The organism is Variovorax raffinosi (assembly GCF_051216615.1).
Classification (GTDB): domain Bacteria; phylum Pseudomonadota; class Gammaproteobacteria; order Burkholderiales; family Burkholderiaceae_C; genus Variovorax.
Genome location: NZ_JBPJZR010000002.1, coordinates 903,816 through 960,067 on the forward strand (window position 1 = coordinate 903,816; position 56,252 = coordinate 960,067).

Genomic DNA, 56,252 nt, shown 5'->3' on the forward strand with positions numbered 1-56,252 from the left:
GCCGCGCAGTACACGACCTCGCTGGGCGACAGCGCCATCTACGACCGGGTGGAAATCGTCAAAGGTGCCACCGGCCTGCTCACCGGTGCGGGCAACCCGTCGGCCACCATCAACCTGGTGCGCAAGCGGCCGACGCCGGAGTTCGAAGCCTCGGTCTCGGGCAGCATCGGCTCGTGGGACAAGCTGCGCGGCGTGGCCGACATCTCGGGCCCGCTGAACGCCAGCGGCAGCGGGCGCGGGCGCGTGGTTGCGGCGGCGCAGAACGCGAACTCGTACGTCAACCACTACGGGCGCGACACGCGCAATCTCTACGGCATCGTCGAAGTCGACCTGGCGCCGCGCACCCTGCTCAGCCTGGGCGTGGACCACATGGAGACACGCGCCAACGGCGCCAGCTACGGCCACATTCCGCTGTTCTTCAGCGACGGCCGGCAGACGCATTTTTCGCGCTCCCTCAATCCGGCGACCAACTGGAGCTACTGGAACAACGAGAGCACCAACCTGTTCTCGACGCTCAAGCACGAGTTCGACAACGGCTGGAAGCTCGATCTCTCGGCCAGCCGCCTGCGGCAATCACGCGCCGTTGAAGTCGGGGCCGCGAGCTACGGCTCGCTCGACGCCGTGACCGGTGCGGGCCTGAACGTGCTGTCGGCCAAGATCCCAAGCGACGCCACCACCAGCGCGGTGAACCTTGCGCTGTCGGGGCCCTTCGAGCTGTTCGGCCGCGAGCACGAACTGTCGATAGGCCTGGGATGGTCGCGCCAGGCGCGCCGTGCGCCGGGCTACTCGAACGACTTCAGCCCGGTGCCGAATTACTTTGCGTGGGACGGCTATTTCGCCCGGCCCGACTTCGTGCACCAGGACGACCGCACGACGCGCATTGCCGAAAAGGGCGCTTTCGCTGCGGTGCGCCTGCGCCCGGCCGACGGATGGTCGGTGATCCTGGGCACGCGCGTGAGCTGGTACAAGCTGCACGACAGCACGCTGGGCCTGGACGGCACCTACAAGGTGGCCGACGACATTGCGGTGACCCACAAGACGATTCCGTATGCGGGCGTGGTGTATGACGTCAACCGACAGTGGTCGCTGTATGCGAGCTACACCGACATCTTCAACCCGCAGACTTTCTACAAGGATTCGTCGGACCGTGCGCTGGCGCCGCTGACAGGCAATGCAGCCGAAGTCGGCATCAAGGGCGAGTTGCTGGACCGCCGGCTGAACACGAGCCTGGCGTTGTTCTACGTGAAGCAGAAGAACGCGGCGCAGTATTCCGGCAGAAGCGACGCCACGGGCAACGAGATCTACAAGGCGGTGGACGGCATCACGAGCAAGGGGCTGGAGCTGGAGGTGTCGGGGCAGCTCACGCCGTCATGGAACATCGCGGGGGGCTACACCTTCCGCATGTCGCGCATTCCGCCGCAGCCCAATGAGATCCTGAGTTCGGTCAACACCAATCAGCCGAAGCATCTGGTGAAGCTGAGCACGAGCTATCGTTTGCCGGGCGACTGGAGCCGGTTGACGGTGGGTGGTTCGCTGTCGTGGCAGAGCAGCACGTACTACCAGACCTCCGACGGCACCGGCTGGCGTGCCAATCAGCCTTCGTATGCGGTGGTCGGTCTGATGGCGCGCTACGAGTTCAATCGCCATCTGAACGTTGCGCTCAACATCAACAACCTGTTCGACAAGGTCTACATGCCGGGCCTGGGCTCTTACAGCACCGGCGTGTATGGCGATCCGCGCAATGCGCTGCTGACGGTCAACTACAAGTTCTGACGTTCGGGGCTTTGATGCGTGGCGTTTTTTTGAGGCGCTGCTGTTCAAGGCGGGTTCATTCGGGGGCGGGTGCGAATGACACCAGGTGCTCCCCTCCGCGAATGTCCCCCGCTTCGCTCCTCCTTTATTTCGCTGCGGGGAGCACCTGGTGCCATTCGCACATGGACACGCTGCTGGTGTGCAGCCGATCAACGACTGCTCTGTCCAACGCTCGCACCGTGTCGGCGTGAGTGCCGCCCTGAACAGCGGCGCCTCAGAAAGCCCCAAAACTCAGGCAGTCGGCAAAGTAGCCTGCATCGACGCGCGCTGATTGAAGACCTCGAACCACTTCGCACTGTTCGGCGCCTCGGCACGCCAATCGACAGTGGGAAAGCGGAAGTCCATGTAGCCCAGCGCACAAGCGAAAGCGATCGTTCCGATGTCGACACGGTCACCAAAAGAAGGCGCCGCGGTTTCGAGCCATTCGAGGCCGGTGCGTACCTTCGCGAGCTGGCCATCGGTCCATTCGCTCCAACGCAGCGGCTCGGGGCGCAGCACGTTCTCATAGCGCGCGAGCAGTGCGGCGCCCGTCATGCCGTCGGCCAGCGACAACTCGGTCAGGCGTGCCCAACGGTCCGCGCCTTCGGCCGGGAACAGCTTGCCCGACTGCGTGGCGTTCAGGTACTCGCAGATCACGCGGCTGTCGAACAACACCTGGCCGTCACCGGTGAGGAAGGTCGGCACCTGGCCGAGCGGGTTCTTCGGAATGATGGTGGCATCGCGCTTCACCGGGCCGGCCGCGCTCGGCAGCTTCTCGATGCGGTCGGCAATGCCGAGTTCATGCGCCACGACCATGCACTTGCGCACGAAGGGGGAAGCGGGAGAGAAAAAGATTTGCATGATGGTGTGAAGTGATGTTTGTCGTCAGGCGTGTTCTGCAGAACCATGGGCCAGGTGCATGCCGGCCACCCAGCCGAAGGTTAGCGCAGGGCCGAGCGTGATGCCGGGCGCCGGGTACTCGCCGCCCATGACCGAGTGCATGTCGTTGCCGGCCACGTACAGGCCTGCGATGGGCTCGCCCTGCGCATCGAGCGCGCGGGCGTTCGCGTCGGCGCGAATGCCGAGCGCGGTGCCGATGTCGCCGGGGTACACCTTCACGGCATAGAACGGCGCCTGCTTCACCGGCGCGAGGCAGGCGTTGGGTTGATGCTCCGGATCGCCGAGGTAGCGGTTGTAGGCATCGCTGCCCTTGCCGAACACCGGGTCCTGGCCTTGCGCTGCGAGCGGGTTGAATTTGGCGACGGTGCGTGCCAAGCCAGTTGGGTCCACGCCCGCCTGCTGCGCGAGTGCTTCGAGCGTGTCGGCGCGGTACAGATAACCGGCGCGCACCAGATGCTCGCGCGAGCGGCCGCCGGGCAATGCGAGGCCAAGGCCCCACTTCTCCATGAAGGCGCTGTCGCACACCAGCACGGCAGGGATGCTCGTGGCCTTCGCATTCGCTCGGTACATGCCGCGCACGAACTCGTGGTACGAGGTCGATTCGTTGACGAAGCGCTCGCCGCGCGCATCGACCGCGATCAGCCCCGGCTTCGCGCGGTCCCACACCAGATGCGGATAACGCAGCACGCTGCCGTCGGGCCGTGTGAGCAGCGAGACAGGCGCCCACAGCGCCGGGCCCGTGTGGCCGGTGCCGAGCACGCCACCGGCCTGCTGCGCCATCGCGATGCCTTCACCGGCATTGTCTTGGGGCGACATCGAATATGGGCCGGTGGGCGCGGGGTAGTGCTGGCCGCGCATGGCCGCGTTCCACGGAAAGCCGCCGGTAGCGATGACCACGCCGCGCCGCGCGCGCACGGTCAGCTCCTTGCCGTCGCGGCGCAGGCGCACGCCGGTGACGGCGCCCGTGGCGTCCTTCTCCAGCCCCAGTGCCGGCGTGTTCAGCCAGAACGGAATGCCCTTCTTCAGCACGCTGTGAAAGAGCCGCGCCGCCAGCGCATTGCCCAGCAGCAGCCGCGTGCCGCGGTGATGGCCGCTCAGGCGGTCGCCGAAGTAACGCAGCACCATCTTCACGCCATGCTTCCACGATGCGAACGAGCGCCAGACCCCGAGCAGGTGCTTCACGTCGGTCATGTTGACCATCATCCCGCCGAGCACGCAGAACTCGGGCAGCGGATCGCGCAGTGTCTTGAAGTGCGCACCGAGCAGCCGGCCGTCGAACTCGATGGGGTCGAGCGAACGGCCGCCCATGGCGGCGCCTTCGCGGTCGGGGTAGTAGTCGGGCGAATAGGTGCGCGCGGCCAGTTGCACGTCGGTGCGTTCGCGCAGGTAGCGCAATGCAAGCGGGCCTGCGTCGAGGAATGCGTGGCGCAGCTCTTCGTCGCCGGCCGCGCCCACGGTGTTCTGCAGGTAGGTCCAGGCCTTGCCGCGCGTGTCGGGGTGGCCGGCCGCCTCGGCCTGGTCGTTGAGCGGCACCCACACGGCGCCGCCCGAGATGGCGGTCGATCCACCGATGCGATCGGTCTTCTCGACCACGAGCACGTCGAGGCCTTCGAGCTTTGCGGTGAGCGCGGCGGAAAGACCACCCGCGCCGCTGCCGATGACGACGACGTCGTACGCGGTCTTTTCTTGTTGCTGTTGTTGCTGTTGTGCCATCAGGACCCGGAGCCTCCGAGCGACTTGCCGCCATCGACAAACAACACCTGCCCCGTGACGAAGCAGGTCGAGGGCGATGCGAAGAAGGCCACCGCATGCGCGATGTCTTCGGGCCGGCCGGCCGCGCCGGTGGGCTGCAGCGCAAGCTGCGCGGCCAGGCGTTCGGGCGACAGCGCGCGCAGCAACGGCGTGTCGATCAGGCCCGGTGCGATGGCGTTGACCATGATGCCGCGCGGTGCAAGCTCCATCGCGCTGGCGCGCGTGTAGCCGACCAGCGCGGCCTTCGAGGCCACGTAGTGCGCGTGGTTCTTCGCGCCCAGATAAGCACGCGACGCGATGTTGACGATGCGCGCGCCGTCCGCCATCTTGCGTGCGGCCTCCTGCGTGAGCGTGGCCACGGCCAGCAGGTTCACTTCATACATGCGGCGGAAGTCCGCCGAGGTCACGTCGAGAAAAGCCCGCTCGTCGAAGATGCCGGCGTTGTTGACCAGCGCCGCGAGCGGCGGCAGCTGCTGCACCATCGCGCGCACTGCCGCTTCGTCGGTGAGGTCGATGGCGCGGCACTCCACGTCGAGGCCGACAGCGCGCAGCACCTGCGTTTCGCGCTCGGCCAGTTCGCCGTTGAAGTCGGCCATCACCACGTGCCAGCCATCGCGCGCCATGCGCTCGACGATGGCGCGGCCCATGCCGCTGGCGCCGCCTGTCACAAGGACGAGCGGCTTTTCTGTACTGCTGTTGTTCATGGTTGTTCCGATGTGCGGCGGTGCTCAGACCGCCAGGTAGCCGCCATCGACCGGCAGCACCACGCCATTGACGTAGCTGGCCATCGACGACGCAAGAAAGACGACCGGCCCGGCAATCTCGTCGGCCTCGCCGTGGCGCTTGATGGGCACGCGGCTCATGTACCAGTCGGTGCCGTGTTCGGTCTCGCGCTGGCCGGCCGTCATGTCGGTGACCATCAGGCCCGGCGCCACCGCGTTCACGCGCACGCCGTACGGTGCGAGGTCGCGCGCCAGCACTTGCGTGAGCGAGCGCACTCCTCCCTTGGCGACCACGTAGCCGGCCGACGAGATGCCCGCGCCGAAGGCGACGATGGACGACAGGTTCACGATGTTCCCCTGCGTGCGCTTGAGCGCCGGCACGAAGGACTGCGTGACGTTGAACACGCCCTGCAGGTTGACCGACATCACGCGGTCCCAGGCTTCGCGCGCGCCGGGTTCGTCGAACTTCGAGCGTGCCGAGATGCCAGCGTTGTTGACCAGCACGTCGATGTCGCCATGCGACGCCGCGACGCGCACCGCGAGTGCATCGACCGCCGCCGCGTCGCTCACGTCGACGCTCTCGGCATCGGCACGGCCGCCGGCTTCGCGGATCGATGCGGCCACTTGTTGGGCCACGTCGAGGTCGCGGTCCACCACGAGCACGTGCGCACCTTCGGCCGCCATGCGGCGCGCGATGGCTTCGCCCAGGCCGCGTGCGGCACCGGTGACGAGCGAGAGTTTGTCTTTGAGGAGCATGGGAGTTTCCTTCAGGGAGGCGCCGTCAGACGCCGAGGTAGGCGCGGCGCACGGCCTCGTCGTTTGCCAGTTGCGCGGCGAGGCCGTGCAAAGAGATCTCGCCGTTTTCGAGGATGTAGCCGTAGCTGGACACGGCCAGCGCAAGCTGCACGTTCTGCTCGACCAGCAGGATGGTGATCTTCTGTTCGCGGTGCAGGCGCTCGATGATCTCGAACATCTGCTCCACCAGCAGTGGCGACAGGCCCATCGACGGTTCGTCGAACAGCATCACGCGCGGGCGCGCCATCACCGCGCGGCCGATGGCCAGCATCTGCTGTTCGCCGCCCGACAGGGTGGCGGCCATCTGGTGCTGGCGCTCCTTCAGGCGCGGGAACATCGTGTAGACCGATTCGAGGTCGTTGCGAATGCCCGCGCGGTCGCGCCGCAGATACGCACCCAGGTCGAGGTTCTCGCGCACGCTCATGTCGCGGAACACCTGGCGGCCTTCGGGCACCTGCACGATGCCGCGCTTGACGAGTGCGTCGGAGCCCAATCGGTCGATGCGTTCGCCATCGAGCCGCACCTCGCCCTCGGTGCAGTCCACAAGGTTCGAGATGCAGTTGAGCGTGGTGGTCTTGCCCGCGCCGTTGCTGCCGAGCAGCGCGACGATCTCGCCCTCGGGCACGTCGACCGACACATCGCAGAGCGCCTGGATGCGGCCATAGGCGGCCGAGATGGCGCGCAGGGACAACAATGCTTCAGCCATGCGCGGCTCCCTTTCCATTTCCCTTGCCCAGGTAGGCTTCGATCACGCGCGCATTGCTACCGATTTCCGCGGGCGTGCCTTCCGCGATCTTTTCGCCGAAGGCCATGACGGTGATGCGGTCCGAGATCGACATCACCAGTTGCATCACATGCTCGACCAGCAGCACGGTGATGCCGTCGCGCGCCACCAGTTCCTTGAGCAACCGGTCGAGGCTTTCGATCTCGCGGTTGCGCAAACCGGCCGCTGGCTCGTCGAGCAGCAGCAGCTTGGGCTTGATGGCCAGTGCGCGCGCCAACTCCAGCAGCTTCTGGCGGCCGAAGTCGAGGTCGCGTGCCGGCTGGTGGCGTTCGTCGGCCAAGCCCACGCGCTCCAGCAGGTGCATCGCGAAGTCTTCGGTTTCGCGATCGGGGCGGCGCAGCAGCCGGCCCAGCGTGTTGGCGCCGCGCGAGTGCGTGCCGAGCAACACGTTCTCGAGCACCGACAGTTCGGCGAACAGCTCCAGGTTCTGGAAGGTGCGCGCGATGCCCAGCGAGGCCATGCGATGCGGCGACACGCTGGTCAGCTCGCGGCCCTCGAAGGTCACGCTGCCGCTGCTCGGCGTGTAGAAGCGCGAGATGCAGTTGAAGGTGGTCGACTTGCCCGCGCCGTTCGGCCCGATCAGCGCGTGGATGCGGCCCTGCTCCACCTGGAACGAAAGCCCGTTCACCGCCTTGAGGCCGCCGAACACCACGCTGATGTCGCGCACGTCGAGAAATGCAGTCGCGCTCATGCGTGCTTCTCCGTTGCATTCACGGAGGTCGCGCGCTGCGACTTGCGCCGCGCAGTGAACAGCGACGCCATGCCCTTGGGCAGGAACATCATGAAGAGCATGAGGATGCCGCCGTAGATGATTTCCTGGTACGACGGTGCCTGCCGCAGCAGCTCCGACGCCAGGCCGAACACGATGGCGCCGGCCACCGCGCCGCGCACCGAACCGAGGCCGCCCACCACCACCATCGTGAGGATCAGGATGGTGGTCTGAAAGCCCAGGCTCTCGGGATGAATGAACGAGGTGAACAGCGTGTACATGCCGCCCGCCACGCCCGCGAAGGCCGCCGACAGCACGAAGGCCGTGACCTTCACCATGCGCGTGTTCACGCCCATCGCCACGGCCGCCACGTCGCTCTCGCGCACCGCGCGGAACGACGAGCCCAGCCGCGAGCGCGACAGCGCCACGGTCAGCCACAGCATCAGCGCCGCGATGGCGATGACGAAGGGGTAGGCCTGCAGGTCGTTCATGAGCTGGTAGCCGCCGAGCGAGGCCGGCTTCATCTGCAAGCCGTTCGAGCCGTTGGTCACCGACTCCCAGTTCAAGAACACCCACTGCATCGCCTCGCCGAAAGCGAAGGTGGCCAACGCAAGATAGATGTCGCGCATGCGCAGCGCCAGCAGGCCGATGACCCAGCCCAACGCGGCCGACAGCACCGCGCCCGCAAGGATCGACACGAAGAACGGCGGCTGCCACTGGTTGTTGATGAGTCCGGCCGTGTAGATGCCGATGCCGAAGAAGGCCGCGTGCGACAGCGCGAACTGGCCCGTCTCGCCGATGACCAGGTGCATGCCCAGCGCGAGCACCGAGAACACCATCAGCAGGTTGACCACGTACAGCACGTAGCCGCTGGTGGTGAAGGGCAGGACCGCGAGCACCACGGCCATGCCGAGCAGCACCGCGCGGTCCCACCACGGGGACGAAACTGTCGAAGCGCTCATACCTTCTTCACCTGAGGCTTGCCGCCGAGCAGCCCTTGCGGACGCACCAGCAGCACCACCATGATCGCCACGAAGGGCGCGACCACGATGGCGTTGGACGAAATGAACAGCCCCACCAGGTTCTCGACGATGCCGATGATGAAGCCGCCGACCACCGCGCCCGGCAGGCTGGTGAAGCCGCCGACGATGGCGGCCGCATAGGCCAGGATCGCGATGTGGCCGATGTCGGGCGTGATGAGAATCTTGGGCGTGATGAGCAGCGCCGAGATGGCCGAGATGACACCCGTGAGCGCCCAGATCTTCATGCGGATGGTGCCGAGCTTCACGCCCACGATCTGCGCGCCGCGCGGGTTCATGCCCACCGCGCGCATGGCCTGGCCGGTGCGGGTGCGCGTGAACATCAAATACAGCAACACCATCACCACCACGGCCGAGCCGAAGATGGCCAGGTCGAGCAGCGTGAGCGAGGCCTGCCCGATCATGATCGGGTCTTGCGGCACCAGCGAAGGCAGCGAGCGCGGCGTGTCGCCCAGCCCGGTCTTGCGCACCAAGCCCTTGAGCAGGTACGCAAAGCCGAGCGTGGCAATCACGAGTTGCACGCCGACGCCGCGCGAGGCGGTCACGCGCTGCATCACCACGCGCTGGAACGCGGCGGCGAGCATGGCGGTGACCACGATGCTCGCGAGCACCGCGGCCCAGTAGGGCCATCCCCACACCACCAGCGGAAAGAGCGCGGCGTAGCCGCCGGCCATGAAGATTTCGCCCTGCGAGAAGTTCGGCACGTCGGTGGTCTTGAAGACCATGACGATCGCCACCGCGAGCAGCGCGTAGACGCTGCCGGTGACGATGCCGGACAGCACGCCCTGCTGGACGAACAGCCAGATGTCAGAAAGGCTCATGTCGCGCCGGCCCTCAGGGCTTGTACTTCCACACGCTCTTGTAGCTGCCGGGCACCAGGGCCATGTTGCTGCCGTCGAACTTGATGTAGATGGCCGACTCCTGCGCCGCGCGGTCGTCGGGGCCGAACTCGATCGGGCCGGCCATGACGCCGGAGTCGAACTTCATGGTCGAGAGTGCGGTCAGCACCTTCTCGCGCGTGGGGTTCGGGCCGGCGGCCTTCAGTGCGTTGACCACGGCCATCGCGGGCGGAATGCCGTAGGGCATGTAGGCCTGCGGATGGCCGGGCTTGGAAGCCAGTTCGGGGTAGGCGGCCTTGTACATGTCGTACACCCATTTCAGCTTGGGGCCGCCGGGCACGTCGGCCAGCACTTCCTGGATGTAGACGTTCTTGAAGGCATCCTTGTTGCCCACGTTCTCGACCAGTTGCTTCAGGTCGGCGGTGGAGTTCACGGCCAGCACGATGGGCTTGTTGAAGCCCAGCTCGAAGGCGCGCTTGACGATCAGGCTCACCGGCCGTGCATAGGTGGTGAGCAGCAGCACGTCGGGGTTGGCCGCCTTGATCTTCAGCATGGGCGCCGTCACGTCGGTGATGTTCGGGTTGACCGACTGCACCTGCAGGTCGATACCGCCGAGCGCCTTGGCCTGTGCCTGGGCCGATTCGAGGTTCCAGCCGCCGTAGGCGTCGTCGTGGTTGATGTAGCCGATCTTCTTGGCCTTGAGGTGCTCGCTCGCGAACTGCACCATCGAGCCGCCCACCGCATGCTGCGAGATGGAGAACGCGCCGTAGATGTACTTCGAGGGCGGATACAGCGCGCCGTCGCCCGAGGCGTTGAGCATCACCAGCGGAATCTTCGCGCGCTCGACGTATTCGCGCGCGCCCACCACGGCCGCCGAGCACGAGCCGCCGTTGAGCAGAAACACCTGGTCCTGTTCGGTGAGCTTCTTCACCGCGGCCAGCAGGTCATTGGCGTTGCAGCGGTCGTCTTCGACCACGAGTTCGATCTTGCGGCCGTTCACGCCGCCTTCCTTGTTGATCTTGTCGTAGTACATCTTCGCGGCGTTGATCACGTCGAAGCCGTAGTTCATCGACGCGCCCGACATCGGCGAGAACATGCCGATCTTGATGGTTTTGTCGGTCAGGCCTGGCTCGGCCTGCGCGAAGGCGGCGCCGGTCAGGGTGGACAGTGCGGCGACCAGTGCCACGCGTGCCAGGGCGGGAATCAGAGGGTTCTTTTTCATGAGCTGTCTCCGTTGGTATGTGTGAGTGAAAGGCGCTGCCCGCCTACTGCATGCGGTAGCCGCCGTTGACGTCGATCACGTTGCCCGTGATGTACGCCGCCTGCTCCGAGACCAGGTAGTCGACCGCGCCGGCCACGTCGTCCACCGTGCCGATGCGCCCGAGCGGGATGTTGGCGGCGGCGGCGGTCAGCGCGCCGCTGCTCTGCACGGTGCCGCGCAGCATGTCGGTGTCGATCAGGCCGGGGGCCACCGAGTTGACGGTGATGCCCATGTGCGCCGATTCGCGCGCCATCGCCTTGGTCAGGCCCAGCACCGCCGACTTGGCGCCGATGTAGGTCGCGCTGGAGCGGTAGCCGCCGAGCTGCGCCGCCACCGAGCCGAAGGTGACGATGCGGCCATGCGCCACGGGCAGCGCCTCGCGCCGCCGCAGGTAGGCGCGGCCGCACAGGAACACGCTGCGCGCGTTGACCGCGAAGGTGCGTTCCCAGTCGTCGAGCGAGGTGTCCTTGATGAGCGAGCGCTCGCCGCCGGGCATCAGCAGGATGCCGGCCACGCAGACCAGCGCGGCGACGGGGCCGAGCTGGCTTTCGATGCCGTCGAACGCGGCCTCGACCGCGGCCTCGTCGCTCACGTCGAACTGGCGGAAGTGATGGCCATCGCCCAGCGACTGCGCCACGTTGCGCGCGTTGTCGCCGTCGATGTCGGCCACGACGACGCGAAAGCCGCTGGCCGCGAGGCGGCGGCACACGGCCTCGCCGATGCCACGGCCGCCGCCGGTCACGAGGGCCAGCCGGCCGGGTGCTTGTGCATGATGTTCCGCCATGGGCTGCGAGTTCTCCGTGTCGCGTCGGTGCGACGTGAAAGTTGATCGAGGGCCGCATTGTGTATACATGGATACTTTTTACAGTCCTCGTTAACCCTGATATCACGCCTTAATTCTTATATTCACTGGCATCATGTATACCTGACATGGACACACTCTCCCAACAAGTCACAGAGACGCTGCGCACCTGGATCCTTCACGGGCGGCTTGCGCCCGGCATGCGGGTCGAGGAAGTGCCGATCGCCGAAAGCCTGAAGGTGTCGCGCACGCCGGTGCGCGCCGCGCTGGCCGCGCTGGCCATGGAAGGGCTGATCGACCACCAGCCGAAGAAGGGCTATCTGGTGCGCTCGTTCGCGCTCGAAGACATCCTGGCGGCCTACGAGGTGCGCTCGGTGCTGGAGGGGCTGGCCTGCCGGCGCTTCGCGGCGCTGGGCGTGGACAAGCCGACCGCCGCGCTATTGCAGGAGTGCCTGCGCGAAGGCGACGAAATACTTGCGAAGGGGCAACTGCTGGTCGAAGACCTGGCGCCCTACCAGCAGATGAACGTGAAGCTGCACAACGCGCTGATGCACGGCGCGGGCAACCAGTGGATCGTGCGCTTCGGCGCGCAGGCGCAGGCGGTGCCTTTCGCGTCGGACCGGATCATGCTGTGGAACGACCACGGCGTGATCCTGCGTTCGCACGACGACCACCACCGCATCGTGCAGGCGGTGATCGCGGGCGACGCGGCGCGCGCCGAGCAACTGATGCGCGAGCATGTGTACTACGCCGGCATCCTGCTGCGCGACAACTACCAGCGGCTGCTGGACGAGCGCAGCCGCGACGGTGCGGCCCAGTCGCCGCTCGCGATGGGAGACCTCGGCGACTTCAGCGCGGCTTGACGATGCGCAGCATGCCCTCTTGCGCGGTGGAGGCCACCAGCCGGCCGTCGCGCGTGAACAGGCTGCCACGGCACAGGCCGCGCGCACCGCTTGCGCTGGGCGAATCGAGCACGTAGAGCAGCCAGTCGTCCATGCGGAAATCGCGGTGGAACCACATCGCGTGGTCCAGGCTCGCGGGGCGCACCTGCCCGCTCATGAAGCTCAGGCCGTGCGGCAGCATCGCGGCGCGCAGCAGGCCGTGGTCGGAGGCATAGGCCAGCAGCGCGCGGTGCACCATCGGATCGTCGGGCAGCGGCGCGATGGCGCGCATCCAGATCGCGCTTTCGGACGGGCGCACGGCCGGCGCCAGCAGGTCTTCAGGCTCGACGCGGCGGTACTCGATGCCGTGCGGCTCCAGCCCCTTGACGCGCCAGCGTTCGGGCAGGCGGTCGCCCAGTGCGATGCGCTGGTCGAGTTCGCTCGGCAAGCCGTCGGGGCCATCCACCTGGGGAATGGCGGACTGGTGCTCGATGCCGTCGTCCACCGTCTGGAACGAGGCCGACATCTCGAAAATGATGCGCTCCTGCTGGCGCGCCACCACATGGCGGGTGGTGAAGCTGCGGCCGTCGCGCACGCGGTCGACGCTGTATTCGATGGGCGCATGCTCGCCCGGCAGCAGGAAGTAGGCGTGCATCGAATGCACCGGCCGTTCGGCGCCGACCGTGAGGCTGGCGGCCATCAGCGACTGGCCGAGCACCTGGCCGCCGAACACGGCGGGCGTGCCGATGTCTTCGCTCTGCGCCAGGAAGCGGTCGCCCCCGAGCGGCTCTAGCTGCATGAGGGCGACGAGTTCGTCGACGAGGCGGGAGGCGGTGGCGGGATCGGTGGTCATCTGGCGGGGAGCGGTCAACGCAAAAAAGGGCAACCCGCAACCATAGCAAAGGCCGGGCCCGCGGGCTGTCGCGGGTCGGTCAGGCCGTTCGGAGAGCGCTTCTTACTTGTAGAAGCAGAAGCCCATGAGGCCGGCGCGGCAGCTGTAGTCGGTGCCGCCCTGGACAACGCGCACGGGCACGCCGCCCAGCAGCATCGAGCCGTCGTCGGCATACACCAGCGGCGTGGCCGTGGCCTTGGTGAAGGCGCCGCTGAGCGTTTCCTGCTCGACGAAGTTGACGTAGTAGCGCTTCGCAAAATCGACCGTGTCGGCCGACTTCAACGGCGCCGCCGCATAGCGCTTGCCGTAGATGGTGCCGAAGTAGCGCAGCGCCGATCCGGTGCGGTCGCCGTACTTCATCTCCGCCCTCGCAAAGCCGGTCTGGATCAGGAAGACCCGGTCCTCAGGCGTGAGGTCGGCGTCGAAGGCGATCAGCATGTACTGGCCCTCGAAGCTCTGGTTGCGCGCCACCTTCATATCGCCGATCAGGGCGGGCGTGATCTTGGTGCGGCCTTCCCAGCGCAGCAGCGCCGCCACGGACGGGTCGCCGTCGAACACGTAGTGGTAGGTGTCGCCGGCAATGGCGATCTTGCGGCCGTCCTTGGCCGCGACAAGGCTCAGGATCCGGTCCTTGCCGTGCACGGGCTGGCCTTCGGGGGTACTGGCGCAAGCCGACAGCATCAGGCCGAGGGCGGCGCAGGAAAGGGCGAGGAGGATGCGACGCGCGGTGGTCGACAACGAAAGAAAGTGCACTTTTCGTCCGGGGTTCGAGTTCATCAAGCCCCGGACTCTAGCGCCATCCGCGTGCATGGCGCGTTCAGCGGTCCAGGTCCACGCCGTCGGCGGCCAGCTTCTTTTGCAGTGCCGGCACGTCCACGCTTGCAAAGGCCGTGCGGCCCAGCGATGCCGCCGCCGTGCCCGCGGCCTGCCCCATGACGAAGCAGCCGCCGCTGGCGCGCGCGGCCGACTGGCCTTCGTGCGTCATCGAGGCGCAGCGCCCGGCCACCAGCAGGTTGTCGACCGCCTGCGGCACCAACATGCGCCAGGGCAGGTGGTTGTAGACATTGGCTTCGTCGCGCGGGAAGGCCCATTCGATGCGGCCGTCGGCATGCATTTCCATCGGCCACGCATTCAGGCCGATGTTGTCGTCGAACTTCGCGGACGAAAGGATGTCCTCGCGCCCGAGCGCATACAGCCCTTCGATGCGCCGCGTCTCGCGGATGCCGACCTGCGGCGCGATCTCCACGATGGCCGACCCCGCGAAGCCCGGCACCTCGGCCTTCAGGAACTTGAAGTACTCGCTGATCTGTCGGCGGCCTTCGAGTTCGCCTTCGGTGAGTTCGCGTGCGTCCACGCCGTTCATCGCATGGCCCTGGGCATTGCGGATCTGCGTGACGTTGGCGCGCCATTCGCGCGGGTCCTTGTTGGGCCGCAGGATCGCGCCTTCGCGCGGAAACTTGTAGGTGCCCGGCTTTTGCGCCTGCACGCGCGCCATGACGTCGTTGATGGCCTTGAACTCGCCCACGGCTTCGAGCGCGGCCGGTGCGTCGACCTGGCCGATGCGGAACATCGTGGTCGGGAACAGCCCGCTGCCGTGGCCGTCGCCCACCTCGAAGGGCACGCCCGCGAAGGCGGCCACGTCGGCGTCGCCGCTGGCGTCGATGAAGGCATTGGCGCGGATCGCCTGGCGGCCTGACTTGGTCTCGACCACCAGCGCCGCCATGCGCTTGCCGTCATGAATGACCGCCGCCGCAAGCGCATGGAACAGCAGCTTCACGCCCGCGGCTTCGAGCAACTGGTCGGCCGCCAGCTTGTAGGCCGAGGTGTCGTACGAACGCACGCGGATGCGCCCGCCCATGCCGTCCTGCGGCGCGTTCATACCGTTGAGCGCGGCGATGCGGTCGATCAGGTCGTCGACCACGCCGTGCACGAGCTGCGTCATCTCGCCCTTGCGCTTGCCGTACAGGCCCGCGAAGTTGGTCACGCCGCCGGCCGTGCCCATGCCGCCGAGAAAGCCATAGCGCTCCACCAGCAGCGTGTTGGCGCCGTGGCGCGCGGCGCTCACGGCGGCGGCGATGCCGGCGGGGCCGCCGCCGACCACCACCACGTCGTATTCACCAAAGACCGGCAGCTCGCGTGCCGGCTCGTGCAGGGTCTGGGCGGTCATCACTGCAACTTGATGCCGCGTGCGGAAATGATCTTGGTCATGATCGCCGCCTCTTCGTTCACGCGCGTGCGCATGCCGTCCGGCGAAGTGCCCACGGCCTGCCAGCCCTGCTCGAAGAGCTTGCGGCGCACGTCCGGGTCTTTCATGACGCCTTCGAGTGCATGGCTGATGCGCGCCTGCGCGGTCTTCGACAGGTTGGCCGGGCCGAGCAGCGCCACCCACACTTCGAGGTTGAAGTCCTTCACGCCGGCATCCGACAGCGGCGGAATCTCGGGCACCAGCGCGCTGCGGCCACCCGTGAGGCCGATGGCCTTGAGCTTGCCGGCCTTGATCTGCGGCATGGCCACGCCCGGGGGAATCAGGCCCATCTGCACCTGGTCGCCCAGCATGGCGGTGATGACCTGCGGGTTGCCCTGGTAGGGCACGTGCTCGGGCTTGAAGCCGGGCACGCGGGTCTTGAGCAGCTCCATGCCCAGGTGGCCGACCGAGCCGATGCCCACCGAGCCGTAGTTCCACTTGTCGCCGGCCTTGCGGCCTTCGTCGAAGAAGGCGGTGCCCGAGGGCAGGTTGTTCTGCGCCACCAGCACCAGCGGCGCGGTCGCGATCAGCGACAGGTAGGTGAAGTCCTTCACCGGGTCGTACGGCAGCTTGGCGTACAGCATCTTCGACGACGTGAGGTTGCCGTTGATGACGATGCCCAGCGTGTGGTCGTCGGTGGCCTTGGCCACCTGGTCGGCCGCGATGTTGCCCGAGGCGCCGGCCTTGTTGTCCACCACGATCGGCTGGCCCAGCGCCTTCGACAGCGGCTCGGCGATGGTGCGCGCCGCGATGTCGGGCGTGGAGCCACCCGGAAAGCCCACCAGCAGTCGGATCGGCTTGGTCGGCCAGGTGTTGTTGTCGGCGCTGGCGGTCAGCGGCAGCGCGGCGGCGGCAGCCAGACCGCAGGCAATCAGGAGGGCTCTCTTGGTGGCTTGCATGGAGAAAGGTGTGAAAAAGTTGTCAAAAAACAAAGGGGGCCAGCTTAACTGTCGGGCAAGACACCGGGCAAGGCCGCACCCTGCTTAATCAAGGCTGATGTTGCCCCTGCGCACCAGCTCGCCATACACCTTGGACTTGGCCTCGGCGTTGCGCCCGATTTCCTCGGGCGACCACGCCAGCGGCTCGAAGGCGAAGGTGTCGAAGCGGGCGCGGATCTCGGGGTCGGCGATGACCTGGGCCACGTCGGCATTGATCTTCGCCTTGATGGCCGCCGGCACGCCCTTGGGCGCGAGCAGCGACACGAAGGAATTGACCTCCAGCGAAGCCGGGCCGCCGGCCTCGGCCATGGTCGGCACATCGGGCATCTGCGGAATGCGCTTGGGCGCGGCAATGGCCAGGTAGCGCAGCTTGCCGGCCTTGTAGATGCCCTGGCTCGACGGGATGCTGGCAAAGCTCCACGGCACGTCGCCCGCGCCCACGTTCGAGAAGAGTTGCGACACCTCGCGGTACGGCGCGTGCCGCATGCGGATGCCGGTCAGCGCTTCGAGCTGCTGCGCGCCCAGGTGGCCGGGGCTGCCGACGCCCCAGGAGCCGTAGACCATCGCATCCGGCTCGGCCTTGGCGGCGGCAATCAGGTCGCTCATGTTCTTCCACTTCGAATCGGTGGCCACGGCCACGAAGAAGGGCGTGCGGAACAGCGAGGCCACCGGGTCGAAGTGCTGCAGCGTCACGAAGTTCTTCGACTTGTACAGGTGCGGCAGCGCGGCGATGTGTTCGCTGTCGAGCTGCAGCAGCGTGTAGCCGTCGGGCGCGGCGCGGCGTGCCTGGTCGATGGCGATGAAGCCGCCGCCACCGGGCTTGTTGTCGATCAGCACGCGCTGGCCCCACAGGCGCGAGAGCTTGTCGGACACGAGCCGCAGCACCGCGTCGGGCCCGCTGCCGGCCGCGAAGGGCGTGACCAGCGTCACCGGCTTGTTCGGAAAGTCGCCGGCCTGCGCCAGCGCGCCCGTGGTGGCGGTCAGGGCAAGGATGCCGGTCAGCAGTGCGCGCGGAAATTTCATGGTTTTGTCTCCTGGGCCTTTGGCCTCGAATAGTGATGATGAAGAAGGGAACGGAATTCAGCGAGGCGAAAGAAGCGCCGTTGGCGCATCGTCCAGGCAATGCGCGGGGCGCCAGTCGTACAGCCACTCGACGGCATCGTAGAAGCGCTCGGGCGTGCGCCCCACCCAGAGGCTGTTGCGCACCAGCCGCTCGACGCCGCTGGCGTGATAGATGCGGCCCATCTCGCGCACCGACAGCACCACACGCGCCGTGCGGGCAACGCGCGCGGCTTCGTACAGCTTGAACGCGGCGGCCATGTCGAAATCGCAGGCCTTCACGGCTTCGCCCAGCGTCACTGCGTCTTCGAGCGCCATGCAGGCGCCCTGTGCGAGGTACTGCATCATGGGATGCGCCGCATCGCCCAGCAGCGTGGCCGGGCCCTCGCTCCAGCGCGCGACCGGGTCGCGGTCGGCGGTGCTCCAGCGGCGCCACGAGGTGGGCCGGTCGAGCAACTGGCGCGGGCGCGCATGCACGCCCTCGAAGTACGACAGCACTTCTTCCTTGCTGCCATCGGTCACGCCCCACTCTTCCTGCTCGCGGCTGTGGAAGGTGACGACCAGGTTGTATTGCTCGCCGTGGCGCAGCGGGTAGTGCACCAGGTGGCAGTTGGGGCCGGCCCAGACCACGGGCGCGTTCCAGCGCAGGTCGGCCGGCATGTCGGCCGCCGGCACCACCGCGCGATAGACCACGTGGCCCGAGACGCGCGGTGCATCGCCGATCAACTTCGCACGCACCACCGATTTCACGCCGTCGCAGCCGACGATGGCATCGGCGGTGAAGCGGCGGCCATCGCGCGTGATGGCCGTCACGCCATGCGCGCCGGTGTCGAGCGACTCGACCTGCGCCGAGGTGTGGAAGCGGATCAGCGGATGCTGCTTCACCGCCTCATGAATCGCACCGTGCAGGTCGGCGCGGTGGCTCACCGCATAGGGATTCTTGAAGCGCGCGCGGAAGGCTTCGCCGACCGGCACCGAGGCCACTTCGCTGCAATCGACCGCGTCCATCATCACCAGCCGGTCGGTGAACACCGAGCCCTTGCGCACCGCCTCGCCGACGCCGAGTGCATCGAGCGCCGCGAAAGCATTGGGGCCGAGCTGCAGGCCGGCGCCGATCTCGCCGATGGCGGCGCTCTGCTCCAGCAGGTCGATGGCCACGCCCAGCCGGGCCAGCGCGAGCGCGGCGGCCATGCCGCCGATGCCGCCGCCGACGAGCAGCACGGTGGGGTTGACTCGGGTCGACGTCATCTTGATGAATTCCTTGCGTATCTCTTCTTTGGGGAGCGGGTCATTCGATGCCTAGGCGCATCTAGGCGCGCACGGCATGCGAGACCAGCCCTTGCGCCCTCGCCCGATGAACGCCCAGCATCGCCAGCGTCAGCCCCGCGACGATGGCCGGAATGCCGACCACCGCGAACAGCGAAGGCAGCGACAGGCCCATGGCCAGCATCGCGCCGCCGCCCATCGAGCCGACCACCGACCCGATGCGCCCGATTCCGTTGGCCCAACTGACGCCGGTCGCGCGGCAATCGGTGGGATAGAAGCCCGCCGACAGCGCATTGGCGCCGACCTGCCCTCCGGAGACGCAGAAGCCGGCCAGGAACACCACCGTTCCCACGAGCCACGGCGTTGCGGTGACGCTGCCGATGGCGGCGATGAAAAGCGCCGCGAGCCCGTAGGCCGCAGCCAGCACGTAGTGCGGATTGGCCCGGTCCATCAGCCACCCCAGGGCGATCGCGCCCAGGGTGCCGCCCACCTGGAACATCATGGTGATCAGCGCCGCGGTCTGGAGGCTGACGCCGGTGGTCTTGAGCAGCGTGGGCAACCAGCTCGACAGCAGATAGATGATCAGCATGCTCATGAAGAAGGCCAGCCACATCAGCAAGGTGCCGCGCAGCAGGTCGGGCCTGAAGAGATGCGACACCGGCGAGCCGGCCGGCGGGCGCGGCGGCAACTTGTAGGTGGCGCCTTGCAGGTCTGTGTGGGGAGAAATGCGCCGCAGCGTGCGCGTGACTTCGTCCAGACGCTTGCCGGTGGTGACGAGATAACGGGCCGACTCGGGCAGCAGCACCCACAGCACCGGCAGCAGCAACAGCGGCAGCACGCCACCCACGACCAGCACCGAATGCCAGCCGTAGGCTTCGACGAGGCCGGCCGATGCCAGGCCGCCCAGCGCCGAGCCGACGGTGAAGCCGCAGAACATGGTCATGACCAGCAGCGAGCGCCGTTTCTCGGGGCAGTACTCTGCCGTCAGCGTGATCGCATTGGGCATGGCGCCGCCGAGCCCCAGGCCGGTGAGAAAGCGCAGCACGATCAACATGTCGAGCGACGTCGACCAGGCCGACACCAGGCTCATGAGGCCGAAGAAAAAGACGCTGAGCAGCAGCACCGTCCGGCGGCCGAAGCGGTCGGCAAAAGGCCCGATGGTCAGCGCGCCCACCATGAGGCCGAACAGGCCGGCGCCGAAGACCGGTGCGAGCTGGGCCGGCGCAAGCTGCCACTGCGCCCGGATGGCCGGCGCGATGAAGCCGATCGCGGCCGTGTCGAAGCCGTCGATGGCCACGATCAGGAAGCACAGGACCACGATCATGATCTGGTAGGGCGACACCCTGCGCTGATCGATGAAGCTGGCGACGTCGATGGTGGGTGGGACGGCTGGCACGTGGATGTCTCCTTGTCGTTATGTTCCCGGGCGCTGTCGTGTCGTGTCAGTCGATGCGAACGGTGAGCGAAGGCAGCCGCTCGATGCTCACCTTGATCGTCTGGCCAGCCTTCACCGCGCCCACGCCTTCGGGCGTGCCGGTGAAGATCAGGTCGCCGGGCTGCAGCGTGAAGAGCGTCGAGAGATTGGCGATGACTTCATTCACCGACCAGATCAGGTGCGCGATGTCGCTGCTCTGGCGCACCTGCCCATCGACTTCGAGCGTGATGGCGCCGCCGTTGATCTCGCCCACGTCGGCCAGCGTGCGCAGCGGTGCGATGGGTGCCGAGAAGTCGAAGGCCTTGCCGATTTCCCACGGGCGGCCCTGCTCGCGCATCTTCATCTGCAGGTCGCGGCGCGTCATGTCCAGGCCCACGGCGTAGCTGTGGATGTGGCTGGCGGCCTGCTCGACCGGAATGTCCTTGCCGCCCTTGCCGATGGCGACCACCAGTTCGGCTTCGTAGTGGTAGTTGCTCGTGAGCGGCGGGTACGGAATGGCGCCGGTCTGGCCTTCGGCCACGGGCACCACCGATGCGTCGTCATTGGGCTTGCAGAAGAAGAAAGGCGGTTCGCGGTCGGGGTCGAACCCCATCTCGCGCGCATGCGCCGCGTAGTTGCGGCCGACGCAGTAGACGCGGCGCACGGGGAACAGCTTGTCGGAATCGGCGATGGGCAGGCCGACGATGGAAGGGGGCGTGAAAACGAAGGACATGGGGGCTCCTGCCGCACACGGCGGCACACGGTCGAACAAATGAAAAGAAAGAAAAAAGAGAAGCGCCTGTGTTCAGGCGTCTTCGAGGAAGGCTTCGCGCAGGATGCCCATGGCCTGCTGCACGGGGCGGTCGGAGAAGCTGAAGAGCACCGTGTCTTCGGCCGGGGACAACAGCCGCAGCGGTGCCCACGACGGCACGACGAAGGTGTCGCGCGGGCCGAACTCGAAGCGCTGGCCCGCGATCTCGGCAATGCCATGGCCTTCGACCACGCTGTACACGGCGCCATCGGTCGCGCGATGCGTCTTGCCCGCGAAGCCCTTGGGGCAAAGCTGCAGGTTGGTCGAGATGGTCGGCATCGGTGAGCCACCCGTCAGCGGGTTGACGTAGCGCAGCTTGTGGCCCAGCCATGCATCTGGCGCTTCCTGCTTCTGCAGTTGGGCCAGTGCCTCGCGGCTGCGCGCATAGGGGTAGTTGAAGATCGGCGAGGTGGCCGACACATGGTCGTGCCGCACCGGCACCATGTTGTGGCCGAAGCGTGCAAGGCTGTGGCCTTCGGGCCGCGACACGTGCTGCACCTTGGCGTCGTCGTTCTCGGCGAAACCGGCGTCGAAGAAACGCAGCATCGGAATGTCGAGCCCGTCGAGCCACACAACCGGCTCGGTCACGCCGCCGATGCCTTCGTTGCCGTGGTCATGCCAGGCCCACGAGGGCGTGATGATGAAGTCGCCCGGGTACATGGTGGTGCGCTCGCCACCCACCGTGGTGTAGGCGCCCTTGCCGTCGACGATGAAGCGCAGCGCCGATTGCACATGGCGGTGCGAAGGCGCGATCTCGCCCGGCATGATGAGCTGCAGGCCCGCGTAGATCGACTGCGTGATCGACGCGTTGCCGGGCAGTGCGGGGTTTTCGAGCACCAGCACGCGGCGCACGGCTTCCTCGGCGGTGATGAGGTCGGCCGATTCCATCAGCAGCGGGCGGATTTCGTCGTAGCGCCACAGCGCCGGCACGCAGGGCGTCTGCGGTTCGCGCGGCACCAGTGCGTGCAGCGATTCCCACAGCGGCGAGAGGTTCAGCGGGCGGATGCGCGCGTAGTAGTCGCGGCGCTCCGCGGCGTTGGCCGGGGCGGGCGCGGGGGCTTTGTTTTGCGATGCGGGGTTCATGGCGGGTTTTTGTCTCCGGGCGCCAGCGACGAACAACAACAACAACGACGCCAACGGCGGCATTGTTGATCCGCACCACTATTTCCTCAAGGCCGGTAGCCAATACCCGGAATTGCAAATTCGGATAATGGTGTCTTTCGCCTTCGGAAAAGAACCCCTCATGTCCAAGCTCGATCTCGAATGGCTCGCCGTGTTCGACGAGGTCTACAAGACCGGCAATGTCTCGAAGGCGGCCGAGCGACTGGGCATGGCGCAGGCAGCGGCGAGCACCGCGCTCAACAAGCTGCGCGCGCATTTCGACGACCGCCTCTTCACCCGCACCGCGCAGGGCATGCAGCCCACGCCGCATGCCGAGCGCATCTATCCCAACCTGCGCGAGGCATTGGCGCAACTGGCGCAGGCCCAGGGCAACCGCAGCAGTTTCGATCCGGCGCAGGCGCAGCGGCGCTTTCGCATCTGCATGACCGACATCAGCGAGGTGGTGCTGCTGCCGGGCCTGCTCGACCATCTGCGGCATGTGGCGCCGGGCGTGCACATCGAGACCGAGATCATCTCCACGATCAGCGGGCGCCGGTTGCAGGACGGCGAGGTCGATCTGGCCGTGGGCTTCATGCCGCAACTGGACGCGGGCTTCTACCAGCAGACGCTGTTCATGCAGAACTTCGTGTGCCTGGCGGCGCAGAACCATCCGCGCATCGGCGCCCGGCTCACGCGCAAGCGCTTCGAGGCGGAGGCGCATGCGGTGGTGTCGACCTCGGGCACGGGCCACGCGATCGTCGACACGACCATCGCGCGGCTGGGGCTGAAGCGCGATGTGGTGGTGCGGCTGTCGAGCTTCTTGAGCGTGGCGCGCATCGTGGCGCACACCGAGCTGATCGTGGTGGTGCCGCGCATTCTGGGCAAGGTGTTGGCGACGCAGGAGCCGGTGAAGTTGCTGGAGCCGCCCTTCACGCTGGCGGACTATGCGGTGAAGCAGCACTGGCATGAGCGTTTTCATGCGGACCCGGGGAATGCGTGGCTGCGGCGCACGATGGCTCAGTTGTTCAACGGCTGATTTTTTGCGCTGCTGTTGTTCTTTCAGGGGGACGCTCACGCCGACACGGTGCTCTTTTTCGCGAATGTCCCCCGCTTCGCTCCTCCTTTATTTCGCGAAAAAGAGCCCCGTATCGACGCGAGCGCTGGACAGAGCGGTTGTTGATCGGCGATCACCAGCAGCGTGCCCCAGTGCGAATGGCACCAGGTGCTCCCCGCAGCGAAATAAAGGAGGAGCGAAGCGGGGGACATTCGCGGAGGGGAGCACCTGGTGTCATTCGCACTCGCCCTGAATGAACCCGAATCCGACCCAACAAACAAGGCATGGCATGGCACAAGCCTTGCAGACAGACGCGCATGCCCCGGAGACAGCCGGCGCGGAACCAGACACCGGCCGCTCGCATAATCGCGGCTCCCCACCACAGCCCACACAAAAAAGGCGCCCCATGTCCTCCATCACCCTGCGCTTTCTCGCCGAGCCCAGCACCGTCAACTTCGGCGGCAAGGTCCATGGCGGCACGGTCATGAAGTGGATCGACGAGGCCGGCTACGCCTGCGCGACCAGCTGGGCCAAACGCTACTGCGTCACCGCCTTCATCGGCAGCATCCGCTTTCACCGGCCGATCATGATCGGCGACCTCGTCGAAGTCGAAGCCCGCCTGGCCTACACCGGCACCACCAGCATGAACATCTCGGTCGAGGTGCGCAGCGGCGACATGAAAGGCGGCGCGATGGAAAAGACCACCGAATGCCTGATCGTGTTCGTCTCGGTCGACTCGCACGGACGGCCGCTGCCGGTGCAGAGCTTCGTGCCCGGCACGCCCGGTGAAATGGCCCTGGCCGAACGCGCCAAGACGCATCTCGACGCCAGCCGCGCGGCCGGCGCCACGCCCTGACCCTTCGCAACTAGGCGGAAAGCTCTAACGGCGAAGGCCGTGGGCGGCTAGAGTCCTGCGATTCGACGCCCCCTTTCAAGGAACATCCGCATGGCTACCGCCGACGACGACAGCAGCAACAACAACAAAGCCTCCGACCGCATCAAGGATTCCGCCCAGCAGATCTGGCTGGCCGGCCTCGGCGCCTTCGCCAAGATGCAGCAGGAAGGCAGCAAGGCCTTCGAGGCGCTGGTCAAGGACGGCGCGGGCATGCAGAAGAAGACCCAGCAAGCCGCCGAAGAAACCCTGGCGCAGGCCCAGACCCGCATGGCCGGCTTTGCCAGCGAGTTCGGCACCAAGGCCGCCGGCCAGTGGGGCAAGCTGGAGAACATCTTTGAAGAACGCGTGGCACGCGCGCTCGAAAAACTCGGCGTGCCCTCGGCCGCCGACATGGCCGCGCTGCAGGCGCGCATCGACACCCTCGAAGCCCAACTGAAGCACCGCGGTGGCGCCAGCAGCGAAACCGCCACGCCCGCCAAGACGGCGCGCGCCGCCCGCAAGACCGCTGCACGCAAGGCACCCACCGCTCCCGCGAAGAAAACCGTGCGCCGCCACAACAGCGGCAACGCCGGCTGATCCTGCCGATATTGCGGCACTGCACAAAAAATCAGCACCGCAAAACATGGCCCGCACCGTTCATGGTGCGGTGCACATACGCTAGAGTGTCCCCAAGAGACCACGAGACACACGGGGGCACCGACATGGCAAAGAAGGCGCCACGCCGCACAGCGCAACGCATCCTCGAAGCCGCATTGGACCTGTTCAACCGCTTCGGGGAACCGAACGTCTCGACCACATTGGTGGCGGGCGAACTCAACATCAGTCCGGGCAACCTCTACTACCACTACCCCGCCAAGGAAGAGCTGATCAACAAGCTCTACGAAGCCTACGAGGCTGAACTCAACGAGCTGCTGCACGCCAGCGAAGGCGTGCACGACGTGGAAGACGCATGGTTCTTCATGCACAGCCTGTTCGAGCTGATCTGGCGCTACCGTTTTCTGTACCGCGACCTCAACGACCTGCTGAGCAAGAACCGGCACATCGAGACCCAGTTCCAGCTCGTGCTGAAGAACAAGGCCCGCGCCATCCGCCAGTTGATCGCGGGCCTGGGCCGCTCCGGCCATCTGGAGATCGACGCGCACGAGGTCGACACGCTCGCGCAGAGCATGGTCGTGGTGCTGACCTACTGGCTCAGTTATGAATACGTGCGCAACCCGCGCGAGGCGCTGGAGCCTGCGCACGCACAGGGTGCGCTGCTGCGCGGCGGCCATCACACACTGCACCTGCTGGCGCCCTACCTCGGACGCGAACAGCGACGGCATCTGCTGACACTGAGCAATGCCTACAACGGGGAAGATGCCGCGAACGGCGGCAGCGCCGCGGCCCCCACTGTCGATATGGCGGTCTAGACCATGCCCCACCCAGACTTCAAACCGCTCTCGCTCATGTCCTCCGGGCCGGTGGCCGCCAACACGGAACCCTGGACCCCCCTGCCCTACGCCGACACGCCGCGCTACGACGCCCGCAGCGTGCTGCCGCACTGGCAGCGCCTGCATGCCGGCAACGGACTGCCGCCGCCGGCCGAGGATTCGCCGCTCGCCGAGGGCTGGGCCCTGTTCCACAGCGGCGAATTCGAACGCGCCGCCGCCCTCGGATTGCGGCACGGCGCCGACGGCCTGGTGCTCGCCAACCAGGCCACCGCCATCTACGCCAACTACCTGGAGCCGCGCGAAGCCGTGCGCCTGTCGATGTTCCGCCAGGTGATCGAGCGCGCCGGTGCCCAGGTGGCCGCCGAGTCCGAGAACTGCCACGCCCTCTACTGGCAGGCCTATGCGCTGGGCCGCTACAGCCAGGGCATCAGCGTGGCGCGCGCACTCGCGCAGGGTTTGGGCAGCAAGCTCAAGGCCGCGCTGGAACGCGTGATCGCGCTGCAGCCACAACATGCCGACGCGCACTTCGCGCTGGCCGCCTTCCATGCAGAAGTGATCGACAAGGTGGGCCCGCTGGTCGGGCGCATGACCTATGGCGTGCGTGCCGAAACATCGATCGAGCTGTTCGAGCGCGGCCTCGAAATGCACCCCGATTCGGCCGCCGGAATGATGGAGTACGCCCGCGCGCTGGCGATGCTGCATGGCGAGTCGCGCATGGGCGAAGCCACGCAGCTCTTCGAGAAGGCCGCCGCGCTGAAGCCCGCGGATGCGCGGGAGCGGCTGGACGTGGAACTGGCGCGGGTGGGGTTGCACGACTGAGTCTGGTACAGGCAGGTACCACGGCATTTAAGATGCGCGTTTTCTGCTTTTCAATTTGACGACCGCCATGTCCGATCTCAACGCCCTGTTCGAAGCCGCCCAGGCCAACTCCAAGCTGCTCGCCGAGCGGCCCGACAACCCGACACTGCTCAAGATCTACGGCCTGTTCAAGCAGGCCACCGAAGGCGACAACGCCGCCAAGAAGCCCAGCTTCAGCGACTTCGTGGCGCGCGCCAAGTGGGACGCATGGACGGCTGTGAAGGGCGTGAGCGCCGACGAAGCCAAGCAGCAATACATCGACCTGATCGAATCGCTGCGCGCCTGAGCGTCTTCGTCGATCAGCCGACGATCCCGCGCGCATGCAGCGCGGCGATCTGCTCGGCGCTCAACCCGATTTCCTTCAGCACCGCATCGGTGTCCGCGCCCAGCGCCGGCGCGTTGTGCCGGTGGCTGGCGGGAGTGAGCGACAGCTTGGGCACGAAGCCGGGTACGGAAAGCGCGCTGCCGTCCGGCATGGTCACCTGTTGCAGCATGCCGCGCGCGGCGTAGTGCGCATCGGCCGCGATGTCGGCGATGGTGTAGATGCGACCGGCCGGCACATGCGCCGCATCGAGCGCGGCCAGCACTTCGCTCACCGTGCGCTGCGCGGTCCAGTCGCCGATGGCAGCATCGAGCATTTCGACCTGCGCCACCCGTCCCGCATTGCCCGACAGCGCCGCATCGGCCGCGAGATCGGGCCGGCCGATGCACTCCATGAGCCTGCAAAAAATGCTGTCGCCATTGCCCGCGACGATGGCATAGCCGCCGTCCGCGCAGCGGTACGCATTGGTCGGCGCGATACCGGGCAATGCGCTGCCGGCGGCCTCGCGCACCGCGCCGAATTCGCCGTACTCGGGCAGCAGGCTTTCCATGCAGTTGAAGACCGCCTCGTAGAGCGCCACGTCGATCACCTGCCCCACGCCCTTCGGATGTTCGGCGCTCACCGTCGCATGCCGGTGCTGCATCGCCATCAGCACGCCGATCACGCCGTGTAGCGACGCCAGCGTGTCGCCGATCGACACACCCACGCGCACCGGCACGCGGCCCGGCTCGCCCGTGAGATGGCGCAGCCCGCCCATGGCCTCGGCCACCACGCCGAAGCCGGGGCGATCACGGTAGGGGCCGGTCTGGCCGTAGCCGCTGATGCGCAGCATCACGAGCGCGGGGTTGGCGGCCAGCAGCGCGTCGGGGCCCAGGCCCCAGCCTTCCATCGCGCCGGGGCGGAAGTTCTCGATCAACACATCGGCCTCGGCCGCGAGCTGGCGCACGATGGCCTGCGCCTCGGGCTCGCGCAGGTCGAGCGCCAGCGAGCGCTTGTTGCGCGACTGCACCTGCCACCAGACGGACGTGCCGTCCTTCAGCAGCCGCCAGGTGCGCAGCGGATCGCCCGCGCCGGGCGGCTCGATCTTGATGACCTCGGCGCCGAAGTCGGCCAGCGTGCGTGCGGCAAAAGGCCCGGCGATGAGTTGCCCGAGTTCGACGACCTTGAGGCCGGCCAGCGGGCCCGTGGCCGCAGGAGAAGAAGAGGTGTTCGTCATGGCGCCAGAGTGTGCCGTGCCGACGCCGGGCGCTCTCGGGGCGGGAAAACACCTATGAAATTTTGACGCGCTGCTTTCGGCGGCTTTTGCAGTGCAGCAATCGCACCGTGGCGCCCCGCTCTCCCCGGAGGAGAAAGCGCTTTGCTGCGATGCAATGCCCGTGTCCAGCGGCTTGCCTTGATGTCAAAAAAGTATCAACCTGAAGCGCCATCTCTGGTTGTTGACGTCCTGGGCGATTCGTACAGTCCGCCCCACGCTGTCACACGTCGCCATCCGCGACAAACAAGCAAGCCAACAAAGAGACAAGGAAAGAAGAACGCCATGCAACCCGATCTGGAAATCGTCGAAGTCCGCGGTGACGAGTCGTTCACCGCCTGGGCGCACGGCTATCCGTATCGCACGGTGCGCTGGCACTTCCACCCCGAATACGAAATCCAGCTGATCGTGGAAACCAAGGGCGTGTACTTCGTGGGCGACCACGTCGGCCACTTCGAGCCCGGCAACCTCGTGCTGATGGGTCCCGACCTGCCGCACAACTGGATCAGCGACGTGCCCGCCGGCCAGAGCGTCGAGCGGCGCGGCATCGTGATCCAGTTTCCGGCCACGCTGCCCGACCACATGGCGGCGGCCTTCCCCGAGTTCCAGCGGATCGTGCCACTGCTGGCCGAGTCGGGCGCGGGCGTGCTCTTTTCCGCCGAGACCGCCATTGCCGCCAAGCCGATCATGGAATCGCTGCTCGAAGCGCGGGGATTGCGCCGCGTGATCCTGCTGCTGTCGCTGCTCGAGTTGCTGGTCGACAGCAGCGACCGCCAGCGGCTCGCCAGCCCCGCCTTCAAGCCCGACCCCAAGGCCTTCATGTCGCATGCGATCAACAACGTGCTGGCGCACATCGCGGCCAACCTGGGCGACGACCTGCGCGAGCCGATGCTGGCCGAGCTGGTGGGCCAGAGCCCGAGCGCTTTCTCGCGGTCTTTCCGCAAGCACACGGGCCAGTCATTCGTGCGCTATGTGAACCGGCTGCGCATCAGCCGCGCCTGCGAGCTGCTCACCAACAGCGAGAAGCCTGTGCTCGACGTCTGCATGGACGTGGGCTTCAACAACGTGTCGAACTTCAACCGGCAGTTCCTGCTGCACAAGCGCATGCCGCCGACCAAGTTCCGCAATTTCCATCGCATGCAGGCCGCGGCCTCGCGTGCCGCCAACCCGCCGTAGCCGGGCTTCTTTTCGTGTTCCCGTGTCGTCACCGGCGCGGCCCCCTCGGGTGCCGCGTGGGGCGAGCCTTTGTCCGCGTTTTTTCGACCGTCAGTCAATCAGTCAGTCCATCACAAACCCAAGGAGACAGCCACCATGAAGAACATCCTCAAAGCCACCGCCCTCACCGCCGCACTGGTCTGCGGCGCATCCGCCGCGCAAGCGCAGGCGCCCAAGCAGCCGCTGCGCATCGGCATGACCTTCCAGGAACTGAACAACCCCTACTTCGTGACGATGAAGCAGGCTCTGGAAGAAGCCGCCGCCACCATCGGCGCGACCGTGGTCACCACCGACGCGCGGCACGACGTGGCCAAGCAGATCGGCGACGTGGAAGACATGATCCAGAAGAAGGTCGACATCCTGCTGCTGAACCCGACCGACTCCGCCGGTGTGCAGTCGGCCGTGCGCTCGGCCAAGAAGGCGGGGCTGATCGTGGTGGCGGTGGATGCCAACGCGCAAGGCCCGGTCGATTCGTTCGTGGGCTCGAAGAACACCGACGCGGGCCGCCTGGCCTGCGAGTACCTTGCCAAGAGCATCGGCGAGAAGGGCGACGTGGCGATCCTCGACGGCATTCCGGTCGTGCCGATTCTTGAGCGCGTGAAGGGCTGCCGCGAAGCGCTTGCGAAGTACCCCGGCATCAAGGTGGTGAGCACGCAGAACGGCAAGCAGGAGCGCGCCACCGCGCTCACCGTGACCGAGAACATCCTGCAGGCCAATGGCAACCTGAAGGGCATCTTCAGCGTGAACGACGGTGGCTCGATGGGCGCGCTCGCTGCCATCGAGGCCAGCGGCAAGGACGTGAAGCTCACCAGCGTCGATGGCGCGCCTGAAGCCATCAAGGCAATGCAGAAGGCGGGCTCCAAGTTCATCGCGACCACCGCGCAGTACCCGCGCGACCAGATCCGGCTGGCCATCGGCATTGCGCTTGCGAAGAAGTGGGGTGCGAACGTGCCGGCCGCCGTGCCGGTCGATGTGAAGCTGATCGACGCTGAAGGCGCCAAGACCTTCAGCTGGTAAGACGCGCAAGCAAACGAACTAGCGGACGGACAGGCCCGTGACCACGAACGACAACGCCGAGATGCTGCGGCTCGAAGGCGTCTCCAAGAGCTTCCCCGGCGTGAAGGCGCTCGCGGGCATCGACCTTTCGATCCGCAAGGGTGAGGTGCATGCGCTGCTCGGCGAGAACGGCGCGGGCAAGTCGACGCTGATGAAGATCCTCGGCGGCATCTACCAGGCCGACGAGGGCCGCATTTTTATCGAAGGCAGCGAGCGTCAGTTCGCGGGCTACAACGACGCGATTGCGGCGGGCATCGGCATCATCTTCCAGGAGTTCAGCCTGGTGCCGTACCTGAATGCGGTGGAGAACATTTTTCTTGGCCGCTACCTGAAGAACCGCTTCGGGCTGATGGACAAGGCGGCGATGAAGCGTTCGGCGCAGCGGCTCTTCGACGAGCTGGGCGTGCAGATCGACCTCGGCGTGCCGATCTGCCGGCTCTCGGTGGCGCAGCAGCAGTTCGTGGAGATCGGCAAGGCGCTGTCGTTGAAGGCGCGGCTGCTGGTGCTCGACGAGCCGACCGCCACGCTCACGCCGAACGAGGCGGGGCATCTGTTCAAGATCATGCGCGAGCTGCGTGCCAGGGGTGTGGCGATGATCTTCATCTCGCACCACCTGGACGAGATTTTCGAGGTGTGCGACCGCATCAGTGTGCTGCGCGACGGGGCCAATGCAGGACATGCGGACGTCGGTGCGACCGATGTGGATGCGCTGGTCGAGATGATGGTGGGCCGCCGCATCGAACACAACTTTCCGCCGAAGCCACAGCCTGCGCCGCGCGGCCGCAAGGTGCTTGAAGTGCCGGAAATTCAACTCGCGAAGGGCGGGCCGGTCAACGCCTTCGATCTGTACGAGGGCGAGATCCTTGGGTTTGCGGGGCTGGTGGGTTCGGGCCGCACCGAGCTTGCGTTGGGAATGATGGGCGCCGACCGCGTGCATCGCAAGACCGTTCTGCGCAACGGCAAGCCCGTGCGATTGAACGATCCGACGCAGGCGCTGGAGAACGGCATCGGCCTGCTGCCGGAGAGCCGCAAGGTCGAGGGGCTGATCACCGACTTCACGATCCGCTTCAACATTTCGATGAACAACCTGGGCAAGCACCGTCATGCGGGGCTGGTGAGCCAGAGGTCGGAAAAACAGTCGGCGAGCGAACTCTCCAAGCGTGTGGGTGTGAAGGCGCCTGACATCGAGACGCGGGTTGCCACGCTGTCGGGCGGCAACCAGCAGAAGGTGGTGATCGCGCGTTGGCTCGGCCACGACTGCGAGGTGCTGATCTTCGACGAACCCACGCGCGGCATCGACGTGGGTGCCAAGGCGGAGATCTACAGCCTGATGCGTGAACTCACGCGGCAAGGCAAATCGATCGTGATGATTTCTAGCGAGTTGCCGGAGATCGTCGGCATGTGTGATCGCGTCGCTGTGTTCTCTGGCGGGGCCATCGTGGCGACGCTCGAAGGCGACGCCATCAACTCGGGCGACATCATGCGTTGCGCTACTTCTTCGGGGGGCCTTCAATGACTTCTGCTGCTGGTTTTTTGATTCGACGCGTTGTGTTTGGCGCTCGTTGTTCAGGGCGGCACTCCCGCCGACACGGTGCTCTTTTTCGCGAATGTCCCCCGCTTCGCTCCTCCTTTATTTCGCGAAAAAGAGCCCCGTATCGACGTGAGCGCTCAGAGCACTTGTTGATCGGCCGCAAACGCAGAGCGTGCCTAGGTGCGAATGACGCCGGGTACTCCCCGCAGCGAAATAAAGGAGGAGCGAAGCGGGGGACATTCGCGGAGGGGAGTACCCGGTGTCATTCGCACGCACCCCGAACAGAAGCCCACGTTTTCAAAACCTCGCAATGCCCAGTGGAGCACCTGAAATGAACACAACCGCTACGCACCCCACACCGCCGGCGCCTGCAGGCAGCTTCTTCACCCAGTTGCGCCGCTCCACAGCATTCCTTCCACTGGTAGGGCTCATCGCGATCTCGGTCTTCATGATCGTCGCGACCGACAACTTCCTCTCATGGGGCAACCTGCAGAACATCGCGCTGCAATCGTCGATCAACGCGATCATCGCGGTGGGCATGACGGCTGCGATCCTCACTGGGGGCATCGACCTTTCGGTGGGTGCGGTGGTCGCGCTGTCGGGCACGCTGGCCTCGGGGATGATGGTGCAGTTCGGGCTGCCGCCGATGCTTGCTGTGCCGCTGGGGCTGGCTGTCGGCGTGGTGATCGGCCTGTTCAACGGCTACTGCGTGGCCTACCTGCGCATGCCGCCGATCATCGTGACGCTGGCCACCATGGGCATTGCGCGCGGCATCGCGCTGATTTACACGGGTGGGTATCCGATCGACGGACTGCCCGATTCGTTCGCCTTTCTCGGCGGTGGCGTGCTGGCGGGCATCAAGGTTCCGATCCTCATCATGCTGGCCACCTACCTCGTGGCGTATGTGCTGCTGAACATGGCGCCGTTCGGTCGCTATGTTTATGCCATCGGAGGCAATGAGGAAGCCACGCGGCTGTCGGGCGTTCGCGTGTCGCGCTACAAGCTGCTCGTGTATGGGCTGAGCGGATTCACTGCTGCCGTTGCCGGCATCGTGCAAGCGGCGCGCGTAACCAGCGGACAGCCCGGCGTGGGCGTGGGCTTCGAGCTGGATGCGATCGCGGCTGTGGTGATGGGTGGCACGTCCATTGCCGGTGGGCGCGGTGCCATTGTGGGCACGCTGGTTGGCGCGCTGCTGCTCGGTGTGCTGAACAACGGTCTCAACATGATCGGTGTGTCGCCGTATCTGCAATTGATCATCAAGGGCGGGATTGTTCTGCTCGCGATCTTCATCAGCCGCGAAGCCAAACGCTGACCCCTCTTTCCTTCTGTCTTGCTCCTTCCCCCTCTGGGGGAAGGCAGGGATGGGGGCAAGCGGCGCGGGTTCTGGCCCAGTGCCTCATCGACCGCCGCTTGCCCCCACCCCTGCCCTCCCCCGGAAGGGGAGGGAGAAAAACCAAACCCAAACCCAACACCCCCCTCCGACCACAAGGACCCCATGTCGTACCAAAAACTCCAGCCCAACGCCTCAGGCGCCATCGGCGAACTTGCCGCCATGCAGGCCGTCGTCTGCCACGGCCCCAAGGACTACCGCCTCGAAACCGTGGCCATGCCCACCATCGGCCCGAACGAACTGCTGATCTCCATCGCCGCCTGCGGCATCTGCGCCTCCGACTGCAAGTGCCATTCAGGCGCAAAGATGTTCTGGGGCGGTGACGGCCAGCCTTCGTGGGTCAAGGCGCCGGTCATTCCAGGCCACGAGTTCTTCGGTTATGTCGAAGCACTCGGCGAAGGCGCAGCCGAGCACTTCGGCGTGCAGAAAGGCGACCGCGTGATCGCCGAGCAGATCGTGCCTTGCGGCAAGTGCCGCTTCTGCACCTCGGGCAAATACTGGATGTGCGAGGTGCACAACATCTTCGGCTTCCAGCGCATCGTGGCCGATGGCGGCATGGCCGACTACATGCGGCTGCCGCCGACCTCGCGCGTGCACAAGATCCCCGATGGCATCTCGCTGGAAGACGCGGCCATCATCGAGCCGCTGTCGTGCGCGATCCACACGGTGAACCGTGGCGACATCCAGCTCGACGACGTGGTGGTGATCGCGGGCGCGGGCCCGCTGGGTTTGATGATGGTGCAGGCCGCGCGCCTGAAGACGCCGAAGAAGCTGATCGTGATCGACCTCGTGCCCGAGCGCCTCGCCCTGGCGAAGGAGTACGGCGCCGACGTGACGATCAACCCCAAGACCGAGAACGCCGACGCCATCGTCAAGGGCCTGACCGAAGGCTACGGTTGCGACGTGTATATCGAGACCACCGGCGCGCCCATCGGCGTGACGCAGGGGCTGGAGATGATCCGCAAGCTCGGCCGCTTCGTCGAGTTCAGCGTGTTCGGCTCGGAGACCAGCGCCGACTGGTCGATCATCGGCGACCGCAAGGAGCTGGACGTGCGCGGCGCGCACCTGGGGCCGTACTGCTACCCCGTCGCCATTGACCTGCTGGCGCGCGGGCTCGTCACTTCGAAGGGCATCGTGACGCATGACTTTCCATTGACCGAATGGGAACGCGCCTTTGCGCTGGCAAACTCGCTGGATTCCATCAAGGTGCTGCTCAAGCCGCAGCCCAGATCCTGAGAAACCGAGAGACAGCCAACCATGAAATACGTGATCGGCATCGACATCGGCACGCAGAGCACCAAGTGCCTGCTGGTCGGCATCGACGGCAAGGTGCATTCGCAACACAGCGTGGCCTACCAGCCCGAAACGCCGAAGCCGTTGTGGGCGCAACAAGACTGCGCGGTGTGGTTCGACGCGGTGTGCGAGAGCGTTCGCACCTGCGTTGCACGAAGCGGCGTCGCGCCTTCGGACATTGCCGCGATGTGCGTGAGCAGCCTCTACGGCGGCGCGGGCATCCCGGTGGATGCGGCCATGCAGCCGCTGCACCCCTGCCTGATCTGGATGGACCGGCGCGCCACCGCTGAGGTCGCATGGGTGAACGCGAACGTCGATGTGCCGCGCCTCGAAGCCATCACCGGCAACGGCGTCGACAGTTATCACGGCTTCACGAAGATCCTGTGGATTCGCGACCAGTTGCCCGAGGTGTGGGCCAGGACCGCGTACTTCCTGCCGCCCAACAGCTACATCAACTGGCGCCTGACCGGCGAGCTTGCGGTCGATCACAGCTCGGCCGGCAACATCGGCGGCGTGTACGACGCGGCGCGGCGTCGCTGGTCGAGCGAAGCGCTCGACATGCTCGGCATTCCGGCGCGCATGATGCCGCCGCGCCTTGTCGAGTCGAGCGACATCGTGGGTGGCCTCAGCGCGGAATGGGCCGCGAAGCTCGGCCTTGCCGAAGGCATGCCGTTGATGGCGGGCGGCGTCGATGCGGCCGTGGCCACTTTCTGCGCGGGCGTCACCGGCAGTGGCGACCACGTGGCGATGATCGGCACCAGCATGTGCTGGGGCTTCGTGAGCCCGACGGTCGATGCGCGGCACAAGCTCATCACCATGCCGCACGTGTACCGGGGCGTGGACCGCAGCTATGTGTTCGGCGGTGCGATCACGGCGGGGGCGGCCATCACGTGGTTCAAGGACACCTTCTGCCAGGCCGAGATCGCCGAGGCCGCGCGCACCGGCGAAGACGCGCACGCGCTGATCGAGCGCAAGGCCGTCGACGTACCGCCCGGTGCGCAGGGGCTGGTCTTCCTGCCCTACCTGATGGGCGAGCGCAGCCCGATCTGGGACGCCCAGGCCAAGGGCGCATTCATCGGCCTGTCGCTCGCCCACAGCCGCGCGCATCTGTACCGCGCGGTGCTTGAGGGCGTTAGCTTCGCGCTGCAGCACAACATCGAAGCCGGCCGGCAAAGCGGGCAGCCACTGGACGACCGACTGATCGTGGTCGGCGGCGCGGCGCATTCGGATCTGTGGATGCAGATCGTGGCGGACATCACTGGCTATCGGGTGTTCACCATCGAGGAAGAGGTCGAGGCGGCGCTTGGTGCGGCGATGCTTGCTGCGCTCGGTGCTGGGTTGGTCGACGCTGCCGTCGCTGAGCGCGGCTGGGTCACGCTGGTTGAACGAGCGCGGCCGGAGCCTGCGGCGCAAGCCGTCTACCGCGATCGCTTCGATATCTACAAGTCGCTTTATCCGGCGTTGCGGGATGCGATGCATCGGTTGGGATGAACTCTTTTCTTTAGCCCTGAGGCGCTGCTGTTCAGGGCGGCACTCACGCCGACACGGTGCTCTTTTTCGCGAATGTCCCCCGCTTCGCTCCTCCTTTATTTCGCGAAAAAGAGCCCCGTATCGGCGCGAGCGCTGGACAGAGCAGTCGTTGATCAGCAGTACACCAGCAGCGCGTCCTGTGCGAATGACGCCAGGTGCTCCCCGCAGCGAAATAAAGGAGGAGCGAAGCGGGGGACATTCGCGGAGGGGAGCTCCTGGTGTCATTCGCACTCGCCCTGAACACAACACCCACCCAACATACCCACTGACATGACCACCTCCTTCGACTTCTCAGGCAAGCGAGCACTCGTGACCGGCGCAAGCAGTGGCATCGGCTGCGCAGTGGCGGCACGGCTCGCGCAATCAGGTGCGCAAGTAACGGCCATAGGACGCAACGCAGCCGCGTTGGATGCACTGCACGCAGAAGCCAACTGCACGCCGCTGGTACTTGACGTAGCCGACGTCCCCGCACTGGAACGCGCACTCGCGACATTGCCAGCCTTCGACCTCGTGGTGAATTGCGCCGGCATCGCTCTGCTCGAATCGGCCCTCGACCTGCAGGCCGACAACTTCGACGCCGTGATGGCAGTGAATGCACGCGCCGCCGCTCTGGTGGCCTCGCGCTGCGGCAAGGCCATGATCACGGCCGGTGTGCGCGGCAGCATCGTCAACGTGTCGAGCCAGGCCGCGCTGGTGGCACTCGACGCGCATCTTTGTTATTGCGCATCGAAGGCGGCCATGGATGCGATCACGCGCTCGCTGTGCCTCGAATTCGGACCGCACGGCATTCGCGTGAACAGCGTGAACCCGACCGTCACGCTCACGCCGATGGCCGAACAGGCCTGGGCCGATCCGGTCAAGAGCGCGGCGGCGATCCGGGGGATTCCGCTGGGCCGCTTCGCACAGGTGGAAGAAGTGGTCGCGCCAGTCCTGTTCCTGCTGAGCGACGGCGCGTCGATGGTGAGCGGTGTCGCGCTGCCGGTGGACGGCGGCTACACCATCGTCTGAAAGAAAAAAGAAGAAGAGAAGAAAGCCGCTCAGGCGAAGCGGCTGCCGCCCTGCGGCGCGTCGAGCAGCGCATCGAGGTTGCGCGTGATCTTCTCTTCGATCTGATCGCTGAAGCTACTGAACAGAAAGCCCAGCGTGGCATCGAGCGTGAAGGTGCTCGCCGTGACCTCGACCGTGCCGTCGATGCCCGCGCGGGTGAACTGCGCGGTGTCGCGGTCCTTGCCTTCGGTGTAGGCGCATTCGAGGCCGAACTCCTGCTCGGCCTGTTGCACCCATTGGCGCGCGACTTCGCGTGCGCCGGCAATGCCCAGCGTGTGGTTGCGTTCGATATGGATGTCAGGCACCGTGGTGATCTCCGTTTTTGTCGTTGTGGTCGCTGTGGGTTTGCAGGATACCGGTGGCCGCCTGCAGCGCGCTGCGGCGTTCTTCCTCGGTCGGCAATCTGGAAATGCGCCGGACCTCAGTGTAGAAGCGCGGCCAGTCGTGGCCCTCGCGCTCGAAAAGTTTCTCAAAACTGGGCACCAGGTCGTCGTAGGCGCCCTGCGCACCGAAGGCCGCGTTGTTGGCGCGCGCCACCCAGCCGTCGTAAGCGCCCTGGCGCGGGCCGGGCCAGCCTTCGCGCAGCTTGGCATAACGCGCGCGAAAGTCGGCCATGGCGGCCTGCTTCATGACTTCCACGGCGGCCCAATCCTTGGCCTTGGCTTGCGGCGATTCGTAAACCTGCGTCAGCGCGCGGCGGGTGTTGAGCGCAAGCGCCCGGAAGTCCTGGCGCTGCGAATCGAACTGCGTGTATTCGCGGCGGGCCGCCTCGCCGGCTTCGCGCTGCAGCCACATCGCGCCGCCGATGCGTTCGACCGCCGTGGCATACGACTCGTTGAACACCGTGTCGCCCGCCACGTAAAGCACCTGGTGCGCCAGCTCGTGGAACACGATGCGCGCGAGTTCGCCTTCGGGGTAGCCGATGAAGGTCGACAGCAATGGATCGCCACCGGCCCAGTTCATCCAGCCCAGCGTGGAGTACGCGGGCACGGGGTACACGGCCACCTCCATGTCGAGCTTCTTCTGCGCCTCGGCTTCAGCCTTGGCTGCGGCTTCGTCGTAGTAGCCGCGATAGCCCACGCAACCCGCGACCGGGAAGCACCAGCTCTTGAGCGTGAGCGAATACGGCGGCGCGGCCACCACGTTCCACACGGCGGCGGCGCGGTGCAGGTCGGCGTACGACTTGTAGCTGGGGTTGTCGGGCAAGCCCAGTTCGGTCACGGCGAAGCGGCGGATGCGCTGCGTGAGTTCGAGCTTGGCCTTGAGCTGCGTCGACACGGCCGGGTCGGCCAGCCACTCAGGCACGGGCTTGGCGGCCCGCATGATGCCGATGTGGCCGCTGGCCGATTGCCAGTAGTAGCCGAGGTCGGCGCAGCCGGAGAGCGACAGCAGCGCCGCACCGGCCAGCGTCAAGGCGAACAGGGGCCTCATGCTTTTTCGACTTGCACCAGACAGTCGTAGAAGGTGGGGCCGCGGCCGATGTCGGTCAGGCGCTGGCTGGTGAGTTCGTTGACGTTGGTGCCGTCCATGCCGAGCTTGCGCCACCAGATGCCCATGCCGTGCACCACGCCCTGGCGCGCGCGGCGCGAGACCTCGGCGCGGCAGTGGTGCTCGCCGCGCTTGTTGAACACGCGCACGGTGGCGCCGTCCTCGATGCCGCGCGCGGCAGCATCGGCCTCGTGGATTTCGAGCAGCGGCTCGACCTCGATGGCGCGCAGGCTCGTCACGTTGACGAAAGTCGAGTTGAGAAAATTGCGCGCGGGCGGCGAGATCATCGCGAGCGGGAACTCGGTCGAGCTGCCGGCCGGCTCCCAGTTGGGCACGTGGTCGGGCAGGCCGTCCATGCCCATGGCCTGAAGGCGCCCGCTGAAGAACTCGCAGCGGCCCGAAGGCGTGGGGAATTTGCCTTCGGCAAAGGGCGCATCGGGCAGCTTCACCGTGGTGAAGCCCTGCGCGAGCAACTGCGAAAAGTCGATGCTGTCTTCGGCAAAGGCGGTGCGGCACAGCGACTCGTCGCTTTCCGAGAAGCAGGGCTCGTCGAAGCCCATGCGGCGCGCCAGCTCGCGGAACACCCAGGCGTTGCTGCGGGCCTCGCCGCGCGGCGCCACGGCCGGGCGGTTGAGCAGCACGTCGGTGTGGCCGTAGCTGCAGTGAATGTCCCAGTGCTCCAGTTGCGTGGTGGCGGGCAGCAGGTAGTCGGCGTAGTCGGCGGTGTCGGTGCGGAACTGCTCCAGCACCACGGTGAACAGGTCTTCGCGCGCGAAGCCCGCCACCACCTTGGCCGACTCGGGCGCCACGGCCACGGGGTTGCTGTTGTAGACCACGATGGCCTTCACCGGCTTGGCGGTGTCGAGCAGCGCATCGCCGATGGTGCTCATGTTGACGGTGCGCGGCCGACGGCCGGCCATCAGGTCGGGCCGCTGCAGTGCGGCGCGGTCGACCGGGTAGTGGCCCGAACTGCTCAGCAGCAGGCCGCCCGCGCGGTCGCGCCAAGCGCCCACCAGCGCGGGCAGGCAGGCGATAGCGCGGGCCGCGTTGCCGCCGCCGCGCACGCGCTGCATGCCGTAGTTCAGGCGGATCGCGGCGGGCTTGGTGGTGCCGTAGGCCTTTGCCAGTGCCACGATCTGCTCTTCGGGCACGCCGCAGACTTGCGCCGCGCGCGAAGGCGGCCACTGCAGGGCACGCTCGCGCAGTTGCTCCCAGCCCAGCGTGTGGTTGGCGATGTAGTCGTGGTCGAGCCAGTCGTGCACGATCAGCTCGTGCATCAGTGCCAGCGCCAGTGCGGCGTCGGTGCCGGGCAGCAGCGCGATGTGCTCGTCGCACTTGTCGGCGGTTTCGGTCTTGCGAGGGTCGATGCACACCAGCCGTGCGCCGGCGCGCTTGGCGGCCTGCGCATGGCGCCAGAAATGCAGGTTGCTGGCGATGGAATTGCTGCCCCAGATGAGGATGAGCTTGGCCTCGGCAAAGAACTCGATCCGCATGCCGACCTTGGCACCCAGCGTGTAGACCATGGCCTCGCCACCGGCCATGGAGCAGATCGTGCGGTCCAGCAGCGTGGCGCCCAGCTTGTGGAAGAAGCGCCGGTCCATCGATTCGCCCTGCACCAGGCCCATGGTGCCCGCATAGCTGTAGGGGACAATTGCTTCAGGATCGCCCTGCAATGACCGAAGATGCGCGGCGATGTCGTCCAGAGCGGCATCCCACGACACCGGCTCGAACTGGCCGCTGCCCTTGGGCCCGACGCGCTTGAGGGGCTGCACCAGCCGCTCGGCATGGTCGTTGCGTTCGATATAGCGCGACACCTTGGTGCACAGCACGCCGCCGGTGTGCGAGTGGGCGGCATTGCCCTGCAGCTTCACGGCGACGCCGTCCTTGACCGTGGTGACGAGGGCGCAGGTGTCCGGGCAGTCGTGGGGGCAGGCCCCCAACACGGTGGACGTTGCGGGCTGGGTGGGTGCTTCTTCGAGCAAGGTATCCGGTGCGTGGGCCATCGGGCGAGTCTAATTTGTGCGCAAGCCAGAGCACAGTGGGAGGTTTTCAGGATGTTGAATCGCAGGCGTTTTTCTTTGACCGTCGGAGCGGCCGCCACGCTGGGCGGCTTCGGCATTGCACAGGCGCAGAGCGAGGCACCGCTGGTGCTGGGCCAGTCGGCGCCGTTCACCGGACCGGCGGCGCAACTGGGCATCCAGTTCCACCAGGGCGCCAAGCTGTTCCTCGACCAGTACAACGCACAGCCGGGCCAGCGCGACGTGGTCATCAAGAACCTGGACGATGGCTACGAGCCCGACCGCTGCGCCGCCAACACCCGCAAGCTGATCGAGGAAGACGTGTTCGCCCTGTTCGGCTACATCGGCACACCGACCAGCCTGGCCGCGCTGCCCTTGGCAGTGAAGGACAAGGTGCCGTTCATCGCACCGTTCACCGGCGCGATGTCGCTGCGCGAGCCTTTTCACAAGAACGTGTTTCACCTGCGCGCTTCGTACAACGACGAAACGGCGCTGATGGTGAAGCACCTCACCCACCTGGGCTTGAAGAAGATCGCTGTCTTCTATCAGAACGACGCCTACGGCAAGGCCGGGCTCGACGGCGTGACGCTGGCGTTGTCGCAGCAGGAGCTGAAGCCGGTGGCGCTGGCCACGGTGGAGCGCAACTCGTCCGACGTGGCACAGGCGGTGAAGACGCTGGTGGCTGCGCGGCCCGACGCGGTGGTCCAGGTCGGCGCCTACAAGGCTTGCGCGGCCTTCATCCGCGAGGCGCGCAAGGCGGGCTACGGCGGCAGCTTCATCAACCTGTCTTTCGTCGGCACGCAGGCGTTGGCCGATGAACTGGGCAAGGAGGCAGCGGGCGTGATGGTGACGCAGGTGGTGCCCTCGCCCTACAACCCGGCCAACGCGATCACGCGCGAATTCGCCGAAGCGGTGCGCAAGGCCGGCGGCGGCGCCAGCGCGAACTTCTCGAGCATGGAAGGCTATCTGGCCGCGAAGGTGCTGACGGAGGGGCTGCGCAAGGCGCCGGGCAAGGCCACGCGGGACGGGTTGGTCGCGGGGCTGGAGAGCATCGACCGCCAGCAGTTCGGCGGCTTCGAGGTGTCGTTCTCGTCGAAGAACCATGTGGGCTCGAAGTTTGTCGAGCTGTCGATGCTGACTGGTGACGGGCGGGTCAGGACTTAGATGTCCGTCCGCTCTGGGGGTGGTTCTTGGCGTTGCTGTTTCGGGTGTGGGTGCGGGTTCGGGTGCGGGTTCATTCGGGGCGAGTGCGAATGACACCAGGAGCTCCCCTCCGCGAATGTCCCCCGCTTCGCTCCTCCTTTATTTCGCTGCGGGGAGCACCTGGTGTCATTCGCACATGGACGCGCTGCTGGTGATCGCTGATCAACAAGTGCTCTGAGCGCTCACGTCGATACGGGGCTCTTTTTCGCGAAATAAAGGAGGAGCGAAGCGGGGGACATTCGCGAAAAAGAGCACCGTGTCGGCGGGAGCGTCGCCCTGAACAGCAGTGCCCTGAACAAACAGCAGCACCAAAACTCAACGCATCAAAAAAACTCAGCCAGCAAGCCCATCCACAGCCTGAAACATCGCCTGCCGAGCCTGGCTGACGATCTGCCCGCGCCAGGCATCGGTGTCCGTATAGAAGGCCTCGACCATCCGCGCACGAATGCCGTCAGCCAAGTCGGACGGCGCTTCCGGATGCTTGTGCAGCCAGTGATCGGCACGCAGCGCGCCGGTCACTTCGAGCATCGGCAACGTGCCGTATTCAAGCGCGATGCCCGTGTACTCGGCCTGCGGGCACTCTTCGTACATCGCGTCCCACATCAACCCACGCAGCAGCGCCGAGGTCGACGATCCGTCGTAGATCGACGTGACCGGCGCCGCGGGCGTACCCCACCAGGCGTTGGCGCGGGCATAGGCCACCTTATCGTCGCGGCAGGCAAAGATGCGTTCGCCCAGGCCATTGGGCCCGAGCCCCGTGTGCAGGTCGATCCAGGCCACGCGGCGTGCGCGACCCGCATGACGGCGCAGCACTTCGCGGATGGTCTTGTTGCTCCAGGTCGGTGCCTTGCCGCCGAAGAACAGGCCATCGTCGAACTGGTACTGGCCGCTGGTCACGGCCGCCTGGAACGCGGTGGCGCCGTGCTTGTCGATCCACTTCGCAATCGCGGCCTGGTTGTCGGGCGTGGGCGGCCAGGTGTCGGGCAACAGCAGCGCATGCAGCTTGGCGTAAGGCTCGTTCACCGGCACCGGCTTGGAGAAGTCGAGAAAATTGCGGTTCAGGTCGACGTTCTCTTGCGTGACGCGCCGGCCGTATGAAAAACCGTGCGGGTTCAGCGCGTGCACATACAGCACCGCCACACCCTTCGCCTTGGCCTTCTCTCGCCATTCGGCGTCGTGCAGCGCGAACACCTGCACGCCGCTGCCGCAATGGCCCTCGACGCCGTGGCAGGCACTGCTGACGATCAGCAGATGCTCGGCATTGGCATCGCCGTCGAGCGCCACGTCCATCGACAGGTCTTCACCGTCGCGGCCCTTGAGCGGATGCGCATGCGGCTCGACCGTGAGGCCGGCGCTCACGCAGCCCTGCAGGAATTTCTGGCGTGCCTGCGCGTAGCGCGGCGAGAAGGCTTCGGCGATGCCGATCATGGGGCACCGCCGCCGGGCTTGAGGAACTGCTCGGCGATCTGCACCCAGCAGGTGGCTCCCAGCGGGATCAGGTCGTCGTTGAAATCGTAGCTCGCGTTGTGCAGCGTGCACGGGCCTTCGCCGTGGTGCACGTCGCGGTGCGCGCCGTCGCCGTTGCCGATGAAGGCATAGGCGCCGGGCTTGGCCTGCAGCATGAAGGCGAAGTCTTCCGAGGTCATGGCGGCCTCTTGCTTCAACACGTTCTCTGCGCCGACGATGCCGCCCATCACGCGGCGCGCGAAGTTGGCCTCGGCCTCGGTGTTGATGGTCGGCGGGTAGTAGCGCTCGAAGCGGAAGTCGCAGGTGGCGTCATGCGCCGCGCAGATGTGTTCGCTGATCTGCTTCATGCGCGCCTCGATCATGTCGAGCACCTCGATCGAGAAAGTGCGCACGGTGCCCGACAGCTCGCAGTTGTCGGGAATCACGTTGTTGGTTTCGCCCGCATGGATGGTGGTGACCGAGATCACGGCCGAATCGGTCGGCTTCATCTTGCGCGTGAGGATGGTCTGGAAGGCCTGCACGATCTCGCAGGCGATCGGCACCGGGTCGACGCCGGTCTGCGGCAGCGCGGCGTGGCCGCCCTTGCCGATCACGTTCAGATGGAACTTGTTGCCCGAGGCCATCACCGGGCCGGGGCTCACGGCGAACTGGCCGGCGGCCATGCCGGGCCAGTTGTGCATGCCGAACACGGCGTCCATGGGGAACTGCTCGAACAGCCCTTCCTTGATCATCTCGCGGGCACCGCCGCCGCCCTCTTCGGCCGGCTGGAAGATCAGGTAGACGGTGCCGTCGAAGTTGCGGTTCTTCGCCAGATGCTGCGCGGCTGCGAGCAGCATCGCCGTGTGGCCGTCGTGGCCGCAGGCGTGCATCTTGCCTTGGTGCTTGCTGGCATGCGCGAAGGTGTTGAGTTCGGTGACGGGCAGCGCGTCCATGTCGGCACGCAGGCCGACGGCGCGGTTGCTGGTGCCGTTCTTGATGATGCCGACCACGCCGGTGGTGCCGAGCCCCCGGTGGATGGGAATGCCCCATTCGGTGAGCTTGCCTGCCACCACATCAGCGGTGCGGACTTCTTCGAAGCAGAGTTCGGGATGGGCGTGGAGGTCACGTCGGACGGCGGCAATGCCGGCCGCCTGGGTGACGAGGGAATCAATGAGTTTCATGGCGTGGTCTCAAAACGCCAGTCTATCCATTCCGGCATTTCGGAGCACGGCGGAAAACACGCAGTCGGCGTGTCAGTGGCCTGTGGTCCAGAAGCCTCGATGCGGCGCCGCGGCCTCGTCTTCGAGCAGCGGTCCCACCACTTCGACGCGCCGCTGGCCGCGCACGAAAACTTCGCGGCAGGGCAGCGAGAAGGTCGGGTTTTCGGGATGGTCGCCGGTCAGGCCGAGCAGCGCGTGTTCCGAAAGCGCATAGACCACGCGGCCGATGTTCGTCCAGTAGATGGCACCGGCGCACATGCAGCAGGGCTCGGCGCTGGTGAACAGCGTGCTGCGGGCCAGTTGCTCCGGCGTGCGCAGGCGCGCCGCCTGCGCGGCCGCGACCAGCTCCGCGTGCTGCGTGGGGTCGCCCTCGGGGGGCATCGAGTTGTTGCCGGCGGTCACGACGACTTCGCCGTGCTCGTCGGCCACCAGCGCGGCAAAGGGATGCCGGCCACGGGCCTTCGATTCTTCGGACAGCGCGATGGTCATGCGCAGCAGTTCGAGGTCGCGCGGGGACAGGTTGGCGGGCGTGGCGTTGTGTGGGCTGTGGTTCATGTCAGTAGAGCTTCGTCAGGAGAAAAAAGGTTTGTATTGATCAGCGCGCCACGGCAACGGGCGCTTCTTCGGTCACTGTCGCCGTGCCCCGGTTCAGCAAGAGATTGAGCAGCACCGCCGTGATAGCGCCCAGGAAGATGCCGCTTTCAAGCACCAGCTTGAGCGGGCCGCTGGCATGCGCGAACAGCGCGGGGAACGACATCGGCAGCACGCCCACGCTCACCGACACCGCCACGATGATCGCGTTGCGCGTGCCCTCGAACTTGACGCGCGAAAGCTCCTGGATGCCCGCCACCGTCGTCATGCCGAACATCACGATCGCGCAGCCGCCGAGCACCGGCCGGGGCACCGAGGCGATCAATGCACCGAGTTTGGGAAACAGCCCCATCAGCACCATGATCGCGCCCGCCGAGGCCACCACGTAGCGGCTCTTGATGCCCGACAGCGCGATGAGCCCGGTGTTCTGCGTGAAGGCGTTGTACGGAAAGCTGTTGAAGACACCGCCGATCATGGTCGAGAGGCCGTCCGCGCGAAAGGCGTTGCCCAGCGTCGCCTGGGTCGATGGGCGGCCGACGATCTGCCCGATGGCCAGGCAGTTGCCGGTGGTCTCGGCCATGATGACCAGCATCGCGAGCGTCATGATCAGGATCGGTGCCAACCCGAACGCGGGCAGGCCGAATGCGAAAGGCGCGCTCACCTCGAACCACGCCGCATGGCCCACCTGCACGAAGTCGGTGAGCCCGAAGGCCGCTGCAATCGCCGTGCCCGCAATCAGCCCCAGCAGCACCGCGAGGTTGCCGACGAAGCCGCTGAACCGCGCGTAGACGAACAGCGTGATGGCAATGGTCGCCAGGCCCAGCAGCAGGTTCTGCACGCTGCCGAAGTCGGGCGCGTCCGGGTTGCCGCCGCCCAGCCAGATCGCGGCGGCGGGCATCAGCGAAATGCCGATCACGGTGATGAGGCTGCCGATGACCACCGGCGGAAAAAAGCGCAGCAGCCGGCTGATGACCGGCGCCAGCAGCACCGTGATCGCGCCGCCCGCGATGACGGCGCCGAACACATGAGGCAGGCCGTATTCCTTGCCGATCATGATCATCGGCGCCAGCGCGATGAACGAGCAGGCCTGCACCAGCGGCAACCGCGCGCCGAACTTCCAGAAGCCCAGGGTCTGGATCAGCGTCGCGATGCCGGAGGTCAGCAGGTTGGCATTGATCAGTGTCACGACCTGCGCCTGCGTGAGCCCGAGCGCGCTGCCCAGGATCAGCGGCACCGCCACCGCGCCCGCATAGAGCACCAGCACATGCTGCAGGCCGTAGGTTGCCATCTGCTGCGGGGGCAGCACTTCGTCCACGGGGTGGACACCGGAAGAAAGGGTCATCGAAAGTCTCCGCGTTTTGTGTGTGAGCTGTTTTTCTCGCCCGGCTCTGTGGCTGGACGGGGCGGATGATCGATGGCCTGCATCGGGCGTCAAAGTTAGTATTCATCGTTTTTTTCGATGGAAGAAGGACGCCGTGCGCTATTCGCTGGAGCAGCTCGAAACCTTTGCCGCCGTGGCGCGGGCCGGTTCCTTTTCGGCGGCGGGGCGTCAGCTCGGCAAGACGCAATCGACGGTGAGCGCGGCCATCGGCAACCTCGAAGTCGACCTGGGCGTGGCGCTGTTCGACCGCGCGACCAAGATCCCCACGCTGACGGAAGCCGGCCATCGCATGCTGCGCGAAGCCAACGGCGTGCTCGACCGTTGCCTGGCGCTGGAAGGCCATGCGCAGAGCCTGGCGGAGTCGGTCGAGTCGGGCCTCACGCTGGCCATCGAGATCCCCTACAACGTGCTGATGCCGGCGTTCGCGGCCTTTGCCGAGCAGTTTCCGTATGTCGACCTGGAAGTGCGGCATCCGCTGCACGGCGATGTCAGCGCACTCGTGCAACAGGGCGATGCGCAGCTCGGCATCGGGTTCGCGCAGCCGGGCTATGCGCGCGAGCTGGACTTCGTGCAGATGGGCAAGCTGGTGATGGCGCATGTGGCGGCGCGCGGGCATCCGCTGGCGGCCATGGCGGCGGTGAACTTCACCGACCTGCACCGGCATCGCCGGCTCGCCTTCAGCGCGCACAGCGAGCGGCTGCCCACCACCGAGTACCTGGGCGCCACGCGATGCTGGCGCGCCGAAAGCTACCTGGCGCTGCTGGAGATGACGCGCGCCGGCCTGGGATGGGCCACCTTGCCGCGGCGGCTGGTGCAGCGCGAACTGGCCGACGGCGAGCTGGTCGAGCTACAGCTGGGCGCCTACCCGCACACCGACTGGCTGCTGGGTGTCGACCTGCTCTGGAACAAGGCACGCCCGCTCGGCAAGGCGGGCACCTGGCTGCGCGCCGAGCTGGCGCGCTTCAAGGTGTCGGAGACCGACAGTGCCGGCCATCCGACGACCTTCTGAAGAAAGCCGCCGACTTCAGCGGCCGATGCTCTTGAGGTACTCGGTACGCGCGGCGAGTGCGGTGTCGGTGAAGTCGGTGAACACGCCGTCCACGCCGAGCTTGTAGTACACGCCGTATTCGTTCTTGCCGTCCTTGTTGTAGTCGGACGCCAGGCGGCGCGACTCGTTGCGGAAGGTGAAGGGGTGCACGAACAGGCCGGCCTTGTGCGCGTCGGCGATCAGCGTGGTCGGGGCCATCGAGGTGGCGTCGGCGTCGTTGATCTTGCCGTCCTTGTTCACGTCGACCGGCTTGCCGTCGGCGCCGATGGTGCCCTTGATGCTGACGATGTAGCGCTTCCACGGGCCGATGCCGTCGGCATAGGTCTTGATTTCGGCCAGGCCTGCAGGCGTGACCATGGCGTCGAAGTTGCGCTTGTCGCCGGCCTTGGTCCAGTCGTAGGGGCGGTCGCTGGGCACGGCGAAGGTCACGGCGCCGGTCTTCAGGTCGACGCTGTCGCCGTCGATCAGCTGAATGATCTTGGTGTTCAGGCCTTTGCTCTTCATGTACTTCAGGCTGCCGGGCTCGAAGGACTGCACGTAGATGGGCGCGGTCTTGTTGTTCCAGCCGGCGGCGACGATGGCGGCGATCATCTTGTCTTCCAGCGGCAGGCCGAGTTCGCGGAAGTAGGTCGGGTTCTTCGACTCGGGGTAGATCGCGATGGTGCGGCCGGTTTCCTTCGTCTTGGCCTTGGCGAAATCGATGATCTCCTGGAAGGTCACGACCTTGAACTTGCCGTTGTATTCCTGCGCCCGCTCGGCGTCGGTGGAGATGCCGCCCAGCGTCTTGATTTCAGCCAGCGTGAAGTCGTTGCTGAACCAGCCGGTCTGGGTTTCGCCGTCGACCTTGATGGTCTTCTTGCGCGAGGCGAATTGGGCGTGCTTGGCCACGTCGGTGCTGATGGCCAGGTTGGGGTCATGGCGGGCGATGAGCACGCCGTCCTTGGTGGAGACCAGGTCCATCTCGATCACGTCGGCGCCCAGTTCGATGGCGCGCGAATAGGCTTCGAGCGTTTCTTCCGGCAGGTAGCCCGATGCACCACGATGGGCAATGACCAGCGGCGGATTGCCGTCGAGCGTCAGCAGCTTGTTGGAGGGGCCGGTGGTGCTGCAGGCCGCAACGCACAGGGCGGCGGTCGCGGTCAGGGCGATCTGAAGGGTGCGCATGGGCTTTATCTCCGTCCAAAAAAGAGGCAGCCTACCCGCTTCGCATGACGGCTTGAACGTCAGTCGACGCGCGGCACCGACTTCCGGGAGAATGTGTTGCATGCTCCACACGCTTTCCCCCCAAAGCCTTCTGCTGGCCCAAACTTTGGTGCGCATGAACACCATCAGCGCCAACAGCAACCTGCAACTGATCGACTTCGCGCAGAGCCACCTTGCGGCCCTGGGCGTGAAAAGCCGCATCACCTACAACGCCGAACGCACCAAGGCGAACCTGTTCGCCACGCTGGGCGAAGGCAAGCCGGCCGGCGTGATCGTCTCGGGCCATACCGACACGGTGCCCTGGGACGGCCAGGACTGGAGCGTCGATCCGCTGTCCGCCGTGGTGCAGAACGACAAACTCTACGGGCGCGGCTCGGCCGACATGAAGAGCTTCATTGCCATCGCACTGGCCAATGCCCACCGCTTCCTGGAAAGCGACTCGCCCTTCGCGGTGCACTTCGCCTTCAGCTACGAGGAAGAAATCGGCTGCTTCGGCGTGAAGGAACTCATCGCCGACATGCGCGATGCCGGCATCAAGCCGCTGGCCTGCATCGTGGGCGAACCCACCAGCATGGTGCCGGCCATCGCGCACAAGGGCGTGTACCGCTACAAGTGCTGCGTGCGCGGCAAGGAAGCGCATTCGTCGCTCACGCCCAAGTCGGTCAACGCCATCGAGATGGCGGCCCGCGTGATCGGCAAGGTGCGCGACATGGCGGAAGACTTCGAGCGCAACGAGCCGCGCTACGAGGGCTTCGACGTGCCCTTCAGCACCGCCAGCGTGGGCCAGTTCCACGGCGGCATCGCCGACAACGTGGTGCCGCGCGACGCCGAGTTCCGCTATGAATTCCGCGACCTGCCCACGGCCGACGCCCGGCGCATGCAGGCCGACGTGGTGGCCTACGCAGGCAGCATCGAGCCGGCGATGAAGAAGGTGGCGCCCGATGCGGGCTTCAAGTTCGAGACCATCTGCGAGATCCCGAGCTTCCTGGGCGCAGCCAACGACCCGATCACGCTGCTCGCGCAACGGCTGGCGAGCGAGGATCGCACCACCTTGGTGGCCTTCGGCACCGAAGCGGGCCTGTTCAAGAACGCCGGCATCCCCACGGTGGTGTGCGGCCCCGGCAGCATCGAGCAGGCGCACCAGCCCGACGAGTTCGTGAGCCTGGAACAACTCGCGCGCTGCGAGCTGTTCATGGAACGCCTGGCCACCTCGCCGGTCATTGGCTGACGACAACGGCAGCGACGCGCTGCGTCGCATGAAACGCGTCGCGCTCGGCCTGCTGTGCGCGGCGGCCCTGCTGTATGCGGCGGCGAGCGCGCTGCATGCGCAGCATCCGGCCTGGGGCTATGTGGCGGCCTTCGCGGAGGCCGCGATGGTCGGCGCCATCGCCGACTGGTTCGCGGTGGTGGCGCTGTTCCGTCGCCCGCTGGGCCTGCCGATTCCGCACACCGCGATCATCCCGAGCAACAAGGACCGCATCGGCGCCAAGCTCGCTGGCTTCATCTGCAACAACTTCCTGAGCACCGCGCAGGTGCTGGCCAAGCTGCGCCAGTTCGATGCGGCCGGCCGCATCGCCGACTGGCTGGCCCGCCCCGCGAGCGGCGAGAAGCTGGGCGAATGGGGCGTGGCCGCCACGCGCTACGGGCTCTCAGCCTTCGATGACGAGCGGGTGCGCGACTTCATGGGGCGCGCCGCTGCGGCGGGCCTGGCAAAGATCGACCTTTCGCGCCTGACCGGGCAGGCACTCGATGCGCTCACGGCGGGCGGGCGCCATCAGGCGCTGCTCGACGACGTGCTGCAGCAGGTGGCCGGCCTGCTCGAAGGCGAGGAGATGCAGGCGCACATCACCGAGGCGATTGCGCGCGAGATCAAGACGCTGCGCTACGTGGGCCTCGACCAGGTGGCGGCCAAGCTCGCCACGCGCAAGATCGTGGCGGCGGTGGCGCGCACCATCGGCGAACTGGCGGCCGAGCCCGACCATCCGATGCGCAAGCGCTTCGACCACTTCGTCGACGACTTCGTGGTGCGGCTGAAGCTCGACCCCGAGTTCCAGCAGCGCGGCGAGCAGATCCGCGCCGAGCTGATCGCGCACCCGGCCCTGGGCGACTACCTGCACGGGCTGTGGGGCGAGCTGCTGGCGTGGCTGCACGACGACCTGGGCCGTGGCAATTCGACGATCCGCCAGCGCATCGCGTCGATGGCCGGCGCCCTCGGCACGCGGCTGCAGGCGGACGAGCCGATCCGCCGCTGGATCAACGAGCAGATCGAGGCCGCCGCGCCGCTGGCCATCGAGCGCTACCGCGAGGACATCCGCCGCTACATCGAGGAGCGCGTGGGCGAGTGGAATGCCGAGGAGATGACGCTCGAACTCGAACGCAACATCGGGCGCGACCTGCAGTTCATCCGCATCAACGGCACGCTGGTGGGTGGGCTGGTGGGGCTGCTGATCCACACCGTCACGCAACTGCTGCGCGGCTGAGCGAAGAAGGCTTGGCAAGAGCTGAAGGCTGCGGGTAATCCACAGCGAACGAAAGTGCGCATCCTGTCCCCGCGGGGACGCGGCTGACACGTCCGCCTCCTAGACTGCTGCGCGCACACAAGAAGAGGAGAAGAACGCATGCCCCGCACTCGCCTACACGCCGCCTCACTGGCCGCCATCGTCGCCCTGCTGGGCGCCTGCGGCACGCTGACGCCACCGGTGTCCGCGCCGCCGTCATCGGCGCCATCGGCCGCGCCGTCCTTGCCGGCGACACCGCCCACGCGGCCCGCATCCTGGGCCGCGCCCGAAGTGCTGGTCGCGCCCTCTTCCTTCGCCGGCGTGCATGGCCTGGCCATCGATGCCAAGGGCCGCCTGCTCGCGGGCAGCGTGCTGGGCAACACGCTGTGGGAAGTGGACCGCGCCACCGGCGCGGCAAAAGTGTTCATCGACGCGCCCGAAGGCCAGGCCGACGACATCGCAGTCGGCCCCAACGGCGAGCTGGCATGGACCAACTACCTCATGGGCAAGCTGCGCTACCGCGAGAGCGACACCGCGCCGCTGCGCGTGCTCGCCAAGAACCTGCCCGGCCTGAACTCGCTCGATTTCGACCGCCGCAACGGCAAGCTCTACGCCTCGCAGGTGTTCCTGGGCGACGCGCTGTGGGAGATCGACCGCGACGGCAAGAAGCCACCCCGGCTCATCAAGAAAGACATGGGCGGCTTCAACGGCTTCGAGGTCGGGCCCGACGGCATGCTCTACGGGCCGCTGTGGTTCAAGGGCCAGGTGGTGAAGATCGATCCGGCGAACGGCGCGATGACGGTGATCGCCGAGGGCTTCAAGATCCCGGCCGCGGCCAACCTCGACGGCAAGGGCAACCTCTGGGTGGTGGATGCGCGCAGCGGCGAGCTGGTGCGGGTGGACCTCGCCACCGGCCGCAAGACGGTGGCGAAGCAGTTGCGCCCGTCGCTCGACAACCTGGCGATCGCATCGGACGGAATGATCTATGTGTCGAACATGGCCAACAACGAGGTGCAGTCCTTCAACCCGGCCACGGGCGAGCTGCGCACGCTCACCAGCGGCAAGGTGGCGGTGCCGGCCGGCATGAAGATCGACGGCAACGACCTCTGGGTGGCCGACGTTTTCGGCTTTCGCCATGTCGACGTGCGCACCGGCGAAGTGCGCGACGTGTTCCGCATGCAGCGCGATCCGGACCTGGACTATCCGTTCGCGGTCGGGCTGTCGGCGAAGCTGTTCGCGCTCAGCTCATGGTTCGGCGGCACCGTGCAACTGGTCGACCGCCAGACGCTCAAGACCGTCGAGACCATCCACGGCCTGAAGACGCCGTTCGATGCGGTGCCCATGGCCGACGGCAGCGTGATCTACGCCGAGCTGGCGGCGGGCAGCATCACCCGCGCAAGCGGGCCTAAGTTTGCCGACAAGTTGGTGCTCGCTAGCGGCCTGAGCGGCCCGGTGCAGATGATCGTCGGCCAGGACGGCGCGCTCTACGTCACCGAGGCGGCCGGCAAGCTGCTGCGCATCCCACTGGACGCCAGCGCGCCGCTGCGCACCGTGGCCGACGGGCTGGCGCTGCCTGAAGGCGTGGCGCAGACGCCGTGGGGCAGCTTCATCGTGGCCGAGAGCGCGGCGCGCCGGCTGGTGGAGATCGATCCGGCCAATGGCAGCCGCCGCACCGTGGCCGAGAACCTGCCGATCGGCCTTGCGCCGGGGCCCGGTTTGCCGCCGCCCTACGTGGTCACGGGCGTTGCCGTGGGCAGCGACGGGACGATCTACATGGCCGCCGATCGCAACAATTCGATATATCGTATCCGCGCCGTAAGGTGACGTAACAATAAGTGTAAATTTCAATTTACTTTTAAAAACAAATATTACAGACTGGTCGGGACGTCTCGTGGCGTCCCGATCGCATCCGGCTGTCGGGGGTATTGCCCAGGCGTTCTTTCCTGAAGGGACAACGCATGACTCCGCTCGTCGTAGGCCAATTGCTATCGCCCGAATACTCGCTCGGGCTGGTGGCGCTCTCCTTCCTGATCTCATTCGCCGGCTCGCTGGTGGCGCTCATCTGCGCCGGGCGCATGGTGGGCGCGGACGGCAAACCCAACCTCGCCGTCGTGGCCTGCGCCGCGGTGGCGCTGGGCGGCATCGGCATCTGGTCGATGCACTTCATCGGCATGCTGGCGTACCGGCTGCCGGTCGGCATCTCCTACAACATGCCGCTCACGGTGGTGTCGCTGGTGGCGGCCATCCTGATCTCGGGCATTGCCCTGTACATGGCCGGCGGCCGGCGCAAGTTCAGCAGGTCGGGCTGGGCGGCGGGCAGCCTGCTGGCCGGGCTCGGCGTGTGCGTGATGCACTACATGGGCATGTTCGCGATGAACATGCGCGCGTCGATGGACTTCAACATCGCCACGGTCGGCCTGTCGGTGCTGATCGCCATCACCGCGGCCGCCGCCGCCCTGTGGCTGGCGTTCAACCTGAACAAGTTCACCCACAAGGTCGCGGCCGCCGCCGTGATGGGCGTGGCGGTCTGCACCATGCACTACGTGGGCATGAGCGCGGCCAGCATGGTCTGCATCGCCGCGGCGCCCGCCGATGCGCTGGCCATCGGCGGCAGCTCCATGGGCCTCACGGTGTTCGGCACGGCCGGCGCGGTGCTGATCTTCATCTACTGGGTGGTCACCGGCAGCAGCCTCGACGCGCCGCCCACGCAGCGCCGCGCACGCACCAGCTGACCAGCTAGTTGGCACAAGCGGGCCCGGCGCCCGCGGCCTACAGTCTGTGCAGACCTCCAACAAGCGATCTGCACAGACTCTTCATGCCCGTCATCGAATCCCGGCTGCACGCGGCCAGCGACACCTTCCAGGCCAACCGCACCGGCATGCTCGCCCTGCTCGAACAGGTGCGTGCACACGAGGCCCGCGCCGCCGCGGCCTCCGGCGCATCGGCCGAGCGCTTTGCCAGGCGCGGGCAGCTCCTGCCGCGCGAACGCATCGCGCTGCTGCTCGACACCGGCGCGCCCTTCCTTCCGCTCGCCTCGCTCGCGGGGCTGGGCCATGACAACCCCGACCTGTCGAAGAGCGTGCCCGGCGGCGGGCTGATCTCGGGCATCGGCCAGGTGGCGGGCGTTCGCTGCGTGGTCAACGCCTCCGACTCCGGCATCGATGCCGGCGCGCTGCAGCCGATGGGCCTGGACAAGCAATTGCGCGTGCAGGAGATCGCACTCGAGAACAAGCTGCCCTATGTGCAGCTCGTGGAAAGCGCCGGCGCCAATCTCATGCAATACCGCGTGCAGGACTTCGTGCGCGGCGGCAACATCTTCCGCAACCTCGCGCGGCTCTCGGCTGCAGGCCTGCCGGTAGTGACGGTGACGCATGGCTCATCGACCGCAGGCGGCGCCTACCAGACGGGGCTGTCCGACTACATCGTGATGGTGCGCGACCGCACGCGGGCCTTTCTCGCGGGGCCGCCGCTGCTGAAGGCCGCCACCGGCGAGATCGCGACCGAAGAAGAACTGGGCGGCGCCGTGATGCACACCCACATCTCGGGCCTGGGCGACTACCTGGCCGAAGACGATCGCGACGCCATCCGCATCGCGCGCTCGATCCTCGGCGGCATCGACTGGGCGCGCGACGAAGCGCCCCGCAAGTTCGCGCCGCCGCGCTACGACGCAGACGACCTGCTCGGCATCATGCCGAGCGACGGGCGCCGTCCGGTGGACATGCGCGAAGTCATCGCGCGCATCGCCGATGGCTCGGAGTTCCTGGAATTCAGCGAGCATTACGGCAGCGCCACCGTCTGCGGCCACATCCGGCTCGAAGGCCATGCGGTCGGCATCATCACCAACAACGGCCCGATCGATTCCGATGGCGCGACCAAGGCCACGCACTTCATCCAGGCCTGCTGCCAGTCGCGCACGCCCATCGTCTACCTGCAGAACATCACCGGCTACATGGTGGGCCGCGCGCATGAAGAGGCCGGCATCATCAAGCACGGCGCCAAGATGATCCAGGCCGTGACCAGCGCCACCGTGCCGCAGATCACGCTGCACTGCGGCGCCTCTTACGGCGCAGGCAACTACGGCATGTGCGGGCGCGGTTTTGCGCCGCGCTTCTGCTTCTCGTGGCCCAACGCACGCACCGCCGTGATGGGCGGGGAGCAGGCCGCCAAGACCATGGCCATCGTGATGGAGGCCGGCATGGCGCGCAAGGGCGCGGTCGACACCGCGAAGATCGATGCGATGCAGCAGCAGATCGTCGAGCGCTTCGACCGGCAGATGAGCGTGTTCACCACCAGCGCGCTGCTGCTCGACGACGGCGTGATCGACCCGCGCGACACCCGCGCGGTGCTGGCCGAAGTGCTTTCCGTGTGCCGCGATGCCGATGCGCGCACGCCGCAGGCCATGCAGTTCTCGGTGGCACGGCCATGAAAAAATTCCACAAGATCCTGATTGCGAACCGCGGCGAGATCGCGGTGCGCGTGATGCGCACCGCGCGCACCATGGGCTACCGCACCGTCGCGGTGTATTCGAACGCCGACGCCAATGCCGAACATGTGCGGCAAGCCGACCAGGCCGTGTGGATCGGCGAATCGCTCCCCGCGCAAAGCTACCTGAACATCGCTGCCCTCATCGAAGCCGCGCGCACCAGTGGTGCCGATGCGGTGCACCCCGGCTACGGCTTTCTTGCGGAGAACGCAGAGTTCGCACAAGCCTGCCGCGACGCGGGGCTGGTCTTCATCGGCCCCTCGCCCGAGGCCATTCGCGCGATGGGCGACAAGGCCGGCGCCAAGCGGCTGATGCAGGCGGCCGGCGTGCCCTGCATTCCCGGCTACCAGGGCGAAGATCAAAGCGCCGCCAAGCTCGCAGCCGAAGCCGCGCGCATCGGCTGGCCCGTGATGATCAAGGCTACCGCCGGTGGCGGCGGGCGCGGCATGCGGCTCGTGACCTCGGCCGCGTCGTTTGCGGAGTTGCTGCAGAGCGCGCAGTCCGAAGCGCTCAATGCCTTCGGCGACGCCACGGTGATCCTGGAGCGCGCCATCGTCGCGCCGCGCCACATCGAAATCCAGGTGTTCGCCGACCGGCACGGCAATGCCATCCATCTCGGCGAGCGCGACTGCTCCGTGCAGCGTCGGCATCAGAAGGTGGTCGAAGAAGCGCCATCGCCGGCCGTGTCCGAAGCGCTGCGCGAACGCATGGGCGCCACCGCCGTCGCCGCCGCGAAGGCCATCGCTTACGAAGGCGCAGGGACGCTCGAATTCCTGCTCGATGCCGAAGGCCAGTACT

The 56,252-nt window shown here is 66.6% G+C and carries 51 protein-coding genes (2 of these 51 cut by a window edge); 23 read left to right on the forward strand and 28 right to left on the reverse strand.

Annotated elements, in window-relative coordinates:
- On the forward strand, positions 1 to 1,773 hold the 3' portion of the coding sequence (locus ACSFB7_RS10145; RefSeq protein ID WP_435469561.1) for a TonB-dependent siderophore receptor. The gene continues 639 nt to the left of window position 1, outside the view; the window shows 1,773 of its 2,412 coding nt (coding positions 640–2,412); its start codon lies beyond the left edge, outside the window; it ends in the stop codon at positions 1,771 to 1,773.
- A gap of 270 nt (positions 1,774 to 2,043) precedes the next feature.
- Here the strand turns inward: ACSFB7_RS10145 and ACSFB7_RS10150 are convergent, their stop codons facing one another.
- From ACSFB7_RS10150 to ACSFB7_RS10195, 10 genes are read right to left on the reverse strand one after another with little or no spacing between them, the layout of a single operon-like run.
- A complete protein-coding gene (locus tag ACSFB7_RS10150) occupies positions 2,044 to 2,652 on the reverse strand; it encodes a glutathione S-transferase (RefSeq protein ID WP_435469563.1) in 609 nt (202 codons plus the stop codon).
- A 24-nt stretch (positions 2,653 to 2,676) separates the two neighbouring features.
- The gene (locus ACSFB7_RS10155; RefSeq protein ID WP_435469565.1) at positions 2,677 to 4,404 is read right to left on the reverse strand and encodes an FAD-dependent oxidoreductase; all 1,728 of its coding nucleotides are present in this window, start codon (positions 4,402 to 4,404) and stop codon (positions 2,677 to 2,679) included.
- Complete coding sequence (locus ACSFB7_RS10160) at positions 4,404 to 5,147, reverse strand: SDR family NAD(P)-dependent oxidoreductase (protein WP_435469568.1); 744 nt, start codon at positions 5,145 to 5,147, stop codon at positions 4,404 to 4,406. Before ACSFB7_RS10160 ends, ACSFB7_RS10155 begins: the two co-directional genes overlap by 1 nt.
- A gap of 24 nt (positions 5,148 to 5,171) precedes the next feature.
- Positions 5,172 to 5,921 (reverse strand): SDR family NAD(P)-dependent oxidoreductase, encoded by a 750-nt coding sequence (locus tag ACSFB7_RS10165; RefSeq protein WP_435469570.1) that lies wholly within the window; start codon positions 5,919 to 5,921, stop codon positions 5,172 to 5,174.
- A gap of 25 nt (positions 5,922 to 5,946) precedes the next feature.
- On the reverse strand, positions 5,947 to 6,666 hold the full coding sequence (locus tag ACSFB7_RS10170) for an ABC transporter ATP-binding protein (protein ID WP_435469572.1): 720 nt from the start codon (positions 6,664 to 6,666) through the stop codon (positions 5,947 to 5,949).
- Positions 6,659 to 7,435, reverse strand: coding sequence for an ABC transporter ATP-binding protein (locus ACSFB7_RS10175; RefSeq protein ID WP_435469574.1), 777 nt, complete (start codon positions 7,433 to 7,435; stop codon positions 6,659 to 6,661). Before ACSFB7_RS10175 ends, ACSFB7_RS10170 begins: the two co-directional genes overlap by 8 nt.
- A complete protein-coding gene (locus ACSFB7_RS10180) occupies positions 7,432 to 8,415 on the reverse strand; it encodes a branched-chain amino acid ABC transporter permease (protein WP_435469576.1) in 984 nt (327 codons plus the stop codon). Before ACSFB7_RS10180 ends, ACSFB7_RS10175 begins: the two co-directional genes overlap by 4 nt.
- On the reverse strand, positions 8,412 to 9,314 hold the full coding sequence (locus tag ACSFB7_RS10185) for a branched-chain amino acid ABC transporter permease (protein ID WP_435469578.1): 903 nt from the start codon (positions 9,312 to 9,314) through the stop codon (positions 8,412 to 8,414). Before ACSFB7_RS10185 ends, ACSFB7_RS10180 begins: the two co-directional genes overlap by 4 nt.
- A 13-nt stretch (positions 9,315 to 9,327) precedes the next feature.
- The gene (locus tag ACSFB7_RS10190) at positions 9,328 to 10,554 is read right to left on the reverse strand and encodes an ABC transporter substrate-binding protein (RefSeq protein WP_435469579.1); all 1,227 of its coding nucleotides are present in this window, start codon (positions 10,552 to 10,554) and stop codon (positions 9,328 to 9,330) included.
- 43 nt (positions 10,555 to 10,597) lie between these two features.
- Positions 10,598 to 11,377 (reverse strand): SDR family NAD(P)-dependent oxidoreductase, encoded by a 780-nt coding sequence (locus ACSFB7_RS10195; RefSeq protein WP_394484714.1) that lies wholly within the window; start codon positions 11,375 to 11,377, stop codon positions 10,598 to 10,600.
- Between the two features lie 146 nt (positions 11,378 to 11,523).
- On the opposite strand from ACSFB7_RS10195, the gene ACSFB7_RS10200 reads away from it, so the two are divergent.
- Complete coding sequence (locus ACSFB7_RS10200) at positions 11,524 to 12,258, forward strand: GntR family transcriptional regulator (protein ID WP_435469582.1); 735 nt, start codon at positions 11,524 to 11,526, stop codon at positions 12,256 to 12,258.
- Here ACSFB7_RS10200 and ACSFB7_RS10205 read toward each other — a convergent pair.
- From ACSFB7_RS10205 to gtdA, 9 genes are all read right to left on the reverse strand, one after another.
- Entirely contained in the window at positions 12,245 to 13,129 is an 885-nt protein-coding gene (locus ACSFB7_RS10205) for an acyl-CoA thioesterase (RefSeq protein WP_435469584.1), read from the reverse strand. The genes ACSFB7_RS10200 and ACSFB7_RS10205 overlap by 14 nt on opposite strands.
- Before the next feature lie 102 nt (positions 13,130 to 13,231).
- On the reverse strand, positions 13,232 to 13,921 hold the full coding sequence (locus ACSFB7_RS10210) for a hypothetical protein (protein ID WP_435469585.1): 690 nt from the start codon (positions 13,919 to 13,921) through the stop codon (positions 13,232 to 13,234).
- A 64-nt stretch (positions 13,922 to 13,985) separates the two neighbouring features.
- Positions 13,986 to 15,335 (reverse strand): FAD-dependent oxidoreductase, encoded by a 1,350-nt coding sequence (locus ACSFB7_RS10215; RefSeq protein ID WP_435469587.1) that lies wholly within the window; start codon positions 15,333 to 15,335, stop codon positions 13,986 to 13,988.
- Positions 15,335 to 16,312, reverse strand: a complete 978-nt coding sequence (locus tag ACSFB7_RS10220; protein ID WP_435469589.1) for a Bug family tripartite tricarboxylate transporter substrate binding protein — start codon at positions 16,310 to 16,312, stop codon at positions 15,335 to 15,337. Before ACSFB7_RS10220 ends, ACSFB7_RS10215 begins: the two co-directional genes overlap by 1 nt.
- 84 nt (positions 16,313 to 16,396) lie before the next feature.
- Complete coding sequence (locus ACSFB7_RS10225; protein ID WP_435469591.1) at positions 16,397 to 17,374, reverse strand: Bug family tripartite tricarboxylate transporter substrate binding protein; 978 nt, start codon at positions 17,372 to 17,374, stop codon at positions 16,397 to 16,399.
- A gap of 57 nt (positions 17,375 to 17,431) precedes the next feature.
- Entirely contained in the window at positions 17,432 to 18,658 is a 1,227-nt protein-coding gene (locus tag ACSFB7_RS10230) for a 3-hydroxybenzoate 6-monooxygenase (protein WP_435469593.1), read from the reverse strand.
- Between the two features lie 61 nt (positions 18,659 to 18,719).
- Positions 18,720 to 20,072: an MFS transporter gene (locus ACSFB7_RS10235; protein ID WP_435469595.1), complete on the reverse strand. Its 1,353-nt coding sequence runs from the start codon at positions 20,070 to 20,072 to the stop codon at positions 18,720 to 18,722.
- A gap of 46 nt (positions 20,073 to 20,118) precedes the next feature.
- Positions 20,119 to 20,823, reverse strand: a complete 705-nt coding sequence (locus ACSFB7_RS10240; RefSeq protein ID WP_435469597.1) for a fumarylacetoacetate hydrolase family protein — start codon at positions 20,821 to 20,823, stop codon at positions 20,119 to 20,121.
- A gap of 72 nt (positions 20,824 to 20,895) precedes the next feature.
- Entirely contained in the window at positions 20,896 to 21,984 is a 1,089-nt protein-coding gene (gtdA, locus tag ACSFB7_RS10245; protein WP_435469599.1) for a gentisate 1,2-dioxygenase, read from the reverse strand.
- Positions 21,985 to 22,144: 160 nt separating this feature from the next.
- Between gtdA and ACSFB7_RS10250 the strand changes: the two genes are divergently transcribed.
- The 6 genes from ACSFB7_RS10250 (at position 22,145) to ACSFB7_RS10275 (ending at position 26,525) form a co-directional block, all read left to right on the forward strand.
- Entirely contained in the window at positions 22,145 to 23,038 is an 894-nt protein-coding gene (locus tag ACSFB7_RS10250; protein WP_093246416.1) for a LysR family transcriptional regulator, read from the forward strand.
- Positions 23,039 to 23,462: 424 nt separating this feature from the next.
- Complete coding sequence (locus tag ACSFB7_RS10255) at positions 23,463 to 23,912, forward strand: acyl-CoA thioesterase (protein ID WP_435469602.1); 450 nt, start codon at positions 23,463 to 23,465, stop codon at positions 23,910 to 23,912.
- 90 nt (positions 23,913 to 24,002) lie between these two features.
- Entirely contained in the window at positions 24,003 to 24,527 is a 525-nt protein-coding gene (locus tag ACSFB7_RS10260) for a phasin family protein (RefSeq protein WP_435469604.1), read from the forward strand.
- Positions 24,528 to 24,652: 125 nt separating this feature from the next.
- Positions 24,653 to 25,360 carry a TetR/AcrR family transcriptional regulator gene (locus tag ACSFB7_RS10265; RefSeq protein ID WP_435469606.1) on the forward strand — a complete coding sequence of 236 codons (708 nt, stop codon included), beginning with the start codon at positions 24,653 to 24,655 and terminating at the stop codon, positions 25,358 to 25,360.
- A gap of 3 nt (positions 25,361 to 25,363) precedes the next feature.
- The gene (locus ACSFB7_RS10270; RefSeq protein ID WP_435469608.1) at positions 25,364 to 26,200 is read left to right on the forward strand and encodes a tetratricopeptide repeat protein; all 837 of its coding nucleotides are present in this window, start codon (positions 25,364 to 25,366) and stop codon (positions 26,198 to 26,200) included.
- 67 nt (positions 26,201 to 26,267) lie between these two features.
- Positions 26,268 to 26,525 (forward strand): acyl-CoA-binding protein, encoded by a 258-nt coding sequence (locus ACSFB7_RS10275; RefSeq protein ID WP_435469610.1) that lies wholly within the window; start codon positions 26,268 to 26,270, stop codon positions 26,523 to 26,525.
- Positions 26,526 to 26,538: 13 nt separating this feature from the next.
- Here ACSFB7_RS10275 and ACSFB7_RS10280 read toward each other — a convergent pair whose 3' ends face one another.
- Positions 26,539 to 27,777 carry a CaiB/BaiF CoA transferase family protein gene (locus tag ACSFB7_RS10280; RefSeq protein ID WP_435469612.1) on the reverse strand — a complete coding sequence of 413 codons (1,239 nt, stop codon included), beginning with the start codon at positions 27,775 to 27,777 and terminating at the stop codon, positions 26,539 to 26,541.
- A 321-nt stretch (positions 27,778 to 28,098) separates the two neighbouring features.
- Here ACSFB7_RS10280 and ACSFB7_RS10285 point away from each other — a divergent pair, with 321 nt between their 5' ends.
- From ACSFB7_RS10285 to ACSFB7_RS10315, 7 genes are all read left to right on the forward strand, one after another.
- Positions 28,099 to 28,989: a helix-turn-helix domain-containing protein gene (locus ACSFB7_RS10285; RefSeq protein WP_435469614.1), complete on the forward strand. Its 891-nt coding sequence runs from the start codon at positions 28,099 to 28,101 to the stop codon at positions 28,987 to 28,989.
- A gap of 135 nt (positions 28,990 to 29,124) precedes the next feature.
- Positions 29,125 to 30,045: an ABC transporter substrate-binding protein gene (locus tag ACSFB7_RS10290; protein WP_435469616.1), complete on the forward strand. Its 921-nt coding sequence runs from the start codon at positions 29,125 to 29,127 to the stop codon at positions 30,043 to 30,045.
- A 61-nt stretch (positions 30,046 to 30,106) separates the two neighbouring features.
- The gene (locus tag ACSFB7_RS10295; RefSeq protein WP_435469973.1) at positions 30,107 to 31,600 is read left to right on the forward strand and encodes a sugar ABC transporter ATP-binding protein; all 1,494 of its coding nucleotides are present in this window, start codon (positions 30,107 to 30,109) and stop codon (positions 31,598 to 31,600) included.
- 346 nt (positions 31,601 to 31,946) lie between these two features.
- The gene (locus tag ACSFB7_RS10300) at positions 31,947 to 32,927 is read left to right on the forward strand and encodes an ABC transporter permease (RefSeq protein ID WP_435469618.1); all 981 of its coding nucleotides are present in this window, start codon (positions 31,947 to 31,949) and stop codon (positions 32,925 to 32,927) included.
- 183 nt (positions 32,928 to 33,110) lie between these two features.
- Positions 33,111 to 34,241, forward strand: coding sequence for an alcohol dehydrogenase catalytic domain-containing protein (locus ACSFB7_RS10305; RefSeq protein ID WP_435469620.1), 1,131 nt, complete (start codon positions 33,111 to 33,113; stop codon positions 34,239 to 34,241).
- Positions 34,242 to 34,262: 21 nt separating this feature from the next.
- Positions 34,263 to 35,789, forward strand: a complete 1,527-nt coding sequence (locus ACSFB7_RS10310) for an FGGY-family carbohydrate kinase (protein WP_435469622.1) — start codon at positions 34,263 to 34,265, stop codon at positions 35,787 to 35,789.
- Positions 35,790 to 36,098: 309 nt separating this feature from the next.
- Positions 36,099 to 36,836, forward strand: coding sequence for an SDR family oxidoreductase (locus ACSFB7_RS10315; protein WP_435469624.1), 738 nt, complete (start codon positions 36,099 to 36,101; stop codon positions 36,834 to 36,836).
- 29 nt (positions 36,837 to 36,865) lie between these two features.
- Here the strand turns inward: ACSFB7_RS10315 and ACSFB7_RS10320 are convergent, their stop codons facing one another.
- The 3 genes from ACSFB7_RS10320 to ACSFB7_RS10330 are packed head-to-tail and all read right to left on the reverse strand — an operon-like array spanning position 36,866 to position 40,366.
- Positions 36,866 to 37,180: a polyhydroxyalkanoic acid system family protein gene (locus ACSFB7_RS10320; protein ID WP_435469626.1), complete on the reverse strand. Its 315-nt coding sequence runs from the start codon at positions 37,178 to 37,180 to the stop codon at positions 36,866 to 36,868.
- Positions 37,173 to 38,306, reverse strand: coding sequence for an aminopeptidase (locus tag ACSFB7_RS10325; RefSeq protein ID WP_435469628.1), 1,134 nt, complete (start codon positions 38,304 to 38,306; stop codon positions 37,173 to 37,175). The genes ACSFB7_RS10320 and ACSFB7_RS10325 overlap by 8 nt, the downstream gene beginning before the upstream one ends.
- Complete coding sequence (locus tag ACSFB7_RS10330; protein WP_435469630.1) at positions 38,303 to 40,366, reverse strand: molybdopterin-containing oxidoreductase family protein; 2,064 nt, start codon at positions 40,364 to 40,366, stop codon at positions 38,303 to 38,305. The genes ACSFB7_RS10325 and ACSFB7_RS10330 overlap by 4 nt, the downstream gene beginning before the upstream one ends.
- 51 nt (positions 40,367 to 40,417) lie before the next feature.
- Here ACSFB7_RS10330 and ACSFB7_RS10335 point away from each other — a divergent pair, with 51 nt between their 5' ends.
- The gene (locus tag ACSFB7_RS10335; protein ID WP_435469632.1) at positions 40,418 to 41,545 is read left to right on the forward strand and encodes an ABC transporter substrate-binding protein; all 1,128 of its coding nucleotides are present in this window, start codon (positions 40,418 to 40,420) and stop codon (positions 41,543 to 41,545) included.
- Positions 41,546 to 41,917: 372 nt separating this feature from the next.
- On the opposite strand, the gene ACSFB7_RS10340 is transcribed toward ACSFB7_RS10335, so the two are convergent.
- The 4 genes from ACSFB7_RS10340 to ACSFB7_RS10355 form a co-directional block, all read right to left on the reverse strand.
- On the reverse strand, positions 41,918 to 43,012 hold the full coding sequence (locus tag ACSFB7_RS10340) for a M14 family metallopeptidase (RefSeq protein ID WP_435469634.1): 1,095 nt from the start codon (positions 43,010 to 43,012) through the stop codon (positions 41,918 to 41,920).
- Entirely contained in the window at positions 43,009 to 44,211 is a 1,203-nt protein-coding gene (locus ACSFB7_RS10345) for a M20 aminoacylase family protein (protein ID WP_435469636.1), read from the reverse strand. Before ACSFB7_RS10345 ends, ACSFB7_RS10340 begins: the two co-directional genes overlap by 4 nt.
- Before the next feature lie 72 nt (positions 44,212 to 44,283).
- Positions 44,284 to 44,805, reverse strand: a complete 522-nt coding sequence (locus tag ACSFB7_RS10350; RefSeq protein WP_435469637.1) for a nucleoside deaminase — start codon at positions 44,803 to 44,805, stop codon at positions 44,284 to 44,286.
- A gap of 40 nt (positions 44,806 to 44,845) precedes the next feature.
- Positions 44,846 to 46,183 carry a nucleobase:cation symporter-2 family protein gene (locus tag ACSFB7_RS10355; RefSeq protein ID WP_435469639.1) on the reverse strand — a complete coding sequence of 446 codons (1,338 nt, stop codon included), beginning with the start codon at positions 46,181 to 46,183 and terminating at the stop codon, positions 44,846 to 44,848.
- Between the two features lie 133 nt (positions 46,184 to 46,316).
- Here ACSFB7_RS10355 and ACSFB7_RS10360 point away from each other — a divergent pair, with 133 nt between their 5' ends.
- Positions 46,317 to 47,231: a LysR family transcriptional regulator gene (locus ACSFB7_RS10360; protein WP_435469641.1), complete on the forward strand. Its 915-nt coding sequence runs from the start codon at positions 46,317 to 46,319 to the stop codon at positions 47,229 to 47,231.
- 15 nt (positions 47,232 to 47,246) lie between these two features.
- On the opposite strand, the gene ACSFB7_RS10365 is transcribed toward ACSFB7_RS10360, so the two are convergent.
- On the reverse strand, positions 47,247 to 48,434 hold the full coding sequence (locus ACSFB7_RS10365) for a glycerophosphodiester phosphodiesterase (RefSeq protein ID WP_435469643.1): 1,188 nt from the start codon (positions 48,432 to 48,434) through the stop codon (positions 47,247 to 47,249).
- Positions 48,435 to 48,534: 100 nt separating this feature from the next.
- Between ACSFB7_RS10365 and argE the strand changes: the two genes are divergently transcribed.
- The 6 genes from argE to ACSFB7_RS10395 all read left to right on the forward strand — a co-directional run.
- Positions 48,535 to 49,701, forward strand: a complete 1,167-nt coding sequence (gene argE / locus ACSFB7_RS10370) for an acetylornithine deacetylase (RefSeq protein ID WP_435469645.1) — start codon at positions 48,535 to 48,537, stop codon at positions 49,699 to 49,701.
- Positions 49,694 to 50,953, forward strand: a complete 1,260-nt coding sequence (locus tag ACSFB7_RS10375; protein ID WP_435469647.1) for a DUF445 domain-containing protein — start codon at positions 49,694 to 49,696, stop codon at positions 50,951 to 50,953. Before argE ends, ACSFB7_RS10375 begins: the two co-directional genes overlap by 8 nt.
- A gap of 138 nt (positions 50,954 to 51,091) precedes the next feature.
- Complete coding sequence (locus ACSFB7_RS10380; protein WP_435469649.1) at positions 51,092 to 52,795, forward strand: Vgb family protein; 1,704 nt, start codon at positions 51,092 to 51,094, stop codon at positions 52,793 to 52,795.
- A 134-nt stretch (positions 52,796 to 52,929) separates the two neighbouring features.
- A complete protein-coding gene (locus ACSFB7_RS10385; RefSeq protein ID WP_435469651.1) occupies positions 52,930 to 53,703 on the forward strand; it encodes an MHYT domain-containing protein in 774 nt (257 codons plus the stop codon).
- Positions 53,704 to 53,786: 83 nt separating this feature from the next.
- On the forward strand, positions 53,787 to 55,397 hold the full coding sequence (locus tag ACSFB7_RS10390; RefSeq protein WP_435469653.1) for an acyl-CoA carboxylase subunit beta: 1,611 nt from the start codon (positions 53,787 to 53,789) through the stop codon (positions 55,395 to 55,397).
- Positions 55,394 to 56,252 carry the 5' portion of an acetyl-CoA carboxylase biotin carboxylase subunit gene (locus tag ACSFB7_RS10395; RefSeq protein WP_435469655.1) on the forward strand. Its footprint extends 1,094 nt past the window's final position, so the window shows 859 of its 1,953 coding nt (coding positions 1–859); it begins with the start codon at positions 55,394 to 55,396; its stop codon lies beyond the right edge, outside the window. The genes ACSFB7_RS10390 and ACSFB7_RS10395 overlap by 4 nt, the downstream gene beginning before the upstream one ends.

Excerpts from the sequence above, each read along its gene's own strand:
- ACSFB7_RS10295 (WP_435469973.1), top strand. The coding sequence starts at position 30,107 with ATGCTGCGGCTCGAAGGCGTCTCCAAGAGCTTCCCCGGCGTGAAGGCG.
- ACSFB7_RS10150 (WP_435469563.1), bottom strand. The coding sequence starts at position 2,652 with ATGCAAATCTTTTTCTCTCCCGCTTCCCCCTTCGTGCGCAAGTGCATG.
- ACSFB7_RS10250 (WP_093246416.1), top strand. The coding sequence starts at position 22,145 with ATGTCCAAGCTCGATCTCGAATGGCTCGCCGTGTTCGACGAGGTCTAC.
- ACSFB7_RS10305 (WP_435469620.1), top strand. The coding sequence starts at position 33,111 with ATGTCGTACCAAAAACTCCAGCCCAACGCCTCAGGCGCCATCGGCGAA.
- ACSFB7_RS10230 (WP_435469593.1), bottom strand. The coding sequence starts at position 18,658 with ATGACGTCGACCCGAGTCAACCCCACCGTGCTGCTCGTCGGCGGCGGC.
- ACSFB7_RS10215 (WP_435469587.1), bottom strand. The coding sequence starts at position 15,335 with ATGACCGCCCAGACCCTGCACGAGCCGGCACGCGAGCTGCCGGTCTTT.
- argE (WP_435469645.1), top strand. The coding sequence starts at position 48,535 with ATGCTCCACACGCTTTCCCCCCAAAGCCTTCTGCTGGCCCAAACTTTG.
- ACSFB7_RS10275 (WP_435469610.1), top strand. The coding sequence starts at position 26,268 with ATGTCCGATCTCAACGCCCTGTTCGAAGCCGCCCAGGCCAACTCCAAG.
- ACSFB7_RS10345 (WP_435469636.1), bottom strand. The coding sequence starts at position 44,211 with ATGAAACTCATTGATTCCCTCGTCACCCAGGCGGCCGGCATTGCCGCC.
- ACSFB7_RS10195 (WP_394484714.1), bottom strand. The coding sequence starts at position 11,377 with ATGGCGGAACATCATGCACAAGCACCCGGCCGGCTGGCCCTCGTGACC.
- ACSFB7_RS10350 (WP_435469637.1), bottom strand. The coding sequence starts at position 44,805 with ATGAACCACAGCCCACACAACGCCACGCCCGCCAACCTGTCCCCGCGC.
- ACSFB7_RS10255 (WP_435469602.1), top strand. The coding sequence starts at position 23,463 with ATGTCCTCCATCACCCTGCGCTTTCTCGCCGAGCCCAGCACCGTCAAC.
- ACSFB7_RS10390 (WP_435469653.1), top strand. The coding sequence starts at position 53,787 with ATGCCCGTCATCGAATCCCGGCTGCACGCGGCCAGCGACACCTTCCAG.
- ACSFB7_RS10160 (WP_435469568.1), bottom strand. The coding sequence starts at position 5,147 with ATGAACAACAGCAGTACAGAAAAGCCGCTCGTCCTTGTGACAGGCGGC.
- gtdA (WP_435469599.1), bottom strand. The coding sequence starts at position 21,984 with ATGAACCCCGCATCGCAAAACAAAGCCCCCGCGCCCGCCCCGGCCAAC.
- ACSFB7_RS10165 (WP_435469570.1), bottom strand. The coding sequence starts at position 5,921 with ATGCTCCTCAAAGACAAACTCTCGCTCGTCACCGGTGCCGCACGCGGC.
- ACSFB7_RS10260 (WP_435469604.1), top strand. The coding sequence starts at position 24,003 with ATGGCTACCGCCGACGACGACAGCAGCAACAACAACAAAGCCTCCGAC.
- ACSFB7_RS10380 (WP_435469649.1), top strand. The coding sequence starts at position 51,092 with ATGCCCCGCACTCGCCTACACGCCGCCTCACTGGCCGCCATCGTCGCC.
- ACSFB7_RS10175 (WP_435469574.1), bottom strand. The coding sequence starts at position 7,435 with ATGAGCGCGACTGCATTTCTCGACGTGCGCGACATCAGCGTGGTGTTC.
- ACSFB7_RS10280 (WP_435469612.1), bottom strand. The coding sequence starts at position 27,777 with ATGACGAACACCTCTTCTTCTCCTGCGGCCACGGGCCCGCTGGCCGGC.
- ACSFB7_RS10205 (WP_435469584.1), bottom strand. The coding sequence starts at position 13,129 with ATGACCACCGATCCCGCCACCGCCTCCCGCCTCGTCGACGAACTCGTC.
- ACSFB7_RS10200 (WP_435469582.1), top strand. The coding sequence starts at position 11,524 with ATGGACACACTCTCCCAACAAGTCACAGAGACGCTGCGCACCTGGATC.
- ACSFB7_RS10225 (WP_435469591.1), bottom strand. The coding sequence starts at position 17,374 with ATGAAATTTCCGCGCGCACTGCTGACCGGCATCCTTGCCCTGACCGCC.
- ACSFB7_RS10385 (WP_435469651.1), top strand. The coding sequence starts at position 52,930 with ATGACTCCGCTCGTCGTAGGCCAATTGCTATCGCCCGAATACTCGCTC.
- ACSFB7_RS10190 (WP_435469579.1), bottom strand. The coding sequence starts at position 10,554 with ATGAAAAAGAACCCTCTGATTCCCGCCCTGGCACGCGTGGCACTGGTC.
- ACSFB7_RS10185 (WP_435469578.1), bottom strand. The coding sequence starts at position 9,314 with ATGAGCCTTTCTGACATCTGGCTGTTCGTCCAGCAGGGCGTGCTGTCC.
- ACSFB7_RS10310 (WP_435469622.1), top strand. The coding sequence starts at position 34,263 with ATGAAATACGTGATCGGCATCGACATCGGCACGCAGAGCACCAAGTGC.
- ACSFB7_RS10325 (WP_435469628.1), bottom strand. The coding sequence starts at position 38,306 with ATGAGGCCCCTGTTCGCCTTGACGCTGGCCGGTGCGGCGCTGCTGTCG.
- ACSFB7_RS10335 (WP_435469632.1), top strand. The coding sequence starts at position 40,418 with ATGTTGAATCGCAGGCGTTTTTCTTTGACCGTCGGAGCGGCCGCCACG.
- ACSFB7_RS10170 (WP_435469572.1), bottom strand. The coding sequence starts at position 6,666 with ATGGCTGAAGCATTGTTGTCCCTGCGCGCCATCTCGGCCGCCTATGGC.
- ACSFB7_RS10180 (WP_435469576.1), bottom strand. The coding sequence starts at position 8,415 with ATGAGCGCTTCGACAGTTTCGTCCCCGTGGTGGGACCGCGCGGTGCTG.
- ACSFB7_RS10315 (WP_435469624.1), top strand. The coding sequence starts at position 36,099 with ATGACCACCTCCTTCGACTTCTCAGGCAAGCGAGCACTCGTGACCGGC.
- ACSFB7_RS10285 (WP_435469614.1), top strand. The coding sequence starts at position 28,099 with ATGCAACCCGATCTGGAAATCGTCGAAGTCCGCGGTGACGAGTCGTTC.
- ACSFB7_RS10355 (WP_435469639.1), bottom strand. The coding sequence starts at position 46,183 with ATGACCCTTTCTTCCGGTGTCCACCCCGTGGACGAAGTGCTGCCCCCG.
- ACSFB7_RS10155 (WP_435469565.1), bottom strand. The coding sequence starts at position 4,404 with ATGGCACAACAGCAACAACAGCAACAAGAAAAGACCGCGTACGACGTC.
- ACSFB7_RS10300 (WP_435469618.1), top strand. The coding sequence starts at position 31,947 with ATGAACACAACCGCTACGCACCCCACACCGCCGGCGCCTGCAGGCAGC.
- ACSFB7_RS10220 (WP_435469589.1), bottom strand. The coding sequence starts at position 16,312 with ATGCAAGCCACCAAGAGAGCCCTCCTGATTGCCTGCGGTCTGGCTGCC.
- ACSFB7_RS10330 (WP_435469630.1), bottom strand. The coding sequence starts at position 40,366 with ATGGCCCACGCACCGGATACCTTGCTCGAAGAAGCACCCACCCAGCCC.
- ACSFB7_RS10290 (WP_435469616.1), top strand. The coding sequence starts at position 29,125 with ATGAAGAACATCCTCAAAGCCACCGCCCTCACCGCCGCACTGGTCTGC.
- ACSFB7_RS10365 (WP_435469643.1), bottom strand. The coding sequence starts at position 48,434 with ATGCGCACCCTTCAGATCGCCCTGACCGCGACCGCCGCCCTGTGCGTT.
- ACSFB7_RS10240 (WP_435469597.1), bottom strand. The coding sequence starts at position 20,823 with ATGTCCTTCGTTTTCACGCCCCCTTCCATCGTCGGCCTGCCCATCGCC.
- ACSFB7_RS10270 (WP_435469608.1), top strand. The coding sequence starts at position 25,364 with ATGCCCCACCCAGACTTCAAACCGCTCTCGCTCATGTCCTCCGGGCCG.
- ACSFB7_RS10340 (WP_435469634.1), bottom strand. The coding sequence starts at position 43,012 with ATGATCGGCATCGCCGAAGCCTTCTCGCCGCGCTACGCGCAGGCACGC.
- ACSFB7_RS10265 (WP_435469606.1), top strand. The coding sequence starts at position 24,653 with ATGGCAAAGAAGGCGCCACGCCGCACAGCGCAACGCATCCTCGAAGCC.